Genomic DNA, 57,671 nt, shown 5'->3' with positions numbered 1-57,671 from the left:
AACGAATGATAGCAGTTACATTTTGTTTTCTACTATACTAGTATTATAGATAATAATGCTGATTTAAGAGAGTCAATTTTTATGCAAACGACTGGAGTGGTATGTAAAATAATTAACCTGTTGCGGGGTTCAGTAAAAATATTGGGGGCAATTTTTGCTGTCACTAAAAGAAAAGATCTAACCTGCCTGTTACAGTTTTGTATAACAGGACAAAGGTTAGACCCTCTCGGCCATTGAGGCCTGTCAGCTATAGGTTTTGCGAATGTCAAAAAAGTGAATTGCATTACTGGTTAAATAGGAATAAAAGGACCAATCTTCTTCAATCGTTTCATCAAAGATTTCTAAGGAAGGCCTGCTGGAATTGATAATATAATCAATGATTTCAGCATCCATGCCATGCTTACTGTTTAATTCCCACCACTTGGTATATAAAGCTCCATGATTTTTATCAAACACATGCTTGCGTATTTGATATTCTCCTTTAACCATACCGGATATTGTCACATGAATTTCTTTATTAAGTTTTTGCAGAAAGGTCTCCTCCACGGAGAAATACGGATTGATGATATTACAATTCAGCAAAATTAATTGATATCCCCGCTCATTACATGTCATCACATAATCATTCCCATGGGCAACCACCTCGCCATGCAGACGTTTTAAAAACATCAAGGCAAAATAAGCAGGTCGTTTTCCCTTTAGATAATGGAATAATTCTACACCGTCCATGCGATAATGCTTCCCTTTTCCAGCTTCCTCATGGACGAGAGTGTTAATCCAGAGACCAACTGTTTTCACATCATTGGCGATATCCAAAACATTTTTCAAGATTAAAGCTCCGCGAAAAAAGGTGCCGTTCGTATAGCGGGTATTCCCCGACAACGTATTCCATGCTACGAGGTGAAGCGGTTTTTCTGCATTATTCTTTTTTAAATACCTCTTCAACTTAGCGGTTTTTTCCTTAATATAATCCTTTGCTAAATCGAATTGGCTATTTGCCATTTCCGTAAAATCAACAACTTCATTTTGGTTCGCATAAAACCCAATAAAATCAATTGATTCACCCTGTTTTAGCTGCCATACATGATTATCGCTTGTCTTTTCTCTGCGGAAGGAAAAAGGCATATATACGCCCACCTGAATCGAAGGGATCATCGATTTCAGTACATTGTACAGTTTTAAATACACCCTCTGAAGTTCTTTTGCCTGAGCTCCGGTGCTATACGATTCGTAAAACATGACATGCCACTCGCCAATAAACGATTCACCATACAGTTGCAAACAATGTTTCATGAATTGGCTAAGTTTTGTAAAAAATGCCGCTTCATTTCTCGAGATATCCATATAATCAGACTGGACAAATAAAGATAAATCATGCTTTTTCATGAATTCTAAAGCACTATCAATATTGAAATAAGGAGATGTTGTTGGAATCTCTTCATCGGTTTCCACCTCAGGAGGAATGGCCGTATTGTTAAAAAGATGCCGAACGGCGATATACCTTAACGGTAAATCCCTTTTCACATCCAGAACCTGAGAGCGAACATCTTCTTTTAATAATTCAATAATTTCCCCAATATTAAGAATGTGACAAGGATAATCTAATTTCACTGACACAGGTTTAGACAAGTTTAACGGCAGCTTTTCATACCTTGTCTCTGTATTGGGATAAGGTTTTGGATCATCTAAAATGATGCCGCTTAGTGCCACAATTTCAGGTGATTGAATAAAATTGGCCGCATCTTCCTTGCTATAGCTTTGAACTGAATCTTCTAACTGTACGTGATGGTCCTCCCGGTATACATTCGGGGTCATGCCGTACACCTCTTTAAAAAAGGCTGAAAAAGACTTTGTATTGGGAAAACCATTATTCAAAGCAATTTGCGAAATAGAGTCAGACGTGTAAAGTAAATCCTTCATACTATGTTTAAGTCTGATATTCATTAAATACCGGCTAAATCCCATGCCCATTTTCTGTTTAAAATAGCGGGATAGGTAGCCTGTTGAAAGAAAAAATTTCTTAGCCGTCTCTTCTAACGTAATCATCTGGTCATAGTTTTTTTCCATAAAGTCAATAATTTGTGCCAAACGCAGATCCCCTGTATCTATTTTCTCAAGGACCCCAGCTTCTACTTTAAAACTGCGAATCAGAATCAATAACATTTGACAAATATGGCTTTTAATCTCAATTTGATAACTCTCATCTTGTCGATAATAACTAATCATGATATTTGCCAAGAGCTTCCGAAGCGAAAGAATCATGCCTTCTCTACCTAAATCAATTTCTTTTGAATAGCATTCAAAGCTCCGATTTCGATAGTCCGCGTAATGATGGTCCATGAAAGCATCCGAGATGGTTAAGATCATGACGCGATTATGATCACTCCCTTGAACCTGGTAAAGCTCATTACGATTAATGACAAGCAGATCCTTTTCCTCCATATGGTAGAAACGGCTGGATGTTTCCACTGTTAACTCTCCACTTATGACCAAGATAAATTGGATCCCTTTATTAATCTTCGGAACTAGTAACTCAATCTGTTGAAATGATATTTGAAAATCTGACAGTGGATCGTTCAATCTAATTCCCCTTATCTCTTCTTTTTTGCCCTAAAGATAAAATAGGGACCAAATGTCATAATGGTCCCTATATATTGATACTATTCAATTTTACCTATTTATTTATTTACTTGCTATTACTGCTTACTCCATCATCAGACAAATAAGATGATTCATCTGTTTCCGATTCTATATCTAAAAGAGAATGCCTGCCTATTCCAAAAGCGTAGAAACTAATAACAACCAGACCTAGAAAAACAATCCCTGCAATAAGCGAGATACGTGTTTCGTCATTAAACCACATACCAATCAGCACCATAATTAAAAAGCCAAGCGTTACATAGTTTGACACTGGTGCAAAGGGCATTTTAAATGGGTGATTGGCCATGGCTGCTCCTTTTACTTTTCTGAATCGCATTTGACTAATCAGAATAACAAACCACGGAATCATCCCCGGGAGCACACTCGCACTGTATACATAGACAAATAAATTTTTCGGGGCAATATAACTTAAGATAACGCCAATGACTAAACCAACTAACACACCCACCGTACCGAATAAAGGTACACCATTACTAGAGAGTTTCATAAAGAATTTTGGTGCTTGTCCATTCATTGCCAATGTATAAAGCATCCGTCCTGCACTGTAAATACCACTATTACAGCCTGACATTGCGGCTGTGATGACGACAAAGTTGATAAGTCCGGCTGCTGCTGTAATACCAACCTTCGCAAAGGTGGCCACAAATGGGCTGCCAATGGAATCTAATTTGTCCCACGGATAAACAGTTACAATAACAAAGATGGCGCCGATATAGAAAATTAAAATACGCCAAATAATACTTTGAATCGCCTTCGTTAATGTTTTTTGCGGATTTTTTGCTTCCCCAGCGGTAATCCCAATTAGTTCTACACCTTGATAAGCCGCAACAACTAACGATAGAGCAAAGAAGAACCCAGACCAGCCGCCAGTAAAAAAACCGCCATTTTGCCAAAGGTTAGATAATCCAATTGCATTTCCTCCGTTACCAATTCCGAAGAAAATAAGACCGAACCCTGCAATGATCATCAACACAATGGTAACAACCTTAATCAGCGCAAACCAAAATTCAAATTCACCAAATGATTTAACAGAAATTAAGTTTGCTGTAGCGAGAATGACCATGACGATAATACCCGGTATCCAAGCAGGTAAATTTGGAAACCAGTACTGCATGTAGGCACCAACGGCAACAATTTCTGCCATCCCAACAATAATCCACTGAAACCAGTTACTCCAAGCCGTGATATAACCAGCTAATGGATGGATATACTTATGGCCAAAGGTTGCAAATGAACCTGTACTTGGCTCTACATATAACATTTCTCCCATGGCACGCATAATAAAAAAGATAAAAACTCCTGAGATTGCATATGCAAGCATGACAGACGGACCCGTCCATTTAATGGTGCTTGCTGAACCCATAAATAAACCTACACCAATTGTACCGCCCAAAGCAATCATCTGAATATGACGTGCTTCCAGACCTCTCTTTAATTCTTTGTGTGCCACTTTATTTCCTCCTCTTTCACCATTGATAGCAGCAATTTCAGGTAACCTAAACACTCTTTATTCGGTATTGAAATGATGTTCCGGCATCCTTTTCAATTTTTCTCTAAAGTCCCCCCAAAGTATCCGATTCAACTTTAAATTACACTTCAATTACTATTTTATAATAATAAATTTTTCTGGAGAATACAAATGTATTTCCTATAAAAACACCTTCTTATTTAGTGTTCAAAAGGTATTTTCTATGTTAAGATAATGGATTTCCCCCTTGAAACATCTTTTCAACGATTGGGGAACCATCCCTTTTTATTTTCATATGATGCCAATAAGATCATTAAAGAAGGTGGTTCTAATTAGCTCTTCAACATATTTAAGCTTTTTATCCGAAATGGGTGTTGGCGGCGCACATCCTGGCGGTCTTAATCTAACCAAGAAAATATTTAATACGGAAAAGGTTAACGGCGGCTCCCGTATTTTGGATGTGGGCTGTGGTACAGGCCAGACGGCTGCCTACTTAGCTTCGTGCTACGGGGCAAAAGTAACTGCGATGGATATCAATCCAATAATGATTGAAAAAGCCAAAAGTAGAATGATGCAATACCAATTACCTGTGGAGGTTGTTCAAGGCTCGATAGAAGATTTTCCATTGCAGGATGGTACATTTGATTATATTATTTCCGAATCAGTTCTGGCCTTTGTAAATAAACCTAAAGCACTTAATGAAATATTTCGGCTGTTAAAGAATGGGGGACGTTTAATTGCGAATGAACTTACTGTCAATAAGCAGCTGACCCCTTCAAGTGAAGAGGAAATTAAACAATTTTATGGGCTAGACTCCATCCCGATGGAGGCGGATTGGATCACCTTATTTGAAAAAGCAGGCTTCCAAAGTATAGAAGTACTCAAGCAAAATAATTATATGCTGCAAAATGACTCCATACCTGAGTTTCAATACTCAGAGCATCTTGATCCTAACCTTTATTTCATCATGATCCAGCATTTAAATATATTGATGAAGTATCAAGGGATTTTGGATAATGGAGTATTTTTATGTACTAAATAGCTGTTTTAATCCTAAAATTGAAAAGGCCTGCAGTATAACAGTATAACTGCGGTCTTTTTGTATTTGAATTTAGTTTATGAAGGAACCCGGATCCTTTGGTAACCCCCTTAATTAGCTGCAGTTTTCCCCCTATATGGTGTCATTCGCCGTTACCATCAAAACCAACCGGCATTAAGATAAATAAAGGGGGGAAGGATGGTTAAATGGGTATTTTGATTTTGCTTACCGCAGCTTGTGCCTTATTCTATTGGTTCAAATCGAGTTACTTAAGAAGCAGGGAGAAAGACAGGGAAAAGCAGTTTATTAAGTGGGGTTTGGGTGTAGACTATTGCTACTTTTACAGCCGGCCCTTTATCGTCACCGACCAATGCATCACCATTAACGGGGTTCAAGAGGTTGTTGACTACAAAAGTCCCATTTGTTACTCGCTGGTAAAAACGAGTTGGTGGGGAAAAAAGACAATCTATTCCCGCTGTCTGATCCATGGGAATTATAAGGAGAGCAAGGGCTTTCAAATAAAAATGGCGGATATACCCAACGGGGAAAATTATAAAATTGAAGTTTTCAGTGGTTTCAAAATATCTTTTGGTCAATTTCAAGTAAGGTAAGAAATGGAGACCCAATGACAATCAATGATCATTTGTAATGGCATATCCCAGGTATGCTAAAAGGATTCCAAAGATATAACTGCTGACAATATAGAGGAAGAATTGGAATTTCCGCTTATTCTTTTTTAACATAAAGAGTTCAAAGTTAAACGTTGAAAAGGTTGTGTATGCCCCTAAAAAGCCTGTACCCACTAAAATACGAATACTTTCTGAGATCCAGCCGCTCCCTAAAAGGAGACCCATAAAAAATGAACCCGTGATGTTCACTAGAAAGGTCCCCAAAGGAAACAACTTAAAACTTGAGAAATATTGATTAAAAAAATACCTTGATACCGCCCCAAGAAAACCGCCTAAACCCACAAGCCAAATCGGATGTATCATTCTTCATTACACTCCCAGCTTTTTATTAGTAGACAGAGAGAAGCCAGCGTACGCTAAGAAATATCCGCCTATAGAAGAAGCCAATATATATGTACATGCAGGGATGATGAATCCTTCTTTTATCAATTGCGTAACATCCATACTGAATGTGGAAAAGGTGGTAAACGCCCCGATAATTCCTGTGCCAACGCCGGTAACGAGCCATCCCGGTAATGAATAAACTTTTGCCATTCCTTGTAAATACCCTAAAGCGAAACACCCAATTAAATTTATGCAAAGAGTTCCAGCCGGATAGGAGGATCCCAGGTTCATAAACCAGAGATGGATGAAATATCTCAGCAATGCACCAATGATTCCTCCTATACCAACCGCTAAATACATATACATAGACCACCCCGCCTGATAGAACTATTTTATGTTTATGCGGGGCAGCAAAAAAAAGAATCAGATCCTGTGCTCTGATTCTTTTCTATGATTTCAATTCGTCTTAATCATCCGGATCATTGTTATACCATTCCTCTTCCCATTCATCAGATTCATGCTCTGAGCACCAGCGGTAATTTCGTTTGTAAAAGGTTTTAATATAGTTATTCAGCATGATATGTCTTACTTTTGTTTGATTCGGTGTCAATGCCCCTGCCTGAGAATAAGCTTGAATTAAATCACTATAATCCTTGTAAATCCTCAGATAAATTTGCTCTAGTTGATTTTGTTGTTCAAAGGTCAGCTTCACTTTTTTGGTACAATCCATTTCCGGATCATTTAATTCATTTAATTCTTTGCTGGCAGAGTCAGTATCGGCATCTTTAGCAAATATATAATCCGCTGTTGAACCAAAGCCCCAAAAAAGGAAACCGGAAATCATCAATACCTTTAACATCCTTTAGAGAACCTCTTTAATGTGAATTTTTAATAATTTGCATGTTTATGAATAGACTTTTTTAGTCATCGTTTGGTTCATCCTGATCATCCCGGTCGTCATCATCATGGTCATCGTCATGATCATCATCATCGTCATCGTCATGATCATCATCATGGTCATCGTCATTCCCATGATCCCCTTCTTTCTCCACTTCCAGCACTTTACCGGTAGATTTATCGATTTCCACTTCGTACTTTCCATCCTTTGCCTGGATGGTGATCTCAAATATGCTCTTTCCATCATTCTCTTCCAAATGGGTCTTCACAATTTCTCCTTTGACTTGTTGCAAAGCAATTTGTTTGGCCTTTTCCAAATTGATCCCTTCAGATCCGGTTCCTTGAGCGTTGACAGACAGCAGGTTAAAACTAAACAAGGTCAAAAACAAAATAGCAGTAGTGACTTTCTTCAACATTTCCACTCCTTTTTTATTTTTAGTTTGTCAAATTCGGTTGAGAATTATTTATATTCATTTATTTATTTCCGGTAAATATTTCTCAAAAAATCATTCTTGTCCATGAACTTTACCCAAGCTATTATGAAAGCCTGTCATAGTTTAATATCAAAGAGAAGGAGGGGTTTTGGTTGTTTAATTTAAGTTCTATAGAACTTAGTCACTTTTTAATATCGATGGCCATCTTATTAGCACTCGCGCATTTGCTTGGCTATCTTGCTGAACGTTTAGCCATTCCACGGGTCATCGGGGAAGTCTCGGCGGGACTTGTCTTAGGTCCAACATTACTTGGGTACTTTTATCCGGGGGCTTTTACTTGGCTGTTTAGTGGTTTTCCAGAACAAGAGCGAATGTTTGGACTTATGTACCAAATAGGGCTGATCTTGCTCATGTTTTGTTCGGGGTTAAAGTTCCATACGAAGTTTAAAATGGGGGACGGGAAGATCGTATCGGTGCTTGTCCTTGCATCCACTATTCTTCCATTTGCCTTAGGCTGGCTGGTCACCTACCTGATTGATTTAAAACAATTCCTTGGTCCGGCAAACAATGACTTTGCGCTCAAAATTGTCATTGCCATCGCCATTGCAGTAACTTCCATCCCAGTCATCTCAAAAATTTTCATTGACTTGGGAATTATGCACTCAAGATTTGCCAAACTGATCGTAGCCATTGCTGGAATCCATGATATCCTGCTTTGGGTGGCTCTTGGAATCGCCACTTCAGTCGCCGGGCATAGTGGACCAGTTACTGCAGGGTCCGTATTTTCAAGTATAGGGATTACGATCGTATTCTTTATTATGACGATTATTTCCCTTCGATTTTTATTTAATAAATTAACGATTCGCAATGGCAACTTTCTTTTCAGAGCCTCACATATAGGGTATTTCTTATTTATCGTGTTCGTAATTTCTGCTCTTGCAGGCTATTTAAATGTCGAAACGATGTTTGGTGCTCTTTTAGTGGGCATTGGGGCAAAATTAACGATACCTAATACTTTATTTAAGCGCTTGGAACAGTCTATCTTCCACATTTCATTTTCTTGGTTTATTCCTCTGTACTTTGCAGTCGTCGGTCTCAAATTAGATCTCGCGAAACATTTCGAACCATTATTTTTTCTCCAATTTTTGCTTTTTGCAACGCTCGCCCAAACGATTATTGTGTTTTTTGCGTGTAAACTGATCCGCCAGGATGCTTTAACCAGTTTCAACTTTGCCATGGCGATGAACGCCAGAGGCGGTCCGGGCATTGTTCTTTCAACCGTTGCCTTTTCCGCGGGAATCATTAATCAAGAATTCTTTGGCGTTTTAGTTATGCTGGCACTCGTTACCTCCTGGTTTGCAGGCTCATGGCTGCGTTTTGTCTTAAATAGGGGCTGGAGGATCATGCCCGGTGATGAAGATTTAGTTCCTGACAAAATAAATAACCATAATGATATCATCGATTTAAAAAGACAAATTCAAATTGACAAAGCAAAGGAAACAAACGCGTGAGTGAAAGATTATTATCGTTCCTAAATCAAATAGCAGTCTTGCTGGGTCAATTCAGCAGGACTGCTATTTGATTTATCACCAAGTCCCCTAAACTGTCATGGGATTTGCCGGAATGGCTCCATCTAACTTACAAAATCCTAGCCATCTGCCTATCTATTATTTTCCGAACCTTTTACGATATCCACATTTCCTACATAGTTCCTCCACTGCTACTCTTCGTGAAAAGCCGTCTACAAGGTTTTTTGCTCTATCCATCTCGATAATATCCGAAAATGAATGATCATTAATATTTCCAAGATTGATCACTCCCTCACCATCCAGGCAACAAGGAATAACCGTTCCATTTGCTAAAATCCCCGCCTGATTTCGCAGACCATAACAGAAGCCCTTCCCATCATCTTCCACTTCATGTAACGCAGGCCACTGAAACTCGTAATCTTGATTGATGTAGATACGATCTGCAATTTTTACGCCGCTTCCAGGTACGACCTTCTCCTCAATTTTGTAGTCTAAATCAAATTCCTTCTCAATAATCCCCAGTAATTCTCTGTTCCGCTTTCTTTCCATATTCGTTGCATTGTCCTGTGTAAGGTTCCATAACCTCAGGGAAAAGATCATTTCTGATTGGCTCGTGGCTTCTTTAATAAAAGAAAGGATACTTCTCACATACCCTTCCTTATCTTTAGAATCATTATTGCCATCAAAGCTATGGAGGGAGAAATTCATTTGTCGTAAGGCAGGCTTATTCAGCAGGCTTTCTCTTTTTTTATTAATTAATGTTCCGTTGGTTGTGATATTCACTTTAAACCCTTTTTCATGACTTAAGTCTAACAATTCGTCTATTTTAGGATGGAGCAGCGGCTCACCTTTTACATGTAAATAAATGTAGTCTGTGTGCGGTTTAATTTGGTCTAATCTCTTAGAAAAATCGTCCACAGAAATAAATTGCTTCTGTCGTTCCGTTGGCGGACAGAAGCTGCATGCAAGATTACATACACTTGTAATCTCCAAGTAGAACTTCTTAAATTTCTTCACTATCAATTCCTCACTTCTTTGACTGCGTAAAACCGGATGAACTATCATTCTATCACTATTACAGCATATTTGTTGCTAAATGGAAACATGGTTATTCAAGGAAAATTGGTTTATGATAAGACCATTATGATTGATAGTAGTCTTTTACTTTTGGTTTAAATCTCATATAAATCGTTCCTTTTTAAATAATTTGGTACTGATCGTTAAAATTGATCTTGATCAAGGTTTCGTGTGATTTAATATGATAACTTGTTAATGAGAATAATTATCACTTAGAGAAGGGGCGTTTTTAGATGGTATTTTCAACAAAGGATCTTGAATACTGGAAGGGGGAATATCCATTATTAGAGGATATAACCAAGCTTCAGCCCGTTTTTTGGTTAAATACAAACTTAAAAAGAATAGAGAATTTACCGGAATTACCTGTAACAATGGATGATATGATGGAGGCTGAACAGTTATGGCAGCGTTTTATTCCATTTTTTGAACGGGAATTCCCAGAGACGAAGAAAACAAATGGAATCATTGAATCGCCATTAAGAAAGATAAACAGCATGAAATCAGCCCTAAATGAAACTTTTTATGGCGATCTTTATTTAAAGTGTGATAATGAATTGCCGATTGCAGGTTCTATTAAAGCACGAGGCGGATTTTACGAGATTCTTCACCATGCCGAACAATTAGCCATGAAAAATGGTCTTGTGGATAAGAACGATAATTATGAAATCTTTTCAGATAAAAAGCTAAGGGATTTCTTCAGCCACTATAAAATTGGTGTCGGATCAACAGGAAACCTTGGTTTAAGTATTGGAATTATTAGTGCAAGGCTTGGCTTTAATGTATCTGTTTATATGTCAGCCGATGCCAAACAGTGGAAAAAGGATTTGCTGAGGGAAAAAGGGGCAGCCGTATACGAGTTTGCCGGAGATTTTGGGGAAGCAATAAGTGCCGGGAGACAAAGGACCTTGGCCGACCCTCAAGCTTATTTTGTTGATGATGAAAAGTCGAAGCATTTATTCTTAGGATATAGTGTTGCTGCATTCCGTTTGCAAAAGCAATTAGAAGAACGCAATATTAAGGTCGATAAGGAGCACCCGCTATTTGTTTATCTCCCATGTGGTGTGGGCGGTTCACCAGGGGGCATTACATTTGGGTTGAAGCAGATATTCGGAAATCATGTCCACTGCTTCTTTGTAGAACCTACCCATTCCCCATCTGTTTTAATCGGCTTATTAACAGGGGAAAAGGAAAAAGTTTGTGTGCAGGACTTTGGTATTGATAATCGGACTGAGGCAGATGGTCTGGCAGTTGGCCGCCCATCTAGTTTTGCCACCTCCATCAGTGAGCATCTCATCAGCGGTATTTATACAGTAGAAGATGATGATTTATATCGTTTACTTGCTTTATTAGAAGACCAAGAGGGAATTTCTATTGAACCATCTTCAGCAGCAGGTCTCTTGGGACCTGAACTAGCCTTAAAGGCAGGTTATTTGGCAGATGGGGAAATCGGAACACATATTGCATGGGCAACCGGCGGATCCCTCATCCCAGCAGTGGACATGGAGCACTTTTACAAAAAGGGCAAAGAACTAATCCATCAAGCTTCCCTTAGTTATCAGAAGATATGAATTAAGTTATGGGAAAACAGAAGAGGAAACCGTTCCAGTCTTACTAGTCATCGCAGACCATCAAGCATTAATTAAATTCATAAAGGAGGATCGTTCCTTTAATAAGAATCCTTGGCAGACACTAAAAAGTCTGCCTAGGGCTCTTTTTTTTTAATTAGAATATAACGAATGATGTATAATAAGGAAAATAACTTAAATACATAAAATACACTTATTTAAAAAGGACGATTGATATGAGATTTAAACCAAACTATGCACCAGGACCAACGGATGTACGTGAGAATGTACGCTTGGCGTTAGCTAAAAAAACAAATAACACTGATTTTGATCGGGAATTTATCCGCTATTACCATGAGGTATGCCAAAAGATGGGTCGGGTCATGGGTACTGCAAACGAAGTACTGCTGCTTGCCGGGGAAGGGATTCTAGCTTTGGAAGCGGCATGTGCGAGCTTAACCGAGCCTGGTGACCGTGTCCTTGTACTCGATAATGGGATATACGGTGAGGGTTTTCAATATTTTGTCAGAATGTATGGGGGAGAACCTGTTGTTTTAAGTTTTGACTATCATAAAGACATACCTGTTGAAGAGTTGAGAGGCTATTTAGAAAAAGATCATGACTTCAAATATGCCACATTTGTTCATTGTGATACACCAACGTCCATCTTAAATGATGTCAGCCAGCTTTCTCCCTTACTTAAAGAATATGGCATTCTCACAGTGGTTGATTCAGTAGCTGGTATGGTTGGTGAACCAATCGATGTTGACCAAAATCAAATCGATATTTGCTGCGGCGGTACGCAAAAGGCGATCTCAGCACCTGTTGGCTTAGCGATTGTTTCTATTAGTGAGGACGCTAAAAAGGCGATGAATGACCGCAGAACTCCAATTGCTTCATTTTATGCGAACCTGCAAATTTTCGAAGGATATATGGAAAAAGGAATCTTGCCTTATACGATGCCCGCTGGCAATATTGAAGCGTTAGACGTTGCGTTAGACAATATTTTAACAGAAGGGCAATTGGCGGTTTATGAGCGGCATGCAAAAATCGCAAAAGCTGTAAGGAAGTCGATACAAGAATTTGGACTAACCTTATTCTTAGAATCAGGATGCTCCAATACGGTAACGGCCATCATCATTCCAGAAGAAATAGGCGCATTACGATTACAAGAACACATCAAAGAAACATACAATCTATTCATCGCTACTTCTTTGGCACCGTATGAAGATGTCATCTTGCGTATTGGTCATATGGGTGAAAATGCCTTCGTTGAAAAAGTTCTATCTGTATTAACAGTGATTGATCATGGTCTGCGTGATTTAGGCTTCAAAGGAAAAGGTAATCTTGGACAACTATTCCTTGATGCCTATCGGGCAGAAAATTAAGGAATAGTCTTTGGTCATGACCTCTAAAAAACACTGCCACTCCCCGGATAATGTCGATAAATTCGGCAAAAATCGGGAGGTGACAGTGGCACTCATATCTAAGATTTCTTCCCTTTAGCCACTGGATTCTCATCATATGAGACCCAATCACTGTAGCTGCCTGCATATAGCTTTACATTTTTAAACCCAGCCATTTTTAATGCAATATAATTTGGAGCAGCTGTAACGCCAGATCCGCAATAAACGATAACAGGCTCCTCTGGATCCAGCTCAGCAAATCTTTTTTTCTGTTCGTCGATATTTTTAAATGAGCCTTGTTCCAAGCCTTCTGTCCAATTCTTATTGATTGCACCAGGGATATGTCCGGCTATTCTATCGATTGGCTCAACTTCTCCTAAATAACGGGCTTTATCTCTTGAATCTATTAATATTGGTGACTTTTTCTTATAATCGACAGTTTTCTTTACTTCATCATAAGAAGCCAGCATTTCAGTTTGAATATTCACTGCAAACTTAGCGAATTCAAATTCAGGTACTTTGTTCGTCGTTGGATATCCAGCTTCAACCCATCCTTTGAAGCCCTCATTTAACACATATACCTTTTCATGTCCTAAAAAGCTAAGCAACCAGCAAAAGCGGGACGCAAACTGTCCTTCCCCACCGTCATAGGCAACCACCGCTTTCGTATGATCAATTCCTGCCTTCTCAATTTCAAGTCTGAATTGATCCACATCCGGAAGCGGATGCCTTCCACCGTGCTCTGAAACAGGACCGGATAACTGTTTTTCCAAATCAAAATAGAAAGCACCAGGGATATGGCTTTCTTGATAAAGCTCTTCCCCTTTAACTGGATTTCCTAATTCAAACCGGCAATCCACAATTTTTACCTGCCCATTATTTAATTGTTCAGCGAGCCATTCCTTATTAACAACAAAATCCACCTTGACCAACCCCTATTCATTTGAGCGTAATCATTTCTTCATCTAAGAACAAGATTAATTTTAAGCTAAGAATCATGGCATTAGCATACGAAAAAGTTGCTAATCTCTCAATTAAATTTGCCACTACTCCATCAGATCCAAGAATACTTTCATTAGAGCCAAAAGAAAAAACACTACTACGATTTCTTATTGAGCGTAATAGACCCACTAAACCTAAGGAAATTGCAGAGTTATTTCAAGTAAAGCCAATTACTATCACTAAATGGGCAGCAACTTGGCTAGATAAAGGTATTATTAAAGGAGCAAGTGGTAGAGAAAGAATCACTTCGTATCAAATTGGAGAAGCATATAAAGACTTGACCTTAAATGATTTAGATTTAGGATACAGAGAAGACTGATGAAGAAAGTAAAAAAATGCGAGCCGATTTTTACCTTAAATATAAAAATCAGGCTGTATTATACAATCATTAAAAACCTCATTTACTTATGAAACGGTTCACAGCACCTGCTTAAGCGGCAGTTCTTTTAAACATAGGGTCAATAGGATAGGAAACTGACTTTCAATATTAAAATTTTGAAAAAGTTTGAATGAGGATGATTTTATCTCCGATATGAGTTTAGTATTTACACACCATACCTTATTGAACTGTTTTATAGATTTGTAATTGAGCACGTAATTCACGGTCAAATCAAAAAACACCCTGCTCCGCAACTAAGGCAAAACAGGGCCTTACTATTAGTGCAAGCGATCTAAAGCTTGATAGTCTTTCATATATGGACCATTATCCGCTACAGCTGAATGGTATAACGCTTTAATGGCTAAATTTTTCTCTAAGCCCATTTCGATTTTTATCTTCTTTAGCTCATCATGCAATTCACGGTGCTCATTTATTAATTTTGTCATGATTGTTTTACTATATTTCATCTTGTCACATCCCTAATGCATTATTTTTAAAAAATTAATGTAGAAACCGCATCTATTTATGGTAAGGTTCATTCCGATTGATGCGGAATGCACGATAGATCTGCTCTAACAGAATCAGACGCATGAGCTGGTGGGGGAAGGTCATTTTCGAAAAAGAAAGCTTTTCGTCGGCACGCTGCAGTACTTCATTGCTTAAGCCCAGCGACCCGCCGATGATAAAGGCGATTTTGCTTTTGCCGTAGGTCGCTAATTTATCAATGGAATCAGCCAGTTCCTCTGATGACTTCATTTTCCCATCAATTGCTAGTGCAATCACATACGTATCCTGCGATAATTTAGACAAGAGCCGTTCTCCTTCTTTTTGCTTTACCTGCTCCATTTCAGAAGGACTTAATTCCTCCGGCGCCTTCTCATCCGGAATTTCAATGACTTCAACCTTTGCATAAGACGTCAGCCTCTTTAAATACTCATCTATTCCACTTTTTAGATATTTTTCCTTCAATTTACCGACTGCTATAATTGAGATGTTCACATTTTATCCTCACTTTACAAACAATTTACAAACAGGTTATCCACAGAAGTTATCCACATATTCACATTTTATATCCACATATTGTAGGGAACTAACGATCCCATACAAGATATATCGAGTGGTTTCGACAATATTCACATGTGGATAACCATGATTTTTTCAGTTATCCACACTATCTTACCATAAGAGAAAAGATCCATGTGTACAATTATCCACATAAAAAACAGGAAGACTGCATCAGCCTTCCTGTTCTGACCTATTAAAAGGATTCACCGCTTAAGGTTAGGACGGCCTCCTGTATTTTTCCTTCACGATAGAACTTGATGCGCATTTCATCGCCAATTTTCTTTTCATTATACAGATGCTTTCTTAAGGCAATGACGTCCTTAATTGGCTTTCCGTCCATTTCCACGATAACATCCAATTCCTTCAGTCCTGCCCGATCAGCCGGGGAGTTCCTTTCCACTCTTTCAATCATGACACCTTCCTTGATATCGCTCGGCAAAATCAAAGTCTCTTGCTGATGGTAGGAGGAAATCTCGTTAAGGTTGCGCAACTGGACTCCCATTGCCGGCCGCTTCACTTCACCGTGCTGCTCCAGATCCTGAATAATAGGAATGGCTGTATTAATTGGAATGGAGAGACCGATTCCTTCAACTGCCTCCTGGGCAATTTTCATCGAATTGATTCCGATTACCTGTCCCGCAATATTAACTAAGGCACCGCCGCTGTTACCGGGATTAATTGCTGCGTCGGTTTGCAGAACCTCTACCTGCCAATCCTCGTAGCCGTCTGCATTTAAATCAACAGGGATGGTCCGTTCAATGCCGGAAATTATCCCATTTGTTACGGAGCCTGAGAAACCCAGTCCCAATGGATTTCCGATCGCAATGACCGGTTCACCCGGCTTCAATGTATCTGAATTGCCAAACTCGGCAATCGTTTTAATTTTCTTTCCGTCTATTTCAATGACAGCCAGATCTGTCCATGGATCGCTTCCCATTAACCTAGCCGGTATTTTTGTTCCATCTGCCAGCGTCACATCAAGCTGGTCTGCACCTTCAATCACATGATTATTGGTTACTATGTATGCTTTATCGCCGCTTTTTTTATAGATAACGCCAGACCCTGTACCAGCTTCCTGGCTTTCACTATCCGTCGACCAGAAGCTTGTTGACTGGAGATTTGTAATTCCGACAACGGCATCTCCCGCTTTTTCTACAGCCTTTGTTACATCCGTTGAAACATCCAGCGAAAGCTTTTGTGTTGTTATTTTTCCATGCCCATTATCCTGTACCGTTATTTCATTGGCCGGCTGTGCTGTATACGGCAGCAAGCCATTATTTGAAAGCGTAGGGATAGCTAAAGTGACAATAAGTCCGCCCACAACCGCACCACCTAAACCGGTGAGAAAATAGCCGCCCTTTTTTCTCTTGTTTTGCCGATAATTATTTTGGTCATTATCGTAGTAACCCAAATTTTCTTTCACCCTTTCTCCCTATTCATCTTCTCCGTTTTATTTTGCCTATCTAACCATTATTATACTCTCCGTAATTTAAAATTCTAATCATATGGTCAAGTTCCATACAAAAAGGAATGGAGAGAGAATCCCCATTCCTTTTCATCCATCTTATAGCATTCCTTAATACTTCCGCTTATTACCTTATGATACAGCTGTCAGAGGGGTAGGGACTTTCGGGTCGGTATCATAAAGAGAAAACTGTTCCCCGACGACGAAACCCCTGCTTTCAAGTGTTTGCGTGACAGTCATTCTCGCCAAGTCCTTCATATTATTATCTAAGCTTAAATGGGCGAGATAAATTCCCTTTGTCTGATCTCCGATACAATCGCTCATGGCAAGAGCGGCATCCTCATTTGATACATGTCCGACATCACTTAGGATTCGCCGCTTCGTATTCCAAGGGTAACGGCCCATCCGCAGCATACTGACATCATGATTGCTTTCAAAGACATACATATTCGCATTGGAAATAATGCCCTTCATCCTTTCACTGACATAACCTGTATCCGTAATCATCACTAACTTTTTCCCCTCATGGTGAAAGACATAGAACATCGGCTCGGCTGCATCATGTGAGACACCAAATGATTCAATATCGAGTGAACCGAAGCTTTTGACTGTTTCCATGCCAAAAACAAATTTCTGATCAATAGGTACTTCACCGATTGACGGGCTCATTGCCTTCCATGTTTTTTCATTAGCAAAGATAGGCACTTTATGTTTACGGGCAATAATGCCCACCCCTTTAATATGGTCGCTATGTTCATGGGTCACGAAAATCCCGGAAAGATCCTTTGCTTCGCGGCCGATGTTTTGCATTAAAGCTTCCAATTGTTTGCCGCTCATCCCAGCATCAACTAAGAAGGAATGCTGATCCGTTTCAATATATGCTGCATTACCTGTACTGCCGCTGGCAAGAACGCTAAAACGCAATGACATTTCTCCTCACTCCACTTCTTTATTCCCTTTTGCATTTAAATCAACGATTTTTCCCTCAAAGGCACTGACAAATAATCTTTTCTCATCATTGATGACAAAACACCATGCCGGATTCATTACCTGTGTTGTGTCTGAAAGCGGAACGAGAGTATAATAGCCTAATTCAACATTTGTGATTTTACTTTTCGGATCCAAATAACCGCCTTGGTATAATGTCTCGATGGCATTAATCGGCTGGATAATTTTTTCCGATTCTGACAGTTCTTTAATCTCAGACAAATAGGTCTGTTCATAGGAGATAATTTCATTTTCCTCGTTCAAAAGAAACTTCAGCTCGCCATTGATATTTTGATAAAAAGGTTTCCCCTGATACTGCTGATAGTACGTAATCGTCCTTTTTTCATTGTCCTTTTCCCAATAGCGGTACTGCTCTCCGTATAGAATATGGGTTTTAATAAAACCGCCGAGGTCGGATGGCTCAAACTTATCCTTGATTTTATACGGCTTGTCCAATACGGATTCCAATGCCGTACTGCCGATAATCGTAACTGTTTGATCGAAGAAAATCGCTCTTTCCGTATCTTCCTCTTTAAAAACCTTCGGCCTCGCCTTTAAATAATATTCCTCCCGATACCCTGTTGGCAGCTGACCATATTCAATTTCATCTGCCTTGAGCCACTTTTCAATCGAAGCCTCTGTCTGAATTTCATATTCATTGGTCACTTGTATTTTAAAAAACTCGTATACCAAATAAATATCGAGGATAAGAAAGGAAATAATAAATATCGTTTTAATTTTACTCCAATCCATCTATTTCCCCTCCCGTACCTCCAAAAGTAAAGGACTCCCATATACCATCATATAAAATATACCAGCGAGGTTCCAAGTAGATTAACAGTGACTGGGCATCCTGCTTCGACATTTGATAGCCAATGACGATATTCTCGATGCGATCAATATCATACCCCTTCATAATAAGTGAATTCACCATTTCCGGACCCGATATTAATTTTACTTTATTCGTCTGTGTCAACAATCCAAGGTAAAAGTTATTGCGTACATAACGGCTGATATCCGATTCTCCCCAGACGAGGCGGATTTCCGACATCGGGTCATTTTGCCCGAAGATAGGGTGACCGCCGGTATCATAAAGACGGAACAAAACTGATTTCTGCTCGCGATCAATACCGGAATAGCGGTAGTTATCAGTAAAACCGCCATGACCATTGACGAAATTGATACTTCTCTGCAGTAAGTCCTCAGAATCATCCTCTAAATTATCAGCAACTGCAGAATTAACATAATAAATCATACTGGAATCGAGGTCTTCCCTCATCAAACTTTGCCCATCCGTAAATTCCTTCCCGGTTGAAATATAATTTTTCTCCACAACGCTCGGATCAATGAATAAGGCATTTTTTAAATCCTCGGAATCAATATCTTTAAAGAGATAGTTATAACTGTCTAATATTGTTTCACCCTCAGGCAAATAAATCGGCTTTTCTGTGGCAAGGCGGTACGGAACATACTTTGTATATTGCTGCAGCGCATATTCGCTGTACCTTTGTTTAAATTCAACAATAAACGATGCAGGGACCGGGGTTTCGTAGATTCGTCTTTCTCCCTGTGAAACAAAGTAGATGATCCCGTTATTCCTTTGCTGAACATCCATATTAATGACGATTTGATCGAAGGTAAAATTCGGTACATCTTTAATCGGTATGATACTTTTAAAAGTATTAAGTGAAATGCTGCCTGGGTAAAAGATTTCAACCATCTCATCCCGGCTAATCAGGGAAGAGATATTCGCCACTTCGGAAGAAATGTTTGTAAAATTCCCTAACGTCCAGCCTCTCATTTCACTCATGACCTTTTCTATCTCTAGGTCAGACGTGGTACCAAAATACTGATTATTAAGATGGAAGACAACTTGATTTGGTCTTACAATGTCGCTTATCTTTTTTTCAGGACCAAGGGACACATCCTTCACTACCTTCGAATTCGGTAATTCTTCATAGCTTGGCTGATAGGTCCATAAATTCCAGGTTAAAAGCAAACTGGTCACAATCAGAATGCCTAAGATGATGGACTTAATATTTTCATATGTCAATTCCATTCATCCTCCTCATACTTTTCATAAGGAAGACTAAAGAAAATGGTTGTTCCTTTTCCTTCGATACTTCTTGCCCAGATTTGACCGTCATGGGCTTCAACCATCTCCTTAGCAATAGCCAGCCCGAGGCCTGTTCCGCCAAGCTTCCGTGTTCTCGCCTTATCAACGCGGTAAAAGCGGGTAAATATTTTGCTGACTTTTCCTTTTGGAATCCCCATTCCTTGGTCGCTGATGCTGACAACCACGTCATCTTCCTTCTCTTTAATTTTAAACGTAATCTGTCCGCCCGCAGGTGAGTACTTTAAAGCATTGGAAATGATATTATCAAGGACCTGGGTCAATTTATCAGGATCGATTTCCACTAGAATCGCCTTTTCCGGCAGCATTCTTTCGAAGTTGATATTCTCTTCCTTTGTCAGTTCAAAGCGGTCGATAATACGGTTAAAAAACACAACTAAATCAACCCATTCCTTTGATAATTTATAATCCTTACTGTCCATTTTTGACAATTGAAGCAGATCATTTACGAGCCGTATCATTCGTTCTGTTTCATTTTGTACGACATTCAAAAAGTTAGGGGCGATTTCTTTGTCCTGCCATGCCCCATCTGCCAATGCCTCGATATAGCTTCGCATCGTTGTCAAAGGAGTCCGAAGCTCATGGGATACATTGGCAACAAACTCACGCCGCTCCATTTCGATTTTTTCCTGCTCCGTTGCATCATGCAGCACCGTAATTAAACCATTAACAAATCCAGTTTCTTTTTGAATGATGGAAAAATTAGCGCGCAAAATATACGGGTTCGTCGCTGTACTGTAATTCAGCAGCACAGACTCTCCCTCAGAAAGCAATTCATCAAATGTATATTCCTCTTCCAGTTCAAGAAGGGACACAAGTGGAGTGGACAGGACCGTTTCACGTGAAACATCCAGCATTTGCAGGGCTGGTTCATTAATCAGAATGACACGGCCTCTTCTGTCCGTTGCAATCACTCCGTCCGTCATGGAGGAGAGAACAGAAGACAGCTTTCGTCTCTCACTTTCCGTTGTCGCCTGAGCTTCCTGAAGCTTCTTTGTTAATGTATTAAATGTCGCCGCTAATTGCCCAATCTCATCATGCCCGTAGATTTTAACCTTGCGGGAAAAGTTTCCCTTTGCGAGCGCCAATGCCTGCCGCCGCATATCGGTAATCGGCCTTGTGATTGCCCTGGCCAGAAAAATCCCGAGTATGGCTGTAATAGCCAGTGCAAGTGCTGTACCGGTTGAAAAAATCCGGTTAATGTCCTGCATCTGCCCAAATACATTTTCTATTTTCGATACGACATAAACAGCGCCGATAACTTCTCCGTTTGATTTAACAGGGGAAACCAAGACCCAGATTCTTTTCCCTGTTTCCGGTTCAACCAGTTCCTGATCATCGGACTGAGCGGTAGCAATGGTCCGGCGGATTCTGGTATCTGTTGTTTTTTGCCCCACAACTATCTGGTTGTCAGGTTCAGATGTACCGATGATTTTTAATGTTTTTCCATCAATGACCCTAACCTCGGCAATGTCACCTGAGCGGTAATCCAATAACAGTCTTCTAACCCCCTCCTCAACGGACGCGGCACCGTCCTCAGGGGGTTTTTCCTGCGTTAGCTGTTCCTCTAAATAATAAGAAAGGATATTAACCTTATCAATAATCGATGTTTTAAAATTGTCCTTTAAGGTTGCTTCTAATTGTCTAACAAAATACACGCCGATAATCTGCATCGCAATGATAATGAGGAGCATGTAAATGAGAACTGTTTTAACATGTACCGATTGAAAAAAACTAACCTTTTTCATTTATGATCATAACTCCTGTTCAGGATTTCGGAGATAATATCCAACACCCCTTCTTGTGACAATCCAGGTCGGATGGCTTGGATTATCCTCTATTTTTTCTCTTAAACGTCTAACGGTTACGTCAACGGTTCTGACATCACCGTAATAATCATATCCCCATACTGTTTGCAGTAGATGCTCGCGGGTCATGACTTGTCCGATATGTTTGGATAAATAATGGAGCAGTTCAAATTCTCGATGAGTCAGTTCTATCGTTTCGCCGCGTTTTGAGACAATATAGGCATCCGGGTGAATGATTAATGAACCAATTTCAATTTCATTCGTCTCTTCTTCCTCCACCGCTTGCGGCACCTGCTGATGGCGCCGTAAATTGGCCTTTACACGGGCAATTAATTCCCTCGTGCTGAACGGCTTCGTTACATAATCATCTGCACCTAATTCAAGCCCGAGTACTTTATCAATTTCGGAGTCTTTAGCCGTCAGCATAATAATCGGCATATCATATTTTTTCCGGATCTCACGACACACTTCCATGCCATCGCGCTGCGGCAGCATGATATCCAAAAGAACAATATCCGGCATAACTTCTTCAACCATTTCCAGAGCTTTATTGCCGTCATAAGCACAATGTACTTCATAGCCTTCCTTTTTTAAATTAAACTGCAATATATCGGCAATTGGCTTTTCATCATCAACAACAAGTATTTTCTTATCCATCCCTGTGTCCCCCTTACAATTTGTCTATTTATATACATCATTAAACAATACGGATGATGGGCTGGCTATTTGACCGTCAATTTATCATCATGATTTTTAGGATTACGCTTAAACCCTATATATTCCCTCATTTACTTTATCATTTTATAGCTTGAAATTCATCCTTTTCTATGGCGGTTTGTTTTCCTAATATTGGCGAAAGTATGAATCAGAAGGGGGAAGACGGCGAGGGATTAGTCTACTATAGCAGTAGATTGATAGATTTCAAGGGGCAATAAAAAAAGACATGCATAACATGTCTTTTGCAAAGGATGGCTCAGGACGGAATCGAACCGCCGACACATGGATTTTCAGTCCATTGCTCTACCGACTGAGCTACTGAGCCATATTAAATTTTGAACCCTACAACTAGTTAGTAGTTTGTGCTTCAAAAACCTTTGGTTTTTGTTGCAAGCCGCTTCCTCTTTAGGACGCTGCGGCTCTCTACCGGCTGAGCTACTGAGCCGTATGAAGTTCTGTACCTTTAACCTTATGTATTTATTCCTAATTATATAAAATCTATATAAACAGCAGGGACCTGCTGGAATAAAGATGGCGGTCCGGACGGGACTCGAACCCGCGACCTCCTGCGTGACAGGCAGGCATTCTAACCAGCTGAACTACCGGACCAATATGGTTTATTCAAAATCTAGTATATTAAGCTCCAGCGCCTATCAAGGCGCTTTTGCTTTTCTAGTGACCCGTACGGGATTCGAACCCGTGTTACCGCCGTGAAAGGGCGGTGTCTTAACCGCTTGACCAACGGGCCAATAACAATGGTGAGTCATGCAGGATTCGAACCTGCGACCCTCTGATTAAAAGTCAGATGCTCTACCAACTGAGCTAATGACTCAATATAAAATTAGAACCCTACAACTAGATAGCAGTTAGTCCAATTTTCCCTACCGGCTCATTTACAAAGCCGTATAAATTGTTCGTTCCTACAAGAATCTAGTGGTCGTTGTGCTTCAAAAGCTTTCTGCTTTTGTTGCAAGTCGCATCCCCTGCGGGACGATGCAACTCTCTACCAACTGAGCTAATGACTCGATATAAAAATTCTACCCTAATGAATCGTGTCGAAAACTTATCGTTCTTGGCGACGCTTTTTATAATAGCACATCATTCTGTATCAATGCAATCATTTTTTTAAAACTTTTTTATTATTTTTTAAAAATATGGCTCTGTTAAACTTGATTGTTGATTTCCGTTCCAAGCACTTCGCTTTCCGCGGGCGACCGTCGAGCCTCCTCGCCACTTCGTGCCTGCGGGGTCTCGTCTGTCTCGCTGTTCCCGCAGGAGTCTTCGTGCCTTCCACTCCAATCAACAAAGTCCTCCAAAATCAACATTGACCTTTAACACAGCCAAAAATATAAAACTCCACAGTGATTCGCAGTAATTGCCTTTTAGTAAGCAGAAAAGAGAGGAGAAGGGTAAATCGCTTCTCCTCCTTCGTATTTCTTAGTTATTGCGCCAAGGGCTGCGTACTACATTTGTCTGATCGCGGTCAGGTCCCACGGAGAATGTAGAAAGAGGGATACCTGTTAATTGAGATACACGCTCAACATAGTGACGGGCATTTGCTGGCAGCTCATCAAGCGTACGGCAGCCTGTAATATCCTCTGGCCAGCCTGGCAGTTCTTCATAAACTGGTTCACATTGAGATAGAATCTTCAAGCTTGCCGGAAATTCTTCAAGAACTGTACCATCATATTTGTAAGCTACACAAATTTTCACTGTTTCAAGACCGCTCAATACATCGATTGAGTTAAGTGAAAGATCTGTTAATCCGCTGACACGGCGGGCATGGCGGACGACAACACTGTCAAACCAGCCGATACGGCGTGGACGACCAGTCGTTGTACCGTACTCACGGCCAACTTCGCGGATACGATTGCCGACTTCATCATGTAATTCCGTTGGGAACGGACCATCACCAACGCGTGATGTATAGGCTTTACATACGCCGACAACGTGAGTAATTTTCGTTGGGCCAACACCGGAACCAATCGTTACACCGCCTGCTACAGGGTTTGAAGATGTAACAAATGGATATGTACCTTGGTCAATATCAAGCATAACCCCTTGCGCACCTTCGAATAAAACACGGCGGCCTTCATCCAGTGCATCATTTAAGACAACGGATGTGTCACACACATATTGTTTAATTTGCTGTCCGTATTCATAGTATTCATCTAAAATATCTTCCAGTTTAATACCTTCAGTTTCATAAAAAAGTTCAAACATACGGTTTTTTTCTTTTAAATTGTGTGCCAGCTTCTCTTCAAACACTTCACGGTCTAAAAGGTCAGCAATGCGGATTCCGTTACGGGCTGCTTTATCCATATAAGCAGGACCAATACCTTTTTTCGTCGTACCAATTTTGTTTGCACCTTTACGTTCTTCTTCTACCTCATCCTGACGGATATGATAAGGCAGAATTACATGCGCACGGTTCGAAATGCGAAGATTATCTGTCGTGATCCCTTTTGCATGGACATAGGCTAATTCTTCAACAAGAGCCTTCGGATCAACTACCATCCCGTTGCCGATGACACAAATTTTCTCTTTATAAAAGATTCCAGAAGGAATTAAATGAAGCTTATATTTTTCACCATTGAATTGAATGGTATGTCCAGCGTTATTTCCGCCTTGATAACGGGCAATTACTTCAGCATTTTCTGATAAAAAGTCTGTAATTTTCCCTTTTCCTTCGTCTCCCCATTGTGATCCAACCACTACTACTGACGACATGAAAAAAAGCACCTCCAAAGGTTCGCTCATTATTTTTATATATCAAACATTCTTTAGTTTACCAATGATTTTCACATAAATCAACAAAACACGAACATTTTATTGAAAGTATATTAATATGTTCGTAAATATATCAAACTATCATTTTAGATCCTTTATACATGTTTGTTGATTTCCGCTTCAGGCACTTCGCTTTCCGCTCATCTACGCCTGAGCCTCCTCGACACTTGGTGCCTGCGGGGTCTCGTCTGTCTCGCTGTTCCTGCAGGACATTGAATAAGCTTCCTCGAATCCGCCCACGCACGATGAAAATGCACAGCATTTTCGGAGGAGTCTTCATGCCTTCCGCTCCAATCAACAGGTTTTTCAAAGTAGATATTGCCATTTAACACAACCATTATTTATCCCAAAATAACTATTTAACAAAAAAAGACTTATAAGGAAAATCCCCTATAAGTCTTTACGCACCGGGCGGTATGGCTGAATCATCGAAGCGTCTTTCGAGATTAACGAATTTATTATATTCCTTTACAAAGGCGAGAGAGACAGTGCCGGTCGGACCATTACGCTGTTTGGCAATAATGATTTCGATAATATTCTTGTTCTCCGATTCTTTATCATAGTAATCATCACGATATAAAAATGCCACGATATCGGCATCCTGCTCGATACTTCCTGATTCACGAATATCAGACATCATCGGTCGCTTGTCCTGGCGCTGTTCGACACCGCGGGAAAGCTGGGATAGGGCAATGACGGGAACCTCCAGCTCACGTGCCAGCTGCTTTAATGACCGCGAAATCTCGGAAACCTCTTGCTGACGGTTTTCCCCGGAACGTCCGCTGCCGAGAATTAACTGTAAATAGTCAATCATAATCATGCCTAAACCGCCTTGCTCCTGCTTTAAACGGCGGCATTTCGCGCGAATGTCCTGAACGCGGACACCCGGTGTATCATCAATGAAAATCCCTGCATTAGATAAGCTTCCCATCGCCATGGTCAGCTTGCCCCAGTCCTCATCCGTCAATGTCCCTGTACGCAGTCTTTGCGCATCAATGTTGCCCTCTGCACAAAGCATACGCATAACCAGCTGTTCAGCACCCATCTCCAAACTGAAGATGGCTACATTTTCGCCCGTCTTTGTCGCAACATTTTGAGCAATGTTCAAGGCAAAGGCTGTTTTCCCCATCGATGGGCGGGCCCCGACGATAATTAAATCATTCCGCTGGAAGCCGGCTGTTATTTTATCCAGCTCAGCAAACCCAGTGGCAACCCCTGTTACATCCCCGACTCTATTGTGGAGGGTTTCGATATTATCATACGCACGAAAAAGAACATCCTTGATATGATGGAAGGCCCCGGAATTCTTCCTTTGCGATACTTCCATAATACTTTTTTCTGCCTCGCCCAGGAGGGAATCTACTTCATCTTCACGGTTGTAGCCTTCTTGGGCAATCTCCGTCGCTGTGCGGATTAAGCGGCGCAGGATTGATTTCTCTTCAACAATTTTTGCATAGTATCCTATATTTGCAGCTGTCGGTGCAGAACCGGCCAGTTCACTTAAATAACTAATGCCGCCTATATCCTCTAGCAACTTTGCTGCGGCAAGCTCTTCAGTCACGGTAATTAAATCAACCGCCTCACCTTTATCATTCAGCTTCAGCATTGCATCGAAAATGCGCTGGTGGGCGGCACGATAAAAGTCCTCCGGAAGCAAGATTTCGGATGCCAACGTAAGCGATGACGGCTCAAGAAAAATAGCCCCTAATACAGCCTGCTCGGCCTCCAGGTTTTGTGGAGGGAGTCTATCCGCCATTAATTCACTCATCTATTAACCCCCCAAAATTTTCTCCTCTAAAACTTAAGTATAACTCTTTTATAGCAATCTATCATTATCTTCAAAAAAATATCATCCATACAAAAAACACCTTTTCAACCCGGTACGTCAATCGCGTTAGTCGGAAACCTGCGAAGTAACAGCATTCAGAGTACAAAAGGTGTGAAAGTTTATATTTCCCCAAAAAAATGTGACCAGACAACTGATCACATTTTTAGGCACTCCTATATTCTAACACGTTTTTGCGGAAATGGTACTTCCAAAATGAGGATGCATTAAGCTTCCTTTACATGGACGTTTAAAGTAGCTGTTACTTCTAGATGCAGTTTCACTGGTACCTTTGTATAGCCCAATGCACGGATTCCATCTGCAAGTTCTATTTTACGTTTATCAATTTTAATACCATGTTTCTTTTGCAGCTCTTCCGCTATTTGTTTACTCGTAATGGAACCAAATAAACGGCCGCCTTCGCCAGACTTTGCTGATAATTCAACTGTCAATTCATCAATCACTGTTTTTAACTTTTTCGCTTCATCCAATTCCTCAGCCGCCAGTTTTTCTTCCTTTTTCTTTTGTGCATTTAATGTACTGATAGCAGCCTGGTTTGCTTCAACTGCCAACCCTTGTTTGAGGAGAAAATTTTGCGCGTAGCCGTCTGCCACGTTTTTTACTTCACCTTTTTTTCCTTTACCTTTAACATCTTTGAGAAAAATTACCTTCATTCCTGTTGTCTCCCTTCAAAATAGTCGTCGATTGCCGCTATCAGCAATTCCTCTGCATGTTCAATCGATACTCCCGTAATTTGTGTGGCGGCATTGGTTAAGTGACCGCCCCCGTCAAGTGATTCCATAATAATCTGCACATTGATTTCGCCAAGTGAGCGGGCACTGATCCCAATCATGTCTTCTGAGCGGTATGAGATGACAAAGGAGGCTGAAACACCTTCCATTGTCAACAGCGTATCAGCGGTCTGAGCAATAAGCACTTGATCATAAAATTTGCCATGAGTCCCTGTAGCAATTGCAATGCTGCCTTGATAAAAGTGGACATTTTCAATTAACTTTGACCTTTTGATATACGTATCCACATCTTCCTTCAAAAACTTCTGTACAAGGACCGTATCAGCCCCATGGGCACGCAGGTAGGATGCCGCGTCAAAGGTTCTGGCACCTGTTCTAAGTGTAAAGCTTTTCGTATCGACCACGATACCGGCTAGTAGTGCGGTAGCCTCTAACATCTCAATTTTACCTGTTTTTGGCTGATATTCAAGCAGCTCTGTGACAAGCTCTGAAGTAGAGGAGGCATACGGCTCCATATAGACCAGAATTGGATGCTGAATAAATTCTTCCCCGCGCCGGTGGTGGTCAATCACAACCACCTTGCCGCTTCTTGATAATAATTTTCCTTCAATTAGCATAGAGGGCTTGTGCGTATCGACAATGACAAGCAGCGTATCATCGGTGGCAAGATCCAGAGCGGCCTCGGAGGTAATAAATTTAGACTGGAGATGGTCATTCTTTTTAATTTCATCCATCAGCTTTTTAACGCCTTTATCGATCTCATGAGGATTTACGACAATATAACCCTTTTGGTGATTTAATTGGGCAATTTTAAGAATACCGATTGAAGCGCCGATAGCATCCATATCGGGATACTTATGCCCCATGATAATGACCTTATCACTTTCCATGACTAATTCCTTCAAGGCATGGGAAATCACCCGTGCTCGGACCCTCGTTCTTTTTTCCACTGGATTCGTTTTTCCACCGTAGAATTTTACCTTTCCGTTCGGCTGTTTGATCGTCGCCTGGTCGCCGCCCCGTCCTAAAGCAAGATCCAGACTGGACTGGGCTAGTTCCCCAAGCTCCGGCAGAGCCAAGTCACCACTTCCCACCCCGATACTAAGCGTTAAGGATACGTTCTGTTTCGCAGTTGCCTCTCGAACTTCATCCAAAATGGTGAATTTATTTTTTTCCAATGCCCGTAAAATACGTTCGTTCAAGACCGCAAGATACCGATCCGATGACACACGTTTGATGAAGAATTCATTTTCCTGCGCCCATTTGTTCAATATCGAGGTAACCAAATTATTGAGGCCGCTTCTCGTTGTATCATCCATCGCCTGGGTCACATCATCGTAGTTATCAAGAAAGATTGTAGCGAAAACCAGCCGCTCATCCTCATACAGCTGTTCAATTTCCACTTGATCAGTAACATCGAAAAAGTAAAACAGTTTTTCATCCCGTTTAAATAAAATACGGTAAAAACGCCCGTTAATCACATGTGTCGCTGTTTCCTCATCGTTTTTAATAAAGGAAATGATCGTTTCATCCACTTCATACAGTGACTTTCCGATTAGTGAATCTCCGTAGAGGGAAGAGGAGATATATGGATTTACCCACTCAATATCATATTCGTCATTTATCAGCATGATCCCAATCGGCATTTCCAGCAGTGCTTCTTCGCCAACCTTTTTCACCCGATAAGACAAGGTGGCTATATACTCCGCCATTTCTTCTTTTTGGCGATCATCTCGCAATAAAATAAAAAAGAACAGAATTGCTGTCAAAATAAAACCGGCAGCACTTATTGGCCAATTATACATTGCTAATATCCCTAGAAGCACCACTGTTATACCCATCAATCCGTACAGAGGATAATTAATAGATGGCCTTTTTTTGTTTGAAGACATTTCTTCAACTCCCAAACAGTAGTGTATGGTTTTCAGTCATCCATGAAAACCTAAATTCATTATACCGAATATCTTTACAATATAAAGGGGGACATTAGCCCATCCATCTTGATGTACATTCTGCCTCCATTGCGGGAACTTGCACAAGATAAGGGCCACTGCTTCCCTCTGTATTATAATAGTGTATAGAATCTATTTTATCGAGTATTACACACTTGTTCAACTATTGTGCCGGCGGTCTTTCAATTTTCAAAGGAATCAGGCCTGAGCAAACTTAGGCAGAATATTGAACCCAAATACACTGTGGCGTATTAATTTGGGGAAAATAAAAAGGACATCGTTTAGGATGTCCTTTAACATGCTCTTTTAAAAAATTACTCTCCAGAAACGTATGGTAATAAAGCCATAGTACGAGCGCGTTTAATAGCAGTTGTTAATTTACGTTGATATTTAGCGCTTGTTCCTGTTACACGACGAGGTAAAATTTTACCGCGTTCAGAGATGAATTTCTTAAGAAGATCTACATCTTTATAATCGATGTGTGTGATTCCGTTTGCTGTGAAGTAGCAAACTTTACGGCGTTTTGCACGTCCGCCTCTGCGTCCACCCATTGCCATGATTTCTTCACTCCTTTTCGCTATATTATTTATCCGTTCAAATGTTTGTTGTATTAGAATGGAAGATCGTCGTCAGAAATGTCAATTTGACCATCCTGCGCAAATGGATCTTCATCTACACGTGTATATCCTTGATTGTTTCGCGGATTTTGCTGGCGCTGTTGATTCTGATTGTTGTTTCCATATGGCATATCGGGTTCTGGCGGCGGTGCACCAAAGCTGCCAAAGTCATTTCTTCCTCCGCCAGCATTTGAGCTTCCTTTTGGTTCAAGGAATTGCACACTTTCTGCTAAAACCTCAGTTACATATACCCGTCTGCCATCTTGTCCTTCATAGTTACGTGTTTGAATACGTCCATCAACGCCGGCAAGACTTCCTTTTTTCAAGAAGTTTGCTACGTTCTCTGCTGGGCGGCGCCAAACCACGCAGTTAATAAAGTCCGTTTCCCGTTCACCTTGCTGATTAGTAAAATTACGGCCAACAGCTAAGGTAAAGGTAGCAACTGCAACTCCACTCGGCGTATAACGCAACTCCGGATCCTTTGTTAAACGACCGACTAACACAACACGATTCATCATCAGAATCAACTCCTTCCACCAGACTCATTTCTCGGAAACAAAAGTGATCTATATAAAATTACTTTTCGTCTTTTACTACAATATGACGAATGATATCTTCGTTAATTTTTGCTAAACGAGAGAATTCTTCGACTGCAGCTGGCTGCGCATTTACATGCAGAAGTTGGTAGTAACCATCGCGGAAATCATTGATTTCGTAAGCTAGACGGCGTTTACCCCATTCTTTTGAGTCAACTAACTCCGCACCATTATCAGTTAAAACGTTGTTGAAACGCTCAACTAGAGTTTTCTTCGCTTCATCTTCAATATTTGGGCGGATGATGTACATTAATTCGTACTTTCTCATCACATTCACCTCCTTTTGGTCTAAACGGCCCGATTAAGGGCAAGGAGCAATTATTCATTACTCACAAGTTAAAATTATAGCAGAATGTTTCCAGAAAAGCAATGAAGAGAGGAAGAAAAAAATATTATAGTAATAGGGATTGTTGGGCTGCTATCCTTCTCTGCGCACGGTTCTTTACTGCGTATAGAAAGGGCTTGCTCAAGATCGCAGCCCATCAATAATATAAATTATTCCCGTTAACTATATTCCCCAAATACAGAAACCCCTCTGCACGAACAGTAGAGGGGAGGTTGAACGTTTTTATACGTTAAAGCGGAAGTGCATGACGTCTCCGTCTTGGACGATATACTCTTTTCCTTCAAGGCGGACTCTGCCGGCTTCGCGGGCTGCTGTCATGTTTCCGGCTGCGAGTAAGTCCTCATAAGAGACCGTTTCAGCGCGGATAAAACCTCTTTCAAAATCGGAGTGAATGACACCGGCACATTGCGGCGCCTTCATGCCTTTTCTGAATGTCCAAGCGCGGACCTCTTGCACACCGGCTGTAAAGTAGGTAGCCAGTCCAAGGAGGCTGTATGCGGCACGGATTAATTGATCAAGACCTGATTCCTGAATGCCAAGCTCGGAAAGGAACATTTCCTTTTCTTCTGCTTCAAGTTCAGCAATTTCCTCTTCAATTTTGGCACAGACAACAATCACTTCGGCACTTTCGTTTGCCGCGTATTCTCTAACCTTTTGTACGTACTCGTTTTCCGACGGATCAGCTACATCATCTTCGCTGACATTGGCCACATACAATACTGGTTTAATGGTAAGGAGATGAAGTCCCTTTGCCACTTTCAATTCATCGTCCGTAAATTCGACTGTTCTCGCAGGCTTTTCTGCTTCAAATGCTTCCTTTAGCTTTTGTAATACTTCAAATTCAATGACAGCATCTTTATCTTTTTGCTTTGCTAGTTTTTCAACACGACCGATTCTTTTTTCTACTGATTCAAGGTCAGCGAGGATCAGTTCAAGGTTGATCGTTTCAATGTCGTCAATCGGGTCAACTTTTCCGGAAACGTGAGTGATATTCTCATCAGCAAAGCAGCGTACAACCTCACAAATGGCATCTACTTCACGAATATGGGAAAGAAACTTATTTCCCAGACCTTCACCTTTACTGGCACCTTTTACAATACCGGCAATATCCGTGAATTCAAATGTAGTCGGCACGGTTTTCTTTGGCTGCACCAGTTCCGTTAATTTGTTTAGGCGTCCATCGGGAACCTCTACCACCCCAACATTCGGGTCAATCGTACAAAATGGGTAGTTGGCAGATTCAGCACCTGCACGTGTAATTGCATTAAATAATGTGGACTTTCCCACATTTGGTAAACCTACTATTCCAGCTGTTAAAGCCATCCTCGTCACTCCTCAGGGTAAAATAAAAACGTATATGATAAAAATGATGTATACATTTAAAATTCAATACAGACCTCAAACAATTATAGATATTTCATGGGAAATGTGCAAGCCCGCCTAAATAAGGAAAAGAGAAAAGGTAAGGGGCCTGACCTTTAGCCAGACCCCTGAGGGAATGATTCTTTACTTATTCTTCGTGCTTCACCAATACTTTTTTCATTTTTCGGGTAAATTCTTTTCTCGGGATTAAAACGCTGTGTGAACAACCTTCGCATTTTATGCGGATATCCATTCCTAAGCGAATAATTCTCCAGCGATTTTCCCCGCATGGATGTGCCTTCTTCATCTCAACAACATCGTTTAAGCCAAATTGTTTTTCCTCCATATAAAAAACCCCCTATTCAGCTTCCGACTTCTCTTTTTAACCCGCTCTCAGTTTCCGGACGTGAATACATCACCATTCTTGGATAAGGTATTTCAATGCCGTGCTTATCGAGACATAGTTTAATTTCCCTTCTTAATTCCCTGGCAATAAATAGATGACGCATCGGCAGGGTCTCAGCGGTTACCCGGATAATCACCTCGGATGGCGCTAATGTTTGAACACCGAGCAATTCAGGCGGCTTGACAATCTCCTCATATTTACCATTGAGAGAAAGCAATAAATCTTGGATAAGCGCTTCTACTTCCTGGATATTTTCTTCATAGGCAACACTGATGTCGACCACTGCTAAACTATTGTGGACGGAAAAATTGGTCACCTCTATAATACTTCCATTTGGAATGATATTGACTTCGCCTGTCCAGCTTTTAACTCTGGTCGTACGCAGACCTATCATTTCCACATCACCTTCAAACTGACCAATCTTAACATGATCCCCTACAGCAAATTGATCCTCAAAGATAATAAAAAAGCCGGTAATAATATCTTTGACAAGACTTTGGGCACCAAAACCTACGGCAAGACCAACAACCCCCGCTCCGGCAAGAATGGCACTGACATTCACCCCTAGATTGGACAGGAACATGATAAGCGCAATGAAATAAACAGCATATGTGAGAACGCTTTGCAGCAGTTTCATAATCGTAGCTTCACGGCGCTCAGAGGTTCTTAAAGGAGACATCTGCCTTACTTTAAAAATCCTATGAATCGCCGCCTTACCTACCTTAATCACAATTCCGCTAATAATAAAAATCGCTAATATTTTTAAAGACGCGACGCCAATATTTATCCATAAGTCCTCATTGAGGGTTTTCTCAATTACTTCTTGTGTTCCCTTTTCTAAATCGTTCATCATTTCACCTTCTCATTTTCAAAGTAAATATAAAACCTCGTGAGGCTGCTTCGAGAAAACCAGTCTGTCTTTTTTCAATGCCGCTTCCGCTTTTCGCTCTATTTTAGCAATAAATCGATATGAATTACGGCCTATTCTCATTAATAGTAAATTCCTCTTATTTTTCCCGATTGTAGAATAATTATTGCAGACATGTATAGATTACCAGAAAAAACCGTATAATAATAGAAATACGACAACGGTACTCCAGCAAAAAGCGGAGAGACCGCCGCTTTTAAACAAACATGGTGATGGTAATGCCGGTCTAATCAATGGCAGCAGCAGTACATTAATTTACAGCTTCTACAATTAGGGGTGAATGTATTGAATTTTAAACCAAGTTTATTTGATAAAGTGAAAAATGAACACATAAGAATCATCCACGACGAACGAGATGCTGTAAATCAAGTAGGGAGGAGCCTGTTCCATTTAATCCCTCCTGCATTAAGTGCAAGACCGATTATTTTTGTCTGTATTGGAACAGACCGCTCAACCGGCGATTCCCTGGGACCGTTAATTGGAACATTTCTTGAACAAAAAAACGTTCACCCATTTCATATTTACGGTACACTGGATCAGCCAATCCATGCATTAAATTTAGCGGAAAAGTTAAGCGACATCAAACATTCACATCCTAATTCATTTATTATTGGGATCGATGCCTGTTTAGGGAGATTAAAGAGTGTCGGGATCATCCAAATCGGGAATGGGCCCATCAAACCAGGTGCAGGTGTCAATAAGGAACTTCCCGCTGTAGGTGATATTCACATCAGCGGCATCGTCAATGTAAGTGGATTTATGGAGTATTATGTACTGCAAAATACAAGACTCAATCTTGTTATGAGGATGGCAAAAACCATTGCCGACGGAATTTATGAGGCTAGTATGTACTACAAACCTAAACATCACTTTTCCAAATTGCAATGGACCTTGGAACAGGAAAATACTAACTAACAGAACACGGGCAGCTGACTTCATCCCATGCTATCTTCTCTAGATATCATGGGATGAAGTCAGTCTTTTTATTTTTCTCTATCGTTGGCTGCCCTCCATACGATGTGTTCGATATTGAACATGAACGCAGCATTTTACAGGGGATGAAAATAAAGGATGGTTACGATCACCCCTACGACAATGATCCCCGGTAAAAGATTAGCAACACGAATCTTCAATAGCCCGGTTAAGTTCAGACCAAGCGCCATAATCATAATCCCGCCAGTTGCCGTCATTTCCGTAATAAATTGGTCCATTAATGCTGCCGGAATCAGCCGATCTATCTGCGTCGCAAATAAAGCAATCAGCCCTTCATATAAAAGGACAGGTAAAGCAGAAAAGATGACCCCTAATCCCAATGTGGTCGTTAAAATAAAAGCGGTAAAGCCGTCGATAATTCCTTTTGTAATCAAAATATCATGGTCGTTGCGGATGCCGCTGTCCAATGCACCTAAAATGGCCATTGCTCCAATGACAAAGATGAGGGTGGCCGTAACGAACCCCTGGGCGATTTTCCCTTCACCCTTTGAACCAGCTTTCTTCTCGAGCCATTGCCCGAGCAAATTTAATTTTTCTTCCCACTTAAAATACTCGCCTATCATCGCGCCAAACACGATACTCAATATGACAATGAGGAAATTCCCTGTAGTTAATGCCATTTGTAATCCTAAAACGGTAACGGTCAGAGCAATCCCATGCATCACAGTTTCTTTTACTTTTTCAGGAATATTGTGGAGAAACCTTCCAATGATCGACCCAACAATAATTAGTGCGCTGTTCACAATCGTTCCAAGCAAAAACATATTCCTTCTCCAATCTCAAAAAAGAAACCATCCTGTAATAATGATGGTTTAATCGTCGTGTTGTGTTGTCTCTAATAACTCTAAAATCCGGTTTAAATCTTCCTTTGTAAAAAACTCAATCTCGATTTTACCCTTATTTTTCGTTTGTTTAATATGAACATTCGTGCCAAATCTTTCCCTTAGTGTTGTTTCCTGTGCTTTAATAAATACATCTTTTTCCGGCTTCTGTGTCCTTTTTGTTTCACGTGAAACGTGCTCATTTAACTGCTGAATTAATTGCTCCAGCTGGCGGACATTTAATCCGTCTTTTAAAATTTTATCCACTACTGCCGGAATTGAATCTTTCTTGCGCAGACCAAGAAGCGCCCTTCCATGTCCCATTGAAATTTTCCCCTCAGAAATGAGCTGCTGGATTTTTGGCGGAAGTGAAAGAAGCCGAATATGGTTCGCAATATGCGGTCTGCTTTTCCCAAGTTTCTTTGCTAATTCATCTTGGGTGATATTTAGTTTTTCCAATAATAGCTGATAAGCTGATGCTTCTTCAATCGGAGTTAAGTCTTCACGCTGCAAGTTTTCAAGCACAGCCATCTCCATCATTTGCTGCTCTGTCAATTCGCGGACGACGGCTGGAATTTTCTCCAGCTTCGCTTCACGTGCCGCCCGAAACCGCCTTTCTCCGACTACTATTTCATAGCCCTTAATGGTGCTTCTTACAATAATCGGCTGCAAAATACCGTGCTGGAGAATGGACTGCTTTAACTCCTCAATGGCTTCCTGATCAAATATTTTCCGGGGCTGATAGGGATTTGGCCGGCAATCCTTTAGATTGATTTCACTGATCTTTTCTTCCACTTCAACTTCAGCATTTTGGAATAACGCATCAAGCCCTTTCCCGACATTCAGCCCCTTTCCAAGGCCTTTAGCCATTTCCCACCACTTCCTTTGCGAAATCTAAATATACTTCAGCACCGCGCGACTTCGGATCATAAATAATAATAGGTTCACCATGGCTGGGAGCTTCACTAAGACGAACATTTCGTGGAATAATGGTGTGATATACTTTACTTTGAAAATATTTCTTAACCTCTTCAATCACCTGCAGTCCGAGATTGGTTCTGGCATCTAACATCGTTAATAAGACACCTTCAATCTTTAACTCACTGTTTAAATGCTTTTGCACAAGCCGAACTGTGTTCAGCAGCTGACTCAATCCTTCTAACGCATAATACTCACACTGGACGGGAATGAGGACAGAATCGGATGCTGTTAATGCATTAAGGGTTAATAATCCAAGAGAGGGAGGACAATCGATAATAATAAAATCATAGTCATCCTTCACTGCTTCAAGTGCCCTTTTCAGACGTACTTCCCTTGAAATCGTCGGCACTAGTTCGATTTCCGCTCCTGCCAACTGGATAGTTGCAGGGATGACGGAAAGATTCTCAACATTTGTTGCCATGATGACCTCTGCAGCTTCGACATCATCGACCAATACATTATAAATGCATTCATCAACGTCGGCCTTTTCGATCCCGACTCCGCTTGTTGCATTCCCTTGCGGATCTATGTCAACTAACAACACCTTTTTCCCTATGTAAGCTAAACAGGCGCCCAGATTAACAGAAGTTGTGGTTTTACCCACACCGCCCTTTTGGTTTGCGATTGCAATGACCTTGCCCATGGTGTCACCTACCTTCAATTCAACGATTCTTTCTATTTTTATACTTTTCTTTAAAAATAGCAATCTGTCTCTTATTTTATCACGAATGGGGAGAGATGATCGTTTTTTTCTAAAAGTTGAAGCTGATTATAGTTTCCTATTTTTAGGGGATTTTTTCAACTATGAGGGGTCGTTCAAGCACTGAAACTTGATCGATCCTGAGGCAGATTTTTGGAGGAAGGCGGGGTCATTCATATTTATGAGAATAATAGAAAGAGAGAAGGGGCTGACGCAGCAGTAGATAGGTCTGGATCCTAAAACTGCGGCTGCTATGGTAGGAGAAACATGTTAGCTGCAGCATTTACATTGAAATCCAATCCCCGCGAGTCAGCCTTTTTAGAGAGATAAGACATGTGCCGTCTATTTTTTCTTCGGTATTTTAATTGTAAATTGATAGTATTCTTCAAATTCCTCTTCTTTCGAATCAAGATTAATCCCATTATCTGAAACCATCGACAGTGACTGCCGGATGGTATTTACAGCAATTCTGACGTCTTTGCTGAATGCCTTTCTTCTCGGCTTTGGTTTTTCCTGTGTCTGTCCAAGCATTTTGACGACACGATCTTCTGTCTGCTTTACATTCAGATTCTTTTCGATAATCTCTGTCAGCAGTTTGACCTGTTTTTCTGGATCCTTCAAGGGAATAAGGGAACGTGCATGACGTTCGGTAATCGTTTTATTTAATAAAGCATCCTGTACTTCCTGCGGTAATTTGAGAAGCCGCAGTTTATTTGCAACCGTTGACTGACCCTTTCCAAGGCGCTGCGCCAATGCCTCCTGTGTTAATTGATGCAGTTCAAGCAACTTTCCATAGGCAATGGCTTCTTCTATTGGCGAAAGTTCCTCCCGCTGCAGGTTTTCAATTAATGCCACGGAAGCCGTTTCGGTATCATTAAAATCTTTGATAATAGCCGGTACCAAATCCCAGCCAAGCTTTTTCATTGCACGCCATCTTCGCTCACCTGCGATGATTTCAAATCCACCGTCTTCAAGGGGACGGACGACAATCGGTTGAATGATCCCATGTGTATGAATCGTACGGGAAAGTTCTTCAATTTTCTCATCATCGAAAATGGTTCTAGGCTGAAAACGGTTTGGAATGATGTCATCAATTGGAACTTTATTGATTTCTTCATTCTTAGCTATTTCCTCAATAGCATTTGGATCGGTTATTTTATCCGTTTCTATTTGATCATCCTTTTCGCCGAGGCCAAATATGCGTGAAAAAGTATGCTTCAACACCCTGCACCACCTTTACGAAACTCCCTAATAGTTATTTCTTGAAAAAACCGACAAGTCCTGCTATCACAAAGAATAATCTCCCCTCATTCATGCGCACAGGGAACCTGTCATTTATTTCATCGGAATAACATTGCTATTATTGTAATAAAATGAACTTCCTGCACTGTGGCAGTTCCTCCATTAATGTGACAAAAAAATTTCATTCATTTCATTATGCCATATTTTTTTACAAAAGTAACTCTTACTCTATAGGGCTCCGATTCGGAGTGCCGGGTTTCCGCGGATATTTCTTCGGAGTCGGCTTCTCTTTCGCAATCAGAAAAATATTTCGCTCGCTTTCTTCAACAGGCAATAAAAAGGAATATTTCTCTTTTACGGACCCTCCAAAAAGTGTAATGGCCTTTTTCCCAGCTTGTAATTCCTCCTGCCCGCTTGATCCCTTCATCGCGATAAACGTTCCTCCAACCTTTACAAGCGGGAGGCATAATTCGCTTAATACAGACATTCTTGCTACCGCTCTAGCCGTTACGATATCATAGGATTCACGGTGTCCTTTAAGCTGGCCGAAGGTTTCCGCGCGGTCATGAATAAAACGAACATTTTCAAGCTTCAATTCTTTCGCCAGATGTTCTAAAAAGTGGATTCGTTTATTCAATGAATCGACAATCGTCACATGGATCCCTGGGAAGGCAATCTTAATCGGGATACTTGGGAAACCTGCACCTGCTCCCACATCACACAGGGATAAATCTTGATTAAAGTCAAAATAAAAGCCAGCAGTGAGAGAGTCGAAAAAATGTTTCAAATAGACTTCGCTCTTATCTGTAATAGCGGTTAAATTCATTTTTTCATTCCATTCAACGAGTGTTTCATAGTATATTTCATACTGCTCCAGCTGCCGGTCTGTAAGAGTAATTCCCCTTTCAGCCAGCAATTGGATAAATTGTTCCTGATTCATTTAAAAACCCTTTCTTGGTACAGTCTAAGAAGCCAGGTCTACCCGAAATACACAATCTTGCATCTATGCCGGACATCACCGCGCTGCTTTTTCGCTCTGCGTCTTTACTCGTTCGTCACCCTGGCTATTTTCCCTTGCTCCAAATAGACCAGCAGGATTGAAATATCTGCCGGATTGACACCCGAAATGCGTGAGGCTTGCGCAATGGACAACGGGCGGATTTTCTCCAGTTTTTGTCTGGCCTCTGTTGCCAGTCCGGTGATAGCGGAATAATCAATGTTTTCCGGTATCTTCTTATCTTCCATCTTCTTCAGCCGCTCAACCTGCTGTAATGATTTTTCAATATACCCTTGATATTTAATTTGAATTTCTACCTGCTCTTTCACCTCAGCATCAAGTTCGATGTCACTTTTCGTCAGTGTTTCAAGATGCTCATAGCTCATTTCCGGACGTTTTAATAAATCGGATGCCCTTACACCATCCTTCAACTCAGTGCCGCCCAGGCTCTTAATCAGTTCTTGGACCTGCCCATTCGGTTTTAAGATAATAGAAGAGAGACGTTTTATTTCTGCTTCAACGGTCTCTTTCTTCTCTGAGAATTTCTCATAACGCTCCTGAGAAATCAGACCAATTTTGTACCCTTTTTCAGTAAGCCGTAGATCAGCATTATCATGGCGGAGCAGCAGGCGGTATTCAGCCCGTGAAGTTAAGAGACGGTATGGCTCATTCGTTCCTTTAGTGACAAGGTCATCAATTAATACCCCGATATAAGCATCTGAACGGCTTAGAATTAGCTCCTCCCGCCCAAGCGCATTTAACGCGGCATTAATTCCGGCAATCAGCCCTTGAGCAGCTGCCTCTTCATAGCCGGAGGTTCCATTAATCTGCCCAGCTGTATAAAGACCTTTGACTTTTTTCGTTTCCAAAGTCGGCCAAAGCTGGGATGGTTCAACGGCATCATACTCAATGGCATAACCAGCTCTCATTAACTGTGCCTTTTCCAATCCTGCAATGGATTTTAGTATTTGATGCTGCACATCCTCGGGCATACTGGTTGAAAGTCCTTGAACATAGACTTCTTCCGTATTTCTTCCCTCTGGTTCAAGGAAAATTTGATGTCTCGGCTTGTCGCTGAAACGGACAATCTTATCTTCAATAGAGGGACAATAACGTGCCCCGGTACCCTTTACCATTCCAGAGAACATTGGCGCCCGGTGTAAGTTTTGATCAATAATCTGATGAGTCGTTTCATTTGTGTATGTCAGCCAGCATGGCAGTTGATCGGTGATAAATCTCGTTGTTTCATAGGAAAAAGCGCGCGGTTCCTCGTCTCCCGGCTGAATTTCCGTTTTGCTGTAATCAATCGTTTTACTATTCACCCGCGGCGGAGTGCCCGTTTTAAAGCGGACTAAATGAAATCCGAGTTCTTCTAGATGTTCAGAAAGCTTGATCGCTGGCTGTTGATTATTAGGACCGCTTGAATATTTTAATTCACCGATAATAATCTCACCGCGCAGATAGGTACCGGTCGTAATCACGACAGTTTTCGAGCGGTAGATTGCACCAGTCTTGGTAATGATCCCGCGGCATTCTCCGTTCTCTGCCACTAGTCTTTCAGCCATCCCTTGAACAAGGGTCAAGTTTGGTTCATTTTCCAGTGTTTTTTTCATTTCATACTGATAGGCCACTTTATCTGCCTGGGCGCGTAACGCCCGCACTGCCGGACCTTTACCGGTATTCAGCATTCTCATTTGAATATAAGTTTTATCAATATTTTTCCCCATTTCACCGCCGAGGGCATCAATTTCCCGGACGACGACCCCCTTAGCTGGACCGCCGATAGATGGGTTGCAGGGCATAAAGGCTACCATATCCAAATTAATTGTTACCATTAAGGTTTTTGCCCCTAGACGTGCGGCGGCCAGTGCCGCTTCGCAGCCTGCATGACCGGCGCCTACCACGATCACATCATAACTTCCTGCTTCGTATTGCATGAATTGTTCCTCCAAACTTCCTTCTATTTCCCTAAATACACGTCCTATATTTAATCAAATTGTTTTCTATTTCCCTAAACAGAACTGCGAGAAGAGCTGATTAATTAAGCTGTCCTGCACGCTTTCACCGATGATTTCCCCTAACAGTTCCCATGTTCTCGTTAAATCAATTTGCAGAATATCGATCGGTGTCCCCATTTCATTTCCACTGATGACATCTTCTATCGCCTGTAATGCCTGATTTAGTAAGGCAATATGGCGGCTGTTTGATACATAGGTCATATCCTGAGCCTCAATCGCTCCGGTAAAGAAAAGCTGAGCAATCGCCTGCTCCAGATCATCAACACCCTGTTCTTCAAGTAATGATGTAGTAATGATTTTCGCCTTGCCGGCAAGCTCCTGGACACGTTCCATATCAATTTGCTGCTGCAGGTCGGTTTTATTGACAATCACGATTACATCCATTCCTGTAACGGCTTTAAAGAGATTTTCATCCTCTTTCGACAAAACATCAGAATAGTTCAACACCAGTAAAATCAAATCGGCTTCTTTCAGAACCTTTCTTGAACGTTCGACACCAATTCTTTCGACGATATCCTCTGTTTCGCGAATTCCTGCTGTGTCTAATAAGCGCAGCGGCACCCCGCGTACATTGACAAATTCTTCGATCACATCGCGTGTCGTTCCAGGGATATCTGTTACAATCGCTTTATTTTCCTGTACAAGACAATTTAAAAGCGAGGACTTTCCTACATTGGGTCTTCCGACAATAACCGTCGATAAGCCTTCGCGTAGAATTTTCCCCTGCTGTGAGGTTTGCAGTAAATGGTCAATCTCCGCTCTCACATATGCCGCCTTTTCCTCGAGCATTCTATGCGACATTTCTTCCACGTCATCATATTCCGGATAGTCAATATTTACTTCAATCTGTGCAAGGGTCTCTATTAATTCCTGGCGCAGCTTCATAATGAGCTTGGACAATCTTCCTTCCATCTGCCCAAGGGCCACATTCATCGCCCGATCCGTTTTGGCCCGGATTAAATCCATTACGGCCTCTGCCTGTGATAAATCAATCCGTCCATTCAAAAAGGCCCTTTTCGTAAACTCACCAGGTTCCGCCAATCGTGCCCCATTTTTCAAACAAAGCTGTAATACGCGATTAACGGAAACAATCCCTCCGTGACAGTTAATTTCAACAACATCTTCTCTTGTAAAAGTCTTAGGTCCCTTCATCACCGAGATCATTACCTCTTCAGCAACTTCCTCTGATACTGGATCTACAATATGCCCATAATGGATCGTATGGGTTGGTACTTCCTCTATTTTTTTCCCCCCGGGACTGCGAAACAGTCTGCCGGCAATAGGCAATGCCTCAGCGCCGCTTAAACGGACTATCGCAATAGCGCCTTCACCCATTGGCGTAGATATCGCCGCAATGGTCTCCAATTCCAACCTTTTCACCCCTTCATTTATCGTCCACTCTTATTCAACCATTATGATCACTAATTTATGAAAATATCACAACGATGCAGTTTTATTACTAATAAAAGTTTCATTTTATCCACAATTCTACGTTTTCATTATTCCATTTTAACTTATCCACATGTGAATAACAATAAAGCACTTAAGAAACGAATAAAAAACACCATACTGCTATAATATTTTCCAAAAAAGAGGGAGCTTGTGGGGAGGAATGCCGACTTGTTTTCTAGCAAATGGGATGCATTTATATGTAAAAAAAAGAGCTGATCCTGATGGATCAGCTCTTTGAACTTATCTATTTGGTGTTATGACAATATGGCGATACGGATCTTCTCCGCTTGAGTAGGTTTTAATTCTTTTATTATCTACTAAAGCGGCATGAATTATTTTCCTTTCGTATGCCGGCATTGGCTCCAACGCCACTTCTCTACCTGTTTTGACAGCCTTTTGTGCCAGCCGTTCAGCCAAATGAATCAATGTTTCATTTCTTCTTTCGCGGTAATCCTCTGCATCCAGCAATACATTCAAATACTGTTCGGAATAACGGTTAATGACTAATTGTGTCAAATACTGTAGGGAATTTAACGTTTGTCCTCTTTTTCCAATAAGAAGTGCAATTTTCTCACCGGAAAGCTTAAATTTAACCTGCTTTCCATTTTTCTCGGTCTCGATCGTTACTTTTACACCCATTTTTTCGCTGACATCTGTTAAAAATCTTCCTGCCTCTTCAATGGGATCAACTTTAACCGTTACTTTTACGACTGCAGGGCGGGTTCCGAAGATACCAAAAATCCCCTTCTTGCCCTCATCGATAATCGAAATATCTGTACGATCTTCTGTTGTCTGTAGTTGAGCTAAAGCTGATTGCACTGCTTCTTTGACAGTTTGTCCTGTAGCAGTAACCTGTTTCACTTTTTGGCTCCCCCCGATTTGCCGGCAGCTGCAGCTTTAAGTTCCGGCCCTTTAATAAAGTAAGTTTGAACAATTGAGAAGATATTACCCACTACCCAATATAGTGACAACGCTGTGGGCAAATTGAAGGCGAACACAACGATCATGATCGGCATCATCCACAGCATCATCTTCATCTGCTGATTATCTTCCATTCCAACCATCGAGATTTTTTGCTGAATAAAAGTGGTCACCCCTGCCAAAATCGGCAATAAAAAGATGGGATCCGGTGCTGATAGATCAAACCATAGAAATTGAGCATGTTCCTGCAGCTTTGGTTCCCGCATAATCGCATGATAAAAACCAATCAGGATCGGCATTTGAATCAGAATCGGAAAACATCCGGCAAGCGGATTGATATTATACTGCTGGAATAATTTCATCGTTTCTTCCTGCAGCTGTTGCTGTGTCTTCTGATCCTTTGAACTGTACTTTTCTTTTAATTTCTTCATTTCCGGCTGAATTGCCTGCATTGCCTTTGAACTCTTAATTTGCTTAATCATAAGCGGCAGGATAATCAAACGAATGATAATCGTAACGATAATAATGGACAAGCCAAAGCTGCCCCCGGCAAAATCCGCCACTTTTACAATAAACCAGGACAATGGATAAACGATGTATTTATTCCAGATGCCCTCACTTTCAGGAGTAATCGGCTCATTAACTTGTGCACAGCCACTAAGCAGCGTGATGAGAAGAATGAAGCCGATTAGTAAAAATATTTTTTTCCTCAACCAACCTTCCTCCTTAAAGTTTAAGTCAAAATATTTAACTGCATTCAGCAGAAGTCCTCCACTTCTAAAGTTAAGGGATGAATACAAAGGGTTCTCTAGTTCATTCAGAGTTCAAACCCTGGCTGAATGCAGTTAAGCCTCCGGCGGATGCCACGGATTTTTTAAAGGAAACTTTTCGAGCGAGCTCGAAAAAATCCGGGCGCAAATTCGCCGGGGCGAATTTGATCTGCATTTTCTATAGTTCATTTCATACAAAAATTATTTTATCATCTTTTACCAGTAAACGCTTTTAAAAGTCATGAAAAGTAAGCGTATTTTCTCAATTCTCTTCACGAACCGGTTTATTTTCATTATTTTTTGCTCTTTTTAAGGCCTTCGCCAGCTTCAGAACATGAGTAAGACTCTTTTTCACTTCAAAAAAGTCCATTTCGGCGGTAGGTTTACGTGCAATAATGACGTAATCCGCTGCATTATGTAATTGTCCTTCAAATTCATGGAATGCCTGCCGGATGTAGCGCTTAATTTGGTTTCGCATCACCGCATTGCCAATTTTTTTGCTGACAGACAAACCAATCCGAAAATGAACCTGATCGGGCCTTTTTAATGTATAAACGACAAATTGCCTATTGGCCACAGACATTCCCTTTTTAAATATTTCCTGAAAATCTTTATTTTTCTTTACTCGAAATTCTTTTCTCATACGCGCTGCCCCTATATTTACTTCATTAACAAATTTGTTCGCAAATATCCGCCTTTTTTCGGTAATGAGAAAAAAGACCACTGACATTTCAGTGGCCTAGGCAGATAATACTTTTCTTCCTTTACGACGACGGCGGGCTAGAACTTTACGTCCGTTTGCGCTGCTCATCCGGCTGCGGAATCCATGAACTTTACTGTGTTTACGTTTATTTGGTTGATAAGTTCTTTTCATATATTACACCTCCTAATAGAGATTGCTTCTTCAGACAGTCCTCTTATTATAATTACGGATCATATAAAAAGTCAACTCTTAAGTAAAGTATTACCTAAAAATGATAAATACTTCCCTTTTCTCACCTAAAAAATTTTACCGTGAATTTCTCCGAATGTCACGGGAAATTTAATTTTATATTAAAAATATCATGGAAAGAATACTTAATCGTTCCCTTTTATATTTTCTTGCCGAGTTATTCCTCTGGGAACTACCTAAAGATTGAGCCATTTTCAGCAGCATTTTTATTTTTACCCGTTTCTTTTACAAAGATCATATCTGAGCGCAAGCTTCATTTTTCCACATTAATTGCTTGTGGATAAATTTTCAACAGCATTTTTCATTATCCACAACATATATTGACATCTTTTTCACAAATCAACTACCTGTGGATATTTATTAATCACAGCATGTGACAGCTGTGGATAAATCTATAAAAGGCATTGCAAGCCTTACTATAATCTGATATTATATTTTTGTTTTTACACTTAGTAATTTATCCACAAACTGAACATATCCACAGATTGTGGATAACATGTTGACAACTTGTCCACTCCAGTTGATATAGATTGTCCACAGACAGTGGATATTGTCGAAATGTTATTTTATTTCCTTATTATATATTTATCCACATTTCAGTTTCGTATAGAGAGATAGAAATAGGTTGTACGCTCCGTATGACCTATTGTTTTTTAGCGAAACATCTGCAAAGGAGGGAAAATTTTTGGAAAATATTGCGGATCTTTGGGATAGGACATTGGTCGATATTCAAACAAAAGTCAGTAAGCCTAGCTTTGACACATGGCTAAAATCCACTAAGGCCCATTCCCTGCAAGGTAATTCTTTAGTCGTTACCGCTCCAAATGAATTTGCACGTGATTGGCTTGAAGAACGCTACTCCCCTTTAATAGCAGGCGTTCTCTATGAAATTACCGGAGAAGAATTTGGCGTTAAATTTATCATCCCGCAAAACCAGACGGAAGATGGAGAACAGTTACAAACTCCGCCTAAAGTAAAAAAAGACGAACTTCACTCTGAATTCCCGCCAAATATGTTAAACAAGAAAAATACGTTTGATACCTTTGTCATCGGATCCGGAAACCGTTTCGCCCACGCAGCATCGCTCGCTGTTGCCGAGGCACCGGCGAAGGCCTATAATCCCTTATTTATTTATGGGGGGGTTGGATTAGGAAAAACCCATTTGATGCATGCCATCGGTCATTATGTACTGGAGCATAATCCGGCAGCCAAGGTTGTTTATTTGTCTTCCGAGAAATTTACGAATGAATTTATCAATTCAATCCGCGACAACAAAGCTGAGGAATTTCGCAATAAATATCGAAGTGTCGATGTTCTTTTAATTGATGATATTCAGTTTTTAGCCGGAAAAGAATCAACCCAGGAGGAATTTTTCCATACTTTTAATACTCTTCATGAGGAGAGTAAACAAATTGTCATTTCCAGTGACCGCCCGCCTAAAGAGATCCCAACTCTTGAAGACCGCCTGCGTTCACGTTTTGAATGGGGATTAATCACGGATATCACGCCGCCGGATTTAGAAACAAGAATTGCGATTTTGCGGAAAAAGGCGAAAGCAGACGGGCTTGATATCCCAAATGAGGCCATGCTCTATATTGCGAATCAAATTGATTCTAATATCCGCGAACTGGAGGGGGCACTCATCCGTGTTGTGGCATATTCGTCATTAATTAATAAAGATATTAATGCGGACCTGGCCGCTGAGGCGTTAAAGGATATCATTCCGAGCTCTAAGCCGAAAATCATTACCGTCCAGGAAATCCAGCGCGTTATCGGGGAACACTATAATGTGAAATTAGAGGATTTCACAGCGAAGAAAAGAACAAAAACGGTGGCATTTCCGAGGCAAATTGCTATGTACCTGTCACGAGAGTTAACGGATCTTTCCCTGCCAAAGATCGGGGAAGAATTTGGAGGAAGGGACCATACGACTGTTATTCATGCCCATGAAAAGATTTCCAACCTGCTGAAAACAGACACTCAATTACAAAGGCAGCTGAAGGACATACAAGAAGAATTGAAGGTGTAACTTTATTCAGCAGAAGGCGCATTTGATTTTCTATCTCTTTCTTTCGTTTATCTTTAAGAATTCTCTTTTTTTATTTCTGAATAGCCCACATGTCTGTGTATAACTTTGATCCACTTGCCCACAGTCTGTCCACATGTGGATAGACTGTATTTCCGTGCCTGATCATGGGTTATCCACATAATCACAGGCCCTATTACTATTACTACTATTTTTTTAAATAAAAATAATATATAAAATTAGCAAGACGGAGGATTAATTATGAAATTCGTAATCCAGCGCGATCACTTAGTTCAAAGTGTTCAAGATGTGATGAAAGCTGTATCGAGCAGGACAACGATTCCGATATTAACTGGAATTAAAATTGTTGCATCGGATGAAGGAGTAACCCTAACAGGAAGTGACTCAGATGTATCCATTGAGTCTTTTATTCCAAAAGAAGAAGAGGATAAAATCATTGTGGATATCCAACAGCATGGTGCCATTGTACTGCAGGCTAAGTTTTTCAGCGAAATTGTAAAGAAGCTCCCTACAGATCAAGTTGAAATAGAAGTACATTCATCCATGCAAACGGTCATTCGCTCCGGAACTTCAGAATTTAATTTAATCGGACTTGACGCAGATGAATATCCACATTTGCCGCAAGTAGAGGAGAACAATGTCTTCACCGTTCCTACAGACCTGCTGAAAGCCATGATCCGCCAAACCGTCTTCGCCGTGTCCACCTCAGAAACACGGCCTATCTTGACAGGTGTCAACTGGAAGGTTGAAAATAACCAGCTGATCTGTATTGCAACAGACAGCCACCGGCTGGCTTTAAGAAAGGCTCCTATCGATTTAGCAGAGGATGCAATCTATAATGTGGTCATTCCAGGGAAGAGCCTGAATGAATTGAGTAAAATATTGGCTGACAATAACGAGGGGATCGAAATTGTCATTACAGAAAACCAGGTTTTATTTAAAGCGAAGCATTTATTATTTTTCTCAAGACTGCTGGAGGGAAACTATCCTGATACATCCAGACTCATTCCAAATGAGAGCAAAACGGATATCGTTTTAAAAACAAAGGAATTCCTTCAGGCTATTGACCGTGCCTCATTGCTGGCAAGAGAGAGCCGCAATAATGTTGTAAAACTGTCAACGATTGAAACTGGAGACATTCAAATTTCCTCCAACACTCCCGAGGTAGGGAAAGTTGTTGAAGAAATAAAAAGCCAGTCACTCGAGGGCGAAGAACTAAAAATTTCATTCAGTGCAAAATATATGATGGATGCATTAAAAGCGTTAGAAGGAACAGATATAAAAATCAGCTTTACCGGTGCTATGCGGCCGTTTATTATCTGCCCGATCAATGATGATTCGATCCTTCAGCTTATTCTGCCTGTACGGACTTACTAAAATCAAAAGCTGCCGCATTTGCCGGCGGCTTTTCCTGTGGGACGGGAAAAAATGGTAAAATTATTTTATTCCGCTCTTTTTGTTTAAAAAGGAATTGTTTGCTATAATTAAATATTAAATCAAATTCCATGAAAGAGTGAATGGCAATGGAACAGATAAAAATTAATACAGAATATATCACCCTTGGCCAGTTTCTCCAGTTAGCGGATTTAATTTCCACCGGTGGTATGGCCAAATGGTTTTTAAGCGAATATGAAGTGCTGATCAATGGAGAACAGGATCAGCGGCGCGGAAGAAAGCTTCGTCACGGTGATAAGGTTGAAATTAAAGGGGTTAATAAAACTTTTACGATTGCTCAATGAGCTCAATCTTACTACCGGCAAATGTGCTCGCGCTTTTCTGTAAAGGATGAAGTGGATGTTTATTAAACAATTACACTTGAAAAATTTTCGTAATTACGATCAGCTGGATGCTTCCTTTGAGAATAAAGTCAATGTCATCCTTGGTGAAAATGCTCAAGGAAAAACAAATGTGATGGAGTCAATTTATGTTCTAGCTATGGCCAAATCTCATCGAACATCAAATGATAAAGATCTTATTCGCTGGGATACGGAATATGCTAAAATAGAAGGTAGAGTGCAGAAAAATAATGGCTCTGTCCCGATGGAATTGACCATCTCAAAGAAAGGGAAAAAGGCAAAATTCAATCATATTGAACAGCAAAAACTCAGTCAGTACGTAGGTAATATGAATGTCGTTATGTTTGCGCCCGAAGATCTTAATTTAGTCAAGGGCAGCCCTCAAGTAAGGCGGCGTTTTATTGATATGGAGATTGGGCAGATTTCCCCTGTCTATTTACATGAAATGGGACAGTTAAATAAGATTTTGCAGCAAAGAAATCATTATTTAAAACTGCTTCAATCGCGGAAGCAAACAGACGAAACAATGCTGGAAATTTTAACAGACCAGTTCATTCAATCAGCAGCCAAAATTATCATAAAGCGATTTGAATTTCTGCATTTGCTGCAAAACTGGGCACAGCCGATCCATGAAGGGATCTCTAGAGGTCTCGAAATGTTAAAAATCAAGTATAAGTCATCTGCAAATGTATCAGAAGGACAAGATTTGTCGATGATGATGGATGTATATCAGAATAAATTTGCACAAGTCAGACAACGGGAGATTGATCGCGGTGTCACTTTGTTTGGTCCGCAGCGTGATGACTTAATTTTTCATGTCAACGACCGGGACGTACAGACATTTGGCTCACAGGGGCAGCAAAGGACAACAGCGTTATCAATCAAATTAGCTGAAATTGAACTTATACATTCTGAAATTGGAGAGTATCCTATTCTTTTATTAGATGATGTTCTGTCGGAACTCGATGATTATAGACAATCGCATTTATTAAATACGATACAGGGGAAGGTTCAAACCTTTGTCACAACAACAAGTGTTGATGGAATTGCTCATCAAACCTTAAAGGAGGCATCCACCTTCCATGTGAAAGTGGGAACGATGGAAAGAATACAGTGAGGTGATTATTTGTATATTTATTTGGGCGATGAAACACTAGTCGACACAAAAGATATTATAGCCATTATTGATAAAGAAAGTATTCAATCTTCAACAAATATGGATAAATTTCATCATCACCAGGCAGAAGCCTCATTCCATCAAAAACAGGAATCAATTAAGTCCATTATCGTGACAACGGAACGAATCTATTATTCCCCACTGGCAACAAGTACTTTGAAAAAAAGGACACAAAAATTATCCGTACAGGAATTTTAAGATAAATTTCAATATATACAGATTAGCGATTTACAGGGTAATGGCGGCTTTACCCTGCTGTCAATCGTTCTATAAATTTTCTTGTGATAAGAATATATGGGTGGAAAATCATAGCAAAGGAAAGTGTAGGTGACTGATATGGCTATGGAACAAAATGCAGTTCCTGAACAGTCTTATGAAGCCGATCAAATACAAGTCCTCGAGGGGCTTGAGGCAGTGCGCAAACGGCCTGGAATGTATATTGGTTCAACAAGTTCAAGAGGTCTTCATCATTTAGTCTGGGAAATTGTCGATAACAGTATTGATGAGGCGCTGGCCGGTTATTGTACAAAAATTGATGTGACTATCGAAAAAGATAATAGTATTACAGTGAAGGATAACGGTCGTGGTATTCCTGTCGGTATCCATGAAAAAACAGGACGTCCTGCTGTTGAAACGATTTTAACCGTACTCCATGCAGGCGGGAAATTCGGCGGCGGAGGCTATAAAGTTTCCGGTGGCCTGCACGGTGTGGGTGCCTCTGTTGTTAATGCGCTTTCCACCATATTAGAGGTATGGGTTCACCGGGACGGACATATCCATTATCAGAAATTTGAAAGGGGCGTTCCAGCTACCGACCTGCAAATTATTGGTGATACAGAAGTAACAGGAACGATTACTCACTTCGTCCCAGACCCGGAGATTTTTAAAGAAACAATTGAATTTGAATATGATATCCTGGCGACCAGGATCCGGGAGCTGGCTTTCCTAAACCGCGGATTAAACATTAACATTGAGGATAAACGTGAGGAGAATAAGAAAGCTGAATACCACTATGAGGGCGGAATTAAGTCATATGTAGAACATTTAAATCGGTCAAAGGAAGTGCTCTTTGAGGAACCGATTGATATATTGGCAGAACGGGACGGAATTTCAGTTGAGATTGCCATGCAGTACAATGACAGCTATATTGGCAACATCTACTCATTCGCCAATAATATCCATACGTATGAGGGTGGAACGCATGAATCCGGCTTTAAATCAGCCCTTACGAGAGTAATTAATGATTATGCACGGAAAAATGGACTTCTGAAGGAGAGTGAACAGAATCTTTCTGGTGAGGATGTCCGTGAAGGGTTAGTAGCCATTATTTCCATTAAGCATCCTGACCCGCAATTCGAAGGTCAGACGAAAACAAAGCTCGGGAATTCTGAAGTTCGGACGATTGCAGACTCCCTGTTTGCCGAGCATTTGGAAAAGTTCTTACTAGAAAATCCATCGGTTGCGCGGAAAATTGTCGAAAAAGGATTAATGGCGACAAGAGCGAGAATGGCTGCGAAGAAAGCACGCGAGTTAACGAGAAGAAAGAGTGCCCTAGAAGTATCCAGCCTTCCGGGAAAACTGGCCGACTGTTCTTCAAAGGATCCTTCAATCAGTGAAATTTACATCGTTGAGGGTGACTCTGCAGGCGGCTCTGCGAAGCAGGGGCGCGACCGCCACTACCAAGCCATCCTGCCGCTCCGCGGGAAAATCCTGAACGTGGAGAAGGCACGTCTCGACCGGATTCTATCGAATAATGAAGTCAGAGCAATGATTACCGCTGCCGGAACTGGTATCGGCGAGGACTTCGACATTTCAAAGGCAAGATACCATAAGATTGTCATCATGACAGATGCCGATGTCGATGGTGCCCATATCCGGACGCTTCTTTTAACATTCTTCTACCGCTATATGAGAAAAATCATTGAAGCGGGTTATATTTATATTGCTCAGCCGCCGTTATATAAGGTACAGGCTGGAAAAAGAATCGAGTATGCTTATAATGAGGCTCAGCTTGAGGAGATAATGGCAAGATTTCCGGACTCACCAAAGCCGAATGTGCAGCGCTACAAAGGTCTCGGGGAAATGAATCCAGAACAGCTGTGGGAAACAACAATGAATCCGGAAACGCGGACACTGCTTCAGGTAAACTTAAAGGATGCCATTGAAGCGGATGAAACTTTTGAAATGCTTATGGGGGATAAAGTAGAGCCGCGCCGTCAATTTATCGAAGAAAATGCCCTATTTGTTAAGAATCTTGATATATAGAATCATAAACAGTGCGCAGTAAGATACGGCTCTTTGCCTGAACAATATTCTATATTCAAAGTTGGTTGTAAAAAAAGCAGGTTATAGAAATGAAAAGGTTCGTTTCTAGTCGGGGAGGTATTATAGATGGATGAGACGCCAAAATCCCAAGTAAAAGAGATTAATATCAGCCAGGAAATGCGGACGTCCTTTTTAGATTATGCCATGAGCGTTATTGTGTCACGGGCATTGCCGGATGTACGGGATGGCTTAAAGCCGGTCCACCGCCGTATTTTATATGCGATGCATGATTTGGGAATGCATGCAGATAAGCCATATAAAAAGTCGGCACGTATCGTAGGGGATGTAATTGGTAAGTATCACCCCCATGGTGACTCGGCGGTTTATGAAACCATGGTCCGGATGGCACAGGACTTCAACTACCGCTATATGCTCGTAGACGGTCATGGAAACTTTGGCTCCATTGACGGGGACTCTGCAGCAGCGATGCGTTATACAGAGGCGAGAATGTCAAAGATTTCGATGGAGCTATTGCGCGATATCAATAAAGATACAATCGATTACCAGCCGAACTATGATGGCGAAGAGAAGGAACCTGCCGTTCTTCCGGCTAGATTTCCTAATTTACTTGTAAATGGAACATCCGGTATTGCAGTCGGGATGGCAACCAATATACCGCCGCATCAGCTTGGCGAGGTCATTGATGGTGTGCTTGCAGTAAGTAAGGATCCTGATATTAGTATCCAGGAATTAATGGATATTATACCTGGTCCTGATTTTCCTACCGGAGGATTGATCTTAGGGCGGAGCGGAATCCGCAAGGCTTACGAGACAGGCCGCGGTTCGCTTAAACTTCGCGCCAAGGTTGAAATTGAGCAGAAATCGAACGGAAAAGAAGTTATTATCGTTAACGAAATTCCTTATCAGGTCAATAAGGCGCGATTAATTGAGAGAATTGCCGAACTGGTAAGGGAGAAAAAGATCGACGGCATTACCGATCTCCGTGATGAGTCTGACCGCGAAGGAATGCGCATTGTCATTGAAGTCCGCAAGGATGCTAATGCCAATGTGCTTCTAAATAATCTTTATAAGCATACGGCATTGCAGACAAGCTTCGGTGTGAACCTGCTTGCTTTGGTTGACGGCGAACCGAAGGTCTTGAATTTAAAAGAATGTCTCGTACATTACTTAAATCACCAAAGAGTTGTGATCAGACGAAGAACAGAATTCGAATTGCGGAAAGCAGAGGCCCGCGCCCATATTTTAGAGGGCTTGCGGATTGCCCTTGATAATCTAGACGCTGTGATTAATTTAATCCGGAACTCTCAGACAACCGATATTGCCCGTGCCGGATTAATGGAGCAGTTTAATTTATCAGAAAAGCAGGCACAAGCTATTCTCGATATGCGTTTGCAGCGTCTAACCGGTTTGGAACGTGAAAAAATTGAAGAGGAATATCAAGGGTTAGTGGCGCTTATTGCTGAATTAAAGGCTATTTTAGCCGATGATGAAAAAATCCTTGAAATTATCCGCGAAGAATTAACGGAAGTCAAGGAACGCTTCAATGATACCCGCCGTACAGAAATTACAGCAGGGGGTCTTGATGAGATTGAGGATGAGGATCTAATCCCGCGTGAAAGTATTGTCATTACCTTAACGCATAATGATTATATTAAACGTCTGCCTGTATCCACTTACCGTGCCCAAAAGCGCGGCGGTCGGGGGATTCAAGGAATGGGAACGAATGAGGATGATTTCGTTGAACATTTAGTCACAACCTCTACCCATGATACGATTCTATTTTTCACAAACAAGGGAAAGGTATATCGTGCAAAGGGATATGAAATTCCGGAATTCAGCCGGACTGCGAAGGGAATTCCCATCATTAACCTGCTTGGGATTGAAAAGGATGAGTGGGTTAACGCTATTATTCCGGTGGCAGAATTTGAAGAGGATTGGAACCTATTCTTCACAACGAAACATGGTATCTCGAAACGTTCGCCAATTACTTCATTTGCCCATATCCGTAACAACGGCTTAATTGCCCTAGGTTTACGGGAGGGAGATGAACTCATTTCCGTACGTTTAACTGACGGGAATAAGGATATTATCATTGGTACGAAAAAAGGTCTGTTAATTCGTTTCCACGAAACAGATGTCCGTTCAATGGGCCGTTCCGCCACAGGTGTTAAAGGAATGTCGCTTGATGACGATGATGAAGTCATCGGCATGGAAGTTCTTGAAGAAGACTCTGAAATCCTGATTGTAACCCAGAATGGTTATGGGAAACGAACACCTGCTGAGGAGTACCGTCTGCAGCACAGGGGCGGTAAAGGAATTAAGACATGTAATATAACGGAGAAAAACGGTCGTCTCGTTTCAATGGAGGCAGTAACTGGTGAGGAAGACATCATGCTCATTACAACCGGCGGTGTCCTGATCCGCATGCCTGTCAGCGATATTTCAACAATGGGACGTAATACTCAGGGTGTAAAACTGATTCGCCTTGATGAAGGCGATGGCGAATATGTTGCAACTGTGGCAAAGGTTGAACGAGAAGAAGAGTCTGAAGAAGTAGAAGAGGAACTGTCTGAAGAAAACGAAGGACATTCCGAAACGGGTTCTGAAGAAGGTTCCGAACAGAGAGCAGAAGAGGAAAGTCTGATTGAAGATGAGTCAGATACAGAGTAATTGTAAAAGAGGCAGCGTTCAAACGCGGCCTCTTTTTTGATTCTTTGCTATATTTACTTCATTTTCATTGTATTTGAGTCTATAGTCCTAGTAAAATAGGTGTATTATTATATCGCGAGGTGAAGCCCTATGCGGGTACTGGTAAGAGAATTACAGCCAGGCTGCATTTTAATTGAAGATGTGTATGGAATGACAAATCGTCCGCTTATTCCTAAGCAAACCGTCCTAACGAATGAATTAATCGCAATTTTGCAGGCATTCTTAGTTCCTTCCGTAGAAATTGGCAGTGTCCTCGTTAATGGCACCGCATTTATTCCCGACGGTAATGCAGTACAAAATGGTGAAAAGGATGATTTTATTACCGCTTATCTTCACGCGGTACAGGCAAGTAAAGCGGAATTTAAACTGTGGCAATCAGGGGTACCTGTCGATATAACTCGAATCAGAATGATACTGCTCCCTCTTCTTGAAAAAATAGAGACCGGTCCTGATAACATTTCCCTTTTGCATCGATTATCAAATGAAGAGGAGTACTTATACCAGCATATGACCGCTGTCGGACTAATCAGTGCCTTTATTGCCGCGAGACTAAAGTTTTCGAAGGGGGAAATTGTACAGACGGCTTTAGCGGGTTTTCTCGCAGACTGCGGCATGTCTAAAATAGAGTCAAGTGTTTTACAGAAAAAGTCGCCTTTAACAGCTAAAGAGTACAAGGAAATCAAGTTTCATGCCAGTTACAGCTATAACATGGCCAAAAATATCCCCTTTTTAAGCGAAGGAGCAAAGGTTGCTATTATCCAGCATCATGAGAGAATGGATGGAAGCGGCTATATTTTCGGTCTGAAAGGAAATGAAATTCACCCAAAGGCAAAAATCATAGCGGCAGCGGACATTTTCCATGCTATGACATCAGAGCGTTTGTATAGAAGTAAACAATCCCCATATAAGGTTCTTGAATTAATGGAGCAGGATTATTTCGGAAAGTTAGATCTAGCAGTAATAAAAGCGCTGGGAGAAGGTATCATTCATCTTTCGCAAGGAAGTATCGTAAAGCTGTCCAACGGGGAAATAGGCGAGGTATTAGCTGTAAATAGAAATCATCTGGTAAGACCTTTAGTAAAAATCACGAATACCGGGCAACTCATCAATATGCTGGAGGAACGATTTTTATATATCGATGAAATCATCGGCCTTTCACAAAGTGTTTCCAATCCTTAACTGAAGTGTAACTGCTCAGGGATTTTCCGGTTTTCGCTTTACATTATTTACAGGCAATAAAAGTTTTTTCATCTTTATAATAAAAACTCTTGCGCCACATAGGTAAGGCTGTTATAATATTAAAAGTCAGCAACGCAGTCAGTGATTTTGAAAATATTTTTCAAAAAAATATTGACTCCATAACTGATAAATGTTATATTATAAAAGTCGCCTATGAGCGATGGAGAATTGCTCCTTGAAAACTGAACAATAAAAAGTCAACGTTTATTATAAGTCTTTTACTAAAAAAGACATTTTTATGAGCTATTCAACTCTTTATTGGAGAGTTTGATCCTGGCTCAGGACGAACGCTGGCGGCGTGCCTAATACATGCAAGTCGAGCGGACTTTTGGGAGCTTGCTCCCAAAAGT

53 protein-coding genes, 4 tRNA genes and 1 rRNA gene are annotated in these 57,671 nt (G+C 40.9%); 16 read left to right on the top strand and 42 right to left on the bottom strand.

The features are described 5' to 3' along the window. Positions 1-243 precede the first annotated feature (243 nt). Positions 244-2,580, bottom strand: coding sequence for a helix-turn-helix domain-containing protein (locus tag HNR53_RS10110; protein ID WP_184525513.1), 2,337 nt, complete (start codon positions 2,578-2,580; stop codon positions 244-246). A gap of 106 nt (positions 2,581-2,686) precedes the next feature. Further along, complete coding sequence (locus HNR53_RS10105) at positions 2,687-4,111, bottom strand: amino acid permease (RefSeq protein ID WP_184525511.1); 1,425 nt, start codon at positions 4,109-4,111, stop codon at positions 2,687-2,689. A 265-nt stretch (positions 4,112-4,376) separates the two neighbouring features. Here HNR53_RS10105 and HNR53_RS10100 point away from each other — a divergent pair, with 265 nt between their 5' ends. Then, complete coding sequence (locus HNR53_RS10100; RefSeq protein WP_246439496.1) at positions 4,377-5,171, top strand: class I SAM-dependent methyltransferase; 795 nt, start codon at positions 4,377-4,379, stop codon at positions 5,169-5,171. 203 nt (positions 5,172-5,374) lie between these two features. Beyond that, positions 5,375-5,779: a hypothetical protein gene (locus HNR53_RS10095; protein WP_184525508.1), complete on the top strand. Its 405-nt coding sequence runs from the start codon at positions 5,375-5,377 to the stop codon at positions 5,777-5,779. A gap of 21 nt (positions 5,780-5,800) precedes the next feature. On the opposite strand, the gene crcB (HNR53_RS10090) is transcribed toward HNR53_RS10095, so the two are convergent. The 4 genes from crcB (HNR53_RS10090) to HNR53_RS10075 form a co-directional block, all read right to left on the bottom strand. After that, a complete protein-coding gene (crcB, locus tag HNR53_RS10090) occupies positions 5,801-6,160 on the bottom strand; it encodes a fluoride efflux transporter CrcB (protein ID WP_184525506.1) in 360 nt (119 codons plus the stop codon). Positions 6,161-6,166: 6 nt separating this feature from the next. Next, the gene (crcB, locus tag HNR53_RS10085; RefSeq protein WP_246439493.1) at positions 6,167-6,547 is read right to left on the bottom strand and encodes a fluoride efflux transporter CrcB; all 381 of its coding nucleotides are present in this window, start codon (positions 6,545-6,547) and stop codon (positions 6,167-6,169) included. Between the two features lie 100 nt (positions 6,548-6,647). Continuing rightward, positions 6,648-7,040 (bottom strand): DUF2680 domain-containing protein, encoded by a 393-nt coding sequence (locus HNR53_RS10080; RefSeq protein ID WP_184525504.1) that lies wholly within the window; start codon positions 7,038-7,040, stop codon positions 6,648-6,650. A gap of 61 nt (positions 7,041-7,101) precedes the next feature. Next, positions 7,102-7,494: a PepSY domain-containing protein gene (locus tag HNR53_RS10075; RefSeq protein WP_184525502.1), complete on the bottom strand. Its 393-nt coding sequence runs from the start codon at positions 7,492-7,494 to the stop codon at positions 7,102-7,104. A gap of 170 nt (positions 7,495-7,664) precedes the next feature. Here HNR53_RS10075 and HNR53_RS10070 point away from each other — a divergent pair, with 170 nt between their 5' ends. Then, positions 7,665-9,023: a cation:proton antiporter gene (locus tag HNR53_RS10070; RefSeq protein ID WP_184525500.1), complete on the top strand. Its 1,359-nt coding sequence runs from the start codon at positions 7,665-7,667 to the stop codon at positions 9,021-9,023. 156 nt (positions 9,024-9,179) lie between these two features. Here the strand turns inward: HNR53_RS10070 and HNR53_RS10065 are convergent, their stop codons facing one another. Further along, entirely contained in the window at positions 9,180-10,058 is an 879-nt protein-coding gene (locus HNR53_RS10065) for a radical SAM protein (RefSeq protein ID WP_184525498.1), read from the bottom strand. Positions 10,059-10,351: 293 nt separating this feature from the next. Between HNR53_RS10065 and dsdA the strand changes: the two genes are divergently transcribed. Both dsdA and HNR53_RS10055 read left to right on the top strand, forming a co-directional pair. Continuing rightward, entirely contained in the window at positions 10,352-11,686 is a 1,335-nt protein-coding gene (gene dsdA, locus HNR53_RS10060) for a D-serine ammonia-lyase (protein WP_184525496.1), read from the top strand. A gap of 233 nt (positions 11,687-11,919) precedes the next feature. Further along, a complete protein-coding gene (locus tag HNR53_RS10055) occupies positions 11,920-13,071 on the top strand; it encodes a pyridoxal-phosphate-dependent aminotransferase family protein (protein WP_184525494.1) in 1,152 nt (383 codons plus the stop codon). 98 nt (positions 13,072-13,169) lie between these two features. Here the strand turns inward: HNR53_RS10055 and HNR53_RS10050 are convergent, their stop codons facing one another. Then, positions 13,170-14,012, bottom strand: coding sequence for a rhodanese-like domain-containing protein (locus HNR53_RS10050; protein WP_184525492.1), 843 nt, complete (start codon positions 14,010-14,012; stop codon positions 13,170-13,172). Between the two features lie 74 nt (positions 14,013-14,086). Between HNR53_RS10050 and HNR53_RS10045 the strand changes: the two genes are divergently transcribed. Continuing rightward, positions 14,087-14,410, top strand: a complete 324-nt coding sequence (locus HNR53_RS10045) for a hypothetical protein (RefSeq protein ID WP_184525490.1) — start codon at positions 14,087-14,089, stop codon at positions 14,408-14,410. A 338-nt stretch (positions 14,411-14,748) separates the two neighbouring features. On the opposite strand, the gene HNR53_RS10040 is transcribed toward HNR53_RS10045, so the two are convergent. The 23 genes from HNR53_RS10040 to HNR53_RS09930 all read right to left on the bottom strand — a co-directional run bounded on the left by HNR53_RS10040 (position 14,749) and on the right by HNR53_RS09930 (position 34,142). Next, the gene (locus tag HNR53_RS10040) at positions 14,749-14,937 is read right to left on the bottom strand and encodes a hypothetical protein (RefSeq protein WP_184525488.1); all 189 of its coding nucleotides are present in this window, start codon (positions 14,935-14,937) and stop codon (positions 14,749-14,751) included. A 52-nt stretch (positions 14,938-14,989) separates the two neighbouring features. Next, a complete protein-coding gene (rlmH, locus tag HNR53_RS10035; protein WP_184525486.1) occupies positions 14,990-15,469 on the bottom strand; it encodes a 23S rRNA (pseudouridine(1915)-N(3))-methyltransferase RlmH in 480 nt (159 codons plus the stop codon). A 259-nt stretch (positions 15,470-15,728) separates the two neighbouring features. Then, on the bottom strand, positions 15,729-16,946 hold the full coding sequence (locus HNR53_RS10030) for a S1C family serine protease (RefSeq protein WP_184525806.1): 1,218 nt from the start codon (positions 16,944-16,946) through the stop codon (positions 15,729-15,731). A 186-nt stretch (positions 16,947-17,132) separates the two neighbouring features. Next, positions 17,133-17,930, bottom strand: coding sequence for an MBL fold metallo-hydrolase (locus tag HNR53_RS10025; RefSeq protein ID WP_184525485.1), 798 nt, complete (start codon positions 17,928-17,930; stop codon positions 17,133-17,135). 6 nt (positions 17,931-17,936) lie between these two features. Beyond that, on the bottom strand, positions 17,937-18,740 hold the full coding sequence (locus HNR53_RS10020; protein ID WP_184525482.1) for a two-component system regulatory protein YycI: 804 nt from the start codon (positions 18,738-18,740) through the stop codon (positions 17,937-17,939). Then, a complete protein-coding gene (locus tag HNR53_RS10015; RefSeq protein ID WP_184525480.1) occupies positions 18,727-20,046 on the bottom strand; it encodes a YycH family regulatory protein in 1,320 nt (439 codons plus the stop codon). Before HNR53_RS10015 ends, HNR53_RS10020 begins: the two co-directional genes overlap by 14 nt. Next, on the bottom strand, positions 20,037-21,869 hold the full coding sequence (gene walK, locus HNR53_RS10010) for a cell wall metabolism sensor histidine kinase WalK (RefSeq protein WP_184525478.1): 1,833 nt from the start codon (positions 21,867-21,869) through the stop codon (positions 20,037-20,039). The genes HNR53_RS10015 and walK overlap by 10 nt, the downstream gene beginning before the upstream one ends. Before the next feature lie 6 nt (positions 21,870-21,875). Then, positions 21,876-22,586 (bottom strand): response regulator YycF, encoded by a 711-nt coding sequence (gene yycF, locus HNR53_RS10005; protein ID WP_184525476.1) that lies wholly within the window; start codon positions 22,584-22,586, stop codon positions 21,876-21,878. A 312-nt stretch (positions 22,587-22,898) separates the two neighbouring features. Then, a tRNA-Phe gene (locus tag HNR53_RS10000) sits at positions 22,899-22,971 on the bottom strand. Positions 22,972-23,178: 207 nt separating this feature from the next. After that, positions 23,179-23,255 (bottom strand) — tRNA-Asp (locus HNR53_RS09995). Between the two features lie 67 nt (positions 23,256-23,322). Next, positions 23,323-23,394: transfer RNA gene (locus HNR53_RS09990), tRNA-Glu, on the bottom strand. An 8-nt stretch (positions 23,395-23,402) separates the two neighbouring features. Beyond that, positions 23,403-23,478: transfer RNA gene (locus HNR53_RS09985), tRNA-Lys, on the bottom strand. A gap of 314 nt (positions 23,479-23,792) precedes the next feature. Next, on the bottom strand, positions 23,793-23,945 hold the full coding sequence (locus tag HNR53_RS09980) for a hypothetical protein (RefSeq protein ID WP_184525474.1): 153 nt from the start codon (positions 23,943-23,945) through the stop codon (positions 23,793-23,795). A gap of 138 nt (positions 23,946-24,083) precedes the next feature. Continuing rightward, a complete protein-coding gene (locus HNR53_RS09975) occupies positions 24,084-25,376 on the bottom strand; it encodes an adenylosuccinate synthase (RefSeq protein WP_184525472.1) in 1,293 nt (430 codons plus the stop codon). A gap of 460 nt (positions 25,377-25,836) precedes the next feature. Further along, on the bottom strand, positions 25,837-27,204 hold the full coding sequence (dnaB, locus tag HNR53_RS09970) for a replicative DNA helicase (protein WP_184525470.1): 1,368 nt from the start codon (positions 27,202-27,204) through the stop codon (positions 25,837-25,839). A 284-nt stretch (positions 27,205-27,488) separates the two neighbouring features. Then, complete coding sequence (gene rplI, locus HNR53_RS09965; RefSeq protein ID WP_184525468.1) at positions 27,489-27,935, bottom strand: 50S ribosomal protein L9; 447 nt, start codon at positions 27,933-27,935, stop codon at positions 27,489-27,491. Further along, positions 27,932-29,905, bottom strand: coding sequence for a DHH family phosphoesterase (locus HNR53_RS09960; RefSeq protein ID WP_184525466.1), 1,974 nt, complete (start codon positions 29,903-29,905; stop codon positions 27,932-27,934). The genes rplI and HNR53_RS09960 overlap by 4 nt, the downstream gene beginning before the upstream one ends. 374 nt (positions 29,906-30,279) lie before the next feature. After that, positions 30,280-30,516, bottom strand: coding sequence for a 30S ribosomal protein S18 (rpsR, locus tag HNR53_RS09955; protein ID WP_071396751.1), 237 nt, complete (start codon positions 30,514-30,516; stop codon positions 30,280-30,282). Between the two features lie 59 nt (positions 30,517-30,575). Further along, the gene (ssb, locus tag HNR53_RS09950; protein WP_184525464.1) at positions 30,576-31,100 is read right to left on the bottom strand and encodes a single-stranded DNA-binding protein; all 525 of its coding nucleotides are present in this window, start codon (positions 31,098-31,100) and stop codon (positions 30,576-30,578) included. A gap of 58 nt (positions 31,101-31,158) precedes the next feature. Next, positions 31,159-31,446 carry a 30S ribosomal protein S6 gene (gene rpsF, locus HNR53_RS09945; RefSeq protein ID WP_184525462.1) on the bottom strand — a complete coding sequence of 96 codons (288 nt, stop codon included), beginning with the start codon at positions 31,444-31,446 and terminating at the stop codon, positions 31,159-31,161. Between the two features lie 300 nt (positions 31,447-31,746). After that, positions 31,747-32,847 carry a redox-regulated ATPase YchF gene (gene ychF, locus HNR53_RS09940; RefSeq protein WP_184525460.1) on the bottom strand — a complete coding sequence of 367 codons (1,101 nt, stop codon included), beginning with the start codon at positions 32,845-32,847 and terminating at the stop codon, positions 31,747-31,749. A 187-nt stretch (positions 32,848-33,034) separates the two neighbouring features. Then, a complete protein-coding gene (locus HNR53_RS09935; protein ID WP_184525458.1) occupies positions 33,035-33,232 on the bottom strand; it encodes a DUF951 domain-containing protein in 198 nt (65 codons plus the stop codon). A 16-nt stretch (positions 33,233-33,248) separates the two neighbouring features. Then, positions 33,249-34,142 carry a mechanosensitive ion channel family protein gene (locus HNR53_RS09930; protein WP_184525804.1) on the bottom strand — a complete coding sequence of 298 codons (894 nt, stop codon included), beginning with the start codon at positions 34,140-34,142 and terminating at the stop codon, positions 33,249-33,251. Positions 34,143-34,505: 363 nt separating this feature from the next. Here HNR53_RS09930 and yyaC point away from each other — a divergent pair, with 363 nt between their 5' ends. Further along, positions 34,506-35,135 (top strand): spore protease YyaC, encoded by a 630-nt coding sequence (yyaC, locus tag HNR53_RS09925; RefSeq protein WP_184525456.1) that lies wholly within the window; start codon positions 34,506-34,508, stop codon positions 35,133-35,135. A gap of 134 nt (positions 35,136-35,269) precedes the next feature. On the opposite strand, the gene HNR53_RS09920 is transcribed toward yyaC, so the two are convergent. The 11 genes from HNR53_RS09920 to rpmH all read right to left on the bottom strand — a co-directional run bounded on the left by HNR53_RS09920 (position 35,270) and on the right by rpmH (position 45,989). Beyond that, complete coding sequence (locus HNR53_RS09920) at positions 35,270-35,977, bottom strand: DUF554 domain-containing protein (protein WP_184525454.1); 708 nt, start codon at positions 35,975-35,977, stop codon at positions 35,270-35,272. Positions 35,978-36,025: 48 nt separating this feature from the next. Then, positions 36,026-36,904 (bottom strand): ParB/RepB/Spo0J family partition protein, encoded by an 879-nt coding sequence (locus HNR53_RS09915; protein ID WP_184525452.1) that lies wholly within the window; start codon positions 36,902-36,904, stop codon positions 36,026-36,028. Further along, complete coding sequence (locus HNR53_RS09910) at positions 36,897-37,658, bottom strand: ParA family protein (protein WP_184525450.1); 762 nt, start codon at positions 37,656-37,658, stop codon at positions 36,897-36,899. The genes HNR53_RS09915 and HNR53_RS09910 overlap by 8 nt, the downstream gene beginning before the upstream one ends. Before the next feature lie 399 nt (positions 37,659-38,057). Further along, positions 38,058-38,852, bottom strand: coding sequence for a nucleoid occlusion protein (gene noc / locus HNR53_RS09905; RefSeq protein ID WP_377802195.1), 795 nt, complete (start codon positions 38,850-38,852; stop codon positions 38,058-38,060). 328 nt (positions 38,853-39,180) lie between these two features. After that, complete coding sequence (gene rsmG, locus HNR53_RS09900; protein ID WP_184525446.1) at positions 39,181-39,897, bottom strand: 16S rRNA (guanine(527)-N(7))-methyltransferase RsmG; 717 nt, start codon at positions 39,895-39,897, stop codon at positions 39,181-39,183. Positions 39,898-40,001: 104 nt separating this feature from the next. Next, the gene (gene mnmG, locus HNR53_RS09895; protein WP_184525444.1) at positions 40,002-41,891 is read right to left on the bottom strand and encodes a tRNA uridine-5-carboxymethylaminomethyl(34) synthesis enzyme MnmG; all 1,890 of its coding nucleotides are present in this window, start codon (positions 41,889-41,891) and stop codon (positions 40,002-40,004) included. A 66-nt stretch (positions 41,892-41,957) separates the two neighbouring features. Continuing rightward, positions 41,958-43,337, bottom strand: coding sequence for a tRNA uridine-5-carboxymethylaminomethyl(34) synthesis GTPase MnmE (mnmE, locus tag HNR53_RS09890; protein WP_184525802.1), 1,380 nt, complete (start codon positions 43,335-43,337; stop codon positions 41,958-41,960). A 327-nt stretch (positions 43,338-43,664) separates the two neighbouring features. Beyond that, on the bottom strand, positions 43,665-44,285 hold the full coding sequence (gene jag, locus HNR53_RS09885) for an RNA-binding cell elongation regulator Jag/EloR (RefSeq protein WP_184525442.1): 621 nt from the start codon (positions 44,283-44,285) through the stop codon (positions 43,665-43,667). After that, positions 44,282-45,058, bottom strand: a complete 777-nt coding sequence (gene spoIIIJ, locus HNR53_RS09880) for a YidC family membrane integrase SpoIIIJ (protein WP_184525440.1) — start codon at positions 45,056-45,058, stop codon at positions 44,282-44,284. The genes jag and spoIIIJ overlap by 4 nt, the downstream gene beginning before the upstream one ends. Positions 45,059-45,377: 319 nt before the next feature. Then, positions 45,378-45,758, bottom strand: coding sequence for a ribonuclease P protein component (gene rnpA, locus HNR53_RS09875; protein ID WP_184525438.1), 381 nt, complete (start codon positions 45,756-45,758; stop codon positions 45,378-45,380). A 96-nt stretch (positions 45,759-45,854) separates the two neighbouring features. Next, positions 45,855-45,989, bottom strand: coding sequence for a 50S ribosomal protein L34 (rpmH, locus tag HNR53_RS09870; RefSeq protein ID WP_066059809.1), 135 nt, complete (start codon positions 45,987-45,989; stop codon positions 45,855-45,857). A gap of 763 nt (positions 45,990-46,752) precedes the next feature. On the opposite strand from rpmH, the gene dnaA reads away from it, so the two are divergent. From dnaA to HNR53_RS09825, 9 genes are all read left to right on the top strand, one after another. Then, positions 46,753-48,096, top strand: a complete 1,344-nt coding sequence (dnaA, locus tag HNR53_RS09865; RefSeq protein ID WP_184525436.1) for a chromosomal replication initiator protein DnaA — start codon at positions 46,753-46,755, stop codon at positions 48,094-48,096. 258 nt (positions 48,097-48,354) lie between these two features. Then, complete coding sequence (dnaN, locus tag HNR53_RS09860; RefSeq protein WP_184525434.1) at positions 48,355-49,491, top strand: DNA polymerase III subunit beta; 1,137 nt, start codon at positions 48,355-48,357, stop codon at positions 49,489-49,491. Between the two features lie 146 nt (positions 49,492-49,637). Beyond that, positions 49,638-49,853: a S4 domain-containing protein YaaA gene (gene yaaA / locus HNR53_RS09855; protein WP_184525432.1), complete on the top strand. Its 216-nt coding sequence runs from the start codon at positions 49,638-49,640 to the stop codon at positions 49,851-49,853. 55 nt (positions 49,854-49,908) lie between these two features. Further along, on the top strand, positions 49,909-51,027 hold the full coding sequence (gene recF / locus HNR53_RS09850) for a DNA replication/repair protein RecF (protein WP_184525430.1): 1,119 nt from the start codon (positions 49,909-49,911) through the stop codon (positions 51,025-51,027). A gap of 9 nt (positions 51,028-51,036) precedes the next feature. Beyond that, a complete protein-coding gene (gene remB / locus HNR53_RS09845; protein ID WP_184525428.1) occupies positions 51,037-51,285 on the top strand; it encodes an extracellular matrix regulator RemB in 249 nt (82 codons plus the stop codon). Positions 51,286-51,429: 144 nt separating this feature from the next. Then, the gene (gene gyrB / locus HNR53_RS09840; protein WP_184525800.1) at positions 51,430-53,352 is read left to right on the top strand and encodes a DNA topoisomerase (ATP-hydrolyzing) subunit B; all 1,923 of its coding nucleotides are present in this window, start codon (positions 51,430-51,432) and stop codon (positions 53,350-53,352) included. A gap of 126 nt (positions 53,353-53,478) precedes the next feature. Then, positions 53,479-56,043 carry a DNA gyrase subunit A gene (gene gyrA, locus HNR53_RS09835; RefSeq protein ID WP_184525426.1) on the top strand — a complete coding sequence of 855 codons (2,565 nt, stop codon included), beginning with the start codon at positions 53,479-53,481 and terminating at the stop codon, positions 56,041-56,043. A gap of 129 nt (positions 56,044-56,172) precedes the next feature. Beyond that, entirely contained in the window at positions 56,173-57,261 is a 1,089-nt protein-coding gene (locus tag HNR53_RS09830) for an HD-GYP domain-containing protein (RefSeq protein WP_184525424.1), read from the top strand. 315 nt (positions 57,262-57,576) lie between these two features. Beyond that, positions 57,577-57,671, top strand: a 16S ribosomal RNA gene (locus HNR53_RS09825); the annotation flags it as partial.

This window comes from Bacillus benzoevorans, from assembly GCF_014207535.1.
GTDB lineage: Bacteria > Bacillota > Bacilli > Bacillales > Cytobacillaceae > Bacillus_BD > Bacillus_BD benzoevorans.
Note: the sequence above shows the minus strand (reverse complement) of the source record. Positions and strands in the feature narration are given on the sequence as shown.

Bases quoted from the DNA above. Each gene is read 5' to 3' on its own strand.
- HNR53_RS10095 (WP_184525508.1), top strand. From the start codon at position 5,375: ATGGGTATTTTGATTTTGCTTACCGCAGCTTGTGCCTTATTCTATTGG.
- crcB (WP_184525506.1), bottom strand. From the start codon at position 6,160: ATGATACATCCGATTTGGCTTGTGGGTTTAGGCGGTTTTCTTGGGGCG.
- crcB (WP_246439493.1), bottom strand. From the start codon at position 6,547: ATGTATATGTATTTAGCGGTTGGTATAGGAGGAATCATTGGTGCATTG.
- HNR53_RS10080 (WP_184525504.1), bottom strand. From the start codon at position 7,040: ATGTTAAAGGTATTGATGATTTCCGGTTTCCTTTTTTGGGGCTTTGGT.
- HNR53_RS10075 (WP_184525502.1), bottom strand. From the start codon at position 7,494: ATGTTGAAGAAAGTCACTACTGCTATTTTGTTTTTGACCTTGTTTAGT.
- dsdA (WP_184525496.1), top strand. From the start codon at position 10,352: ATGGTATTTTCAACAAAGGATCTTGAATACTGGAAGGGGGAATATCCA.
- HNR53_RS10055 (WP_184525494.1), top strand. From the start codon at position 11,920: ATGAGATTTAAACCAAACTATGCACCAGGACCAACGGATGTACGTGAG.
- HNR53_RS10045 (WP_184525490.1), top strand. From the start codon at position 14,087: ATGGCATTAGCATACGAAAAAGTTGCTAATCTCTCAATTAAATTTGCC.
- HNR53_RS10040 (WP_184525488.1), bottom strand. From the start codon at position 14,937: ATGAAATATAGTAAAACAATCATGACAAAATTAATAAATGAGCACCGT.
- HNR53_RS10025 (WP_184525485.1), bottom strand. From the start codon at position 17,930: ATGTCATTGCGTTTTAGCGTTCTTGCCAGCGGCAGTACAGGTAATGCA.
- HNR53_RS10020 (WP_184525482.1), bottom strand. From the start codon at position 18,740: ATGGATTGGAGTAAAATTAAAACGATATTTATTATTTCCTTTCTTATC.
- HNR53_RS10015 (WP_184525480.1), bottom strand. From the start codon at position 20,046: ATGGAATTGACATATGAAAATATTAAGTCCATCATCTTAGGCATTCTG.
- walK (WP_184525478.1), bottom strand. From the start codon at position 21,869: ATGAAAAAGGTTAGTTTTTTTCAATCGGTACATGTTAAAACAGTTCTC.
- yycF (WP_184525476.1), bottom strand. From the start codon at position 22,586: ATGGATAAGAAAATACTTGTTGTTGATGATGAAAAGCCAATTGCCGAT.
- HNR53_RS09975 (WP_184525472.1), bottom strand. From the start codon at position 25,376: ATGTCGTCAGTAGTAGTGGTTGGATCACAATGGGGAGACGAAGGAAAA.
- dnaB (WP_184525470.1), bottom strand. From the start codon at position 27,204: ATGAGTGAATTAATGGCGGATAGACTCCCTCCACAAAACCTGGAGGCC.
- rplI (WP_184525468.1), bottom strand. From the start codon at position 27,935: ATGAAGGTAATTTTTCTCAAAGATGTTAAAGGTAAAGGAAAAAAAGGT.
- HNR53_RS09960 (WP_184525466.1), bottom strand. From the start codon at position 29,905: ATGTCTTCAAACAAAAAAAGGCCATCTATTAATTATCCTCTGTACGGA.
- rpsR (WP_071396751.1), bottom strand. From the start codon at position 30,516: ATGGGTGGACGCAGAGGCGGACGTGCAAAACGCCGTAAAGTTTGCTAC.
- ssb (WP_184525464.1), bottom strand. From the start codon at position 31,100: ATGATGAATCGTGTTGTGTTAGTCGGTCGTTTAACAAAGGATCCGGAG.
- rpsF (WP_184525462.1), bottom strand. From the start codon at position 31,446: ATGAGAAAGTACGAATTAATGTACATCATCCGCCCAAATATTGAAGAT.
- ychF (WP_184525460.1), bottom strand. From the start codon at position 32,847: ATGGCTTTAACAGCTGGAATAGTAGGTTTACCAAATGTGGGAAAGTCC.
- HNR53_RS09935 (WP_184525458.1), bottom strand. From the start codon at position 33,232: ATGGAGGAAAAACAATTTGGCTTAAACGATGTTGTTGAGATGAAGAAG.
- HNR53_RS09930 (WP_184525804.1), bottom strand. From the start codon at position 34,142: ATGAACGATTTAGAAAAGGGAACACAAGAAGTAATTGAGAAAACCCTC.
- HNR53_RS09920 (WP_184525454.1), bottom strand. From the start codon at position 35,977: ATGTTTTTGCTTGGAACGATTGTGAACAGCGCACTAATTATTGTTGGG.
- HNR53_RS09915 (WP_184525452.1), bottom strand. From the start codon at position 36,904: ATGGCTAAAGGCCTTGGAAAGGGGCTGAATGTCGGGAAAGGGCTTGAT.
- HNR53_RS09910 (WP_184525450.1), bottom strand. From the start codon at position 37,658: ATGGGCAAGGTCATTGCAATCGCAAACCAAAAGGGCGGTGTGGGTAAA.
- rsmG (WP_184525446.1), bottom strand. From the start codon at position 39,897: ATGAATCAGGAACAATTTATCCAATTGCTGGCTGAAAGGGGAATTACT.
- mnmG (WP_184525444.1), bottom strand. From the start codon at position 41,891: ATGCAATACGAAGCAGGAAGTTATGATGTGATCGTGGTAGGCGCCGGT.
- rnpA (WP_184525438.1), bottom strand. From the start codon at position 45,758: ATGAGAAAAGAATTTCGAGTAAAGAAAAATAAAGATTTTCAGGAAATA.
- rpmH (WP_066059809.1), bottom strand. From the start codon at position 45,989: ATGAAAAGAACTTATCAACCAAATAAACGTAAACACAGTAAAGTTCAT.
- dnaN (WP_184525434.1), top strand. From the start codon at position 48,355: ATGAAATTCGTAATCCAGCGCGATCACTTAGTTCAAAGTGTTCAAGAT.
- yaaA (WP_184525432.1), top strand. From the start codon at position 49,638: ATGGAACAGATAAAAATTAATACAGAATATATCACCCTTGGCCAGTTT.
- recF (WP_184525430.1), top strand. From the start codon at position 49,909: ATGTTTATTAAACAATTACACTTGAAAAATTTTCGTAATTACGATCAG.
- gyrB (WP_184525800.1), top strand. From the start codon at position 51,430: ATGGAACAAAATGCAGTTCCTGAACAGTCTTATGAAGCCGATCAAATA.
- gyrA (WP_184525426.1), top strand. From the start codon at position 53,479: ATGGATGAGACGCCAAAATCCCAAGTAAAAGAGATTAATATCAGCCAG.
- HNR53_RS09830 (WP_184525424.1), top strand. From the start codon at position 56,173: ATGCGGGTACTGGTAAGAGAATTACAGCCAGGCTGCATTTTAATTGAA.